This is a genomic window from Paracoccus sp. (in: a-proteobacteria), from assembly GCF_030538755.1.
In the GTDB taxonomy this organism is placed as follows: Bacteria; Pseudomonadota; Alphaproteobacteria; order Rhodobacterales; family Rhodobacteraceae; genus Paracoccus.
In genome coordinates this window covers 1-56,578 of the sequence record NZ_JAUNTJ010000018.1, presented here as the reverse complement: position 1 = coordinate 56,578, position 56,578 = coordinate 1, and the positions used below count along the sequence as shown (strand labels likewise).

The window sequence follows — 56,578 nt, the reverse complement described above, 5'->3', positions numbered from 1 at the left end:
GGCGCAAATCCGCACGCCGATTCAGGATGGTGCCCATGGCGAGGACTGGGTCTGGCGCTATAAGGATCTGCGCGGCTGGTGGGGCAACACGCATCACGAACGCATCAACGGTGTGCGCCAGCAACGCCCGACCGCCTGGGAACCGGGGCTGAAGCCGATCTGGTTCACGGAATACGGCTGTGCGGCGCTGGACAAGGCGACGAACCAGCCGAACAAGTTTCTGGACGCCATGAGTTCCGAAAGCGTGCTGCCGCATTATTCCAACGGGCGGCGGAACGATGCGTTGCAGGCGGCCTATGTGCAGGCCTTCACCAGCTATTGGCGCGACCCGGACAACAATCCGGCGCGGCAGGGCGGGGGCCGGATGATCGACATGTCGCGCGCTCATGTCTGGTGCTGGGATGCGCGGCCCTTTCCGGCCTTTCCCGCCCGCACTGACCTGTGGAGTGATGGTCCGGCGTGGGAACGCGGACATTGGCTGAACGGTCGGGCCGGAGCGGTGGCGCTGTCGGCGGTGGTGGCCGATCTGTGCCGCGAGGCGGGGATCGCGGCCTTTGACACCTCGGGGCTGTCGGGCGTGGTGCGCGGCTATGCGTTGCAGGGCGGCGAAACCGGGCGCGCGGCGATGCAGCCGCTGATGCTGGCCTATGGCTTTGATCCGGTCGAGCGCGACGGCAAGCTGAGCTTTGTCATGCGCGACGGTCGGGTGACGGCCGATCTTGGCCCTGATGATATGGCGATTGCGGGCGAACTGTCCGGCCCGGAAACGGCGCGGGCGCCGCAGTCGGACATCTCGGGGCGTATCCGGCTGACTCATATCGAGGCGGGCGGCGATTATGCCGTCACCACCGCCGAAACGATGCTGCCGGATGACGATCAGGGTTCGGTCGCGGAAAGCGAGTTTCCCATGGCGCTGACCCGTGGCGAGGGGCGCGAGGTGGCCGAACGCTGGCTGGCCGAGTCGCTGGCGGCGCGCGACACGGTGCGCTTTGCGGTGCCGCCGTCGTGGTCGTCACTGGGGCCGGGCGACATCGTGCGGCTGCGCACGGACAAGGGCGGTGCGCATCGCTGGCGCATCGACCGGGTTGAACGCGCCGGGGCGATCACGGTCGAGGCGGTGCGTGTCGATGCCTCAAGCTATGCCGCGCCCGAAGCGGTCAGCGACAGCCCCGCGCCGGTTGCCTTTCGCCCGGCGCTGCCGGTCTGGCCGCTGATGCTGGACCTGCCGCTGATGAATGGCGACGAGGTGCCGCACGCCCCGCATCTGGCGGTGACGGCAACGCCCTGGCCCGGCTCGGTCGCGGCCTATGTGTCGGTGGGCGAGGATGGCGGGTTCGATCTGAACACCACCGTTCTGCGTCGCTCGGTCATGGGGGTGACGGAAAACGATCTGGCTGCGGCCCGGCCCGGCATGACGGATCGCGGCCCGGCGCTGCATGTGCGGCTGAAAGGCGGCGGTCTGAAATCGGCCTCGCAGACGGGGCTGCTGGCGGGTGCGAACCTGATGGCCATCGGCGACGGCACGCCGGGGCGGTGGGAGCTGTTCCAGTTCCTGACCGCACGACCCGTCGCCCCCGATGTGTGGGAGATCTCGGGCCGGTTGCGTGGTCAGGCGGGGACGGATGCGCTGATGCCCGCCGTCTGGCCTGCGGGCAGCGCGGTGGTGCTGCTGGACGGTGCGGCGCAGCAACTGGACCTGCCGCCCTCGGTGCGGGGGCAGATGCGGCACTGGCGCATCGGTCCGGCCCTGCGCGGACCGGATGACGGCAGCTATCGCAGCCTGTCGGCACCGGTTCAGGGGAACGGGCTGCGGCCCTTGTCGCCCTGCCACCTGCGACTGCAAGGCGGGGTGCTGACATGGGTGCGCCGCACCCGGATCGGCGGCGATGGCTGGGACGGGCTGGACGTGCCCCTGGGCGAATCGCGCGAGGCCTATCTGGTGCGGTTGACCCGCAACGGGCAGGTGCTGTCCGAGACGGTCACATCCGATCCGCGTTTCGTCGTGCCCTCCGAACTGGCCGGTTCCGGCCCGTTCACCGCCGCCGTGGCGCAGCTTTCGGATGAATACGGCGCAGGCCCTTTTGCAAGGAGAGTTTTCGATGTCTCTGAATGACACCCAACGGCTGGGGATGCCGCTGCTGCAACCCGCTCAGGCACAGAAACATGTCACCGTGAACGAGGCGCTGATGCGTCTGGACGGGCTGGTCAATCTGGTGCTGCAAAGCCGCAGCGTCACCGAGCCGCCTCAGACGGTAACGGACGGCGAATGCTGGGGCGTGCCGTCGGGTGCGTCGGGGGATTGGGCCGGTCAGGCGGGCAAGATCGCCATTGGCAGCAACGGCGGCTGGATTTTCGTGCCCCCGCAGGCCGGGATGCGCGCGCAGATCGTCGATCTGGGGGTCGAGGCGGTCCATGATGGCCGCGTCTGGGTTGCGGGTGCGCTGTCGATAGGGCTGTTCGGATCGGCGCTGATGGCCGGCATGACCGAGGCAGAAATCGCCGTCACCGCAGGCACCACGGTGGACACCGGCATCACCATCCCGGCAGGGGTCATGGTCATCGGCGCCGTTGCCCGCGTGACCGATGCCCTCACCGGCAGCCTGACATCGTGGAAGCTGGGCAATGCCGGGGCCGAGGATCGCTTTGGTGGCGGTCTGGGGATGGGGCAGGGGTCATGGGCGCGGGGTCTGCTGGGCAGCCCGATGTCGTTCTACAGCCCCGACACCATCGTGATGACCGCCGAGGGCGGCAGCTTTGCCGGTGGTTCGGTCAGGATCGCGGTTCACTGGCTGGAACTGCGTATCCCCCGCAGCTGACGATTACGGCCCGCCCGCGCTTTCCGCTGGCCTGCATCTGGGCTAAGACGGATGCAGCACAACCAGTGGGCGGGCCGATGAATATTCAGACCAACAGCAAACGCGCCATTTCGCACGACAAGGATGCGATCTGGGCGCAGATTTGCACCGAGGCCCGCAGCGCGGTTCAGGATGAACCGCTGCTGGGCGCGCTGATTCATGCCGGGCTGCTGTATCATCGCAGCCTGGAAGCCGCGCTGGCCTATCGCTTTTCCCTTAAACTTGCCTCGGATGAAATGTCCGAACAGATCCTGCGCGAAATCGCGGATCAGGCCTATGCACAGACGCCCGCACTGGGCGATGCCGCGCGCGAGGATTTGCTGGCCGTCTATGACCGCGATCCCGCGACACACCGGCTGATCCAGCCGATCCTGTTCTTCAAAGGCTTTCAGGCGCTGCAAGCCTATCGCATCGGCCATTGGCTGTGGGAACAGGGGCGGCACGATCTGTCCTATTTCGTGCAGATGCGCTGTTCCGAATGCTTTGGCGTCGATATTCACCCCGCCGCGCGGATCGGAACCGGCGTGATGATCGACCACGCCCACTCCATCGTGATCGGAGAAACCGCAGTGGTCGGCAATGATGTGTCGATGCTGCACTCGGTCACGCTGGGCGGCACCGGCAAAGAAGACGGCGACCGCCACCCCAAGATCGGCAATGGCGTGCTGATCGGCGCAGGCGCCAAGGTGCTGGGCAATATCGAGGTCGGCGACCATTCCCGCATCGCCGCCGGCTCGGTCGTCCTGCATCAGGTGCCGCGCTGCAAAACCGTCGCAGGCGTCCCGGCGCGCGTCATCGGCGATGCAGGCTGTGACGAACCGGCAACCTCGATGAACCAGATTCTCGGCATCGGCGACCCGCCCTGACCCATCTTTGGTCTGAAAATATCCTGGGGGTCCGGGGGTAAAACCCCCGGTCACAGCCGCGCCACAGACACACCGCCTGACCGTTAATACAACCCGCCCGACGACAGCGTGCCGAAATCGGCGCGTTGCGGGATCACGCGGCGCTCGCCGGTCGAGGTGGTGACGTTGCGGGCGCGCTCTTGTTCGGTGGCCTGCCAGGGCAGCGTCACCGGCCCGTCGCCAAAGCCCGACACGATCACCGGAGACATCCAGTCCGGGTCGGTGCCGTTGCGGAAATATTCCGAAATCACATTGTCGCCGGTGGCATTGTCGGGCAGCCGCTGGCCGGTCACGCGGTCGATCTTGACCCAGAAACCACCCGGCGGCACCTTGAACGCCGTGCCGCCGTATTTGCGCACCGCCTGCCGCATGAAGGCGTTGAACACCGGCACGCACAGCGTCCCGCCATAGGCCCCCTGCCCCAGCGAACGCGGCTGGTCATAGCCCAGATAGCAGCCGGCCACGATATTGCTGGTATAGCCGATATACCACACGTCCTTGGCATCGTTGGTGGTGCCGGTTTTCCCGGCCGAAGGCACCGGCAGGTTCACCCCCTTGCCCGAGCCGCGCTTGACCACGCCTTCCATCATCGAGGTCAGCTGATAGGCCGTCACCGCATCCATCACCCGTTCGCGGTTGCTGCCGATCACCGGCGCCTCGCCCGCGGGCAGAGCCTGACGGCCGCAGGTTTCGCAGGTGCGGCGGTCGTGGCGGTAAACCGTATGGCCGCGCCGGTCCTGCACCCGGTCCACCAGCGTGGGTTCCACCCGCTCGCCGCCGTTGGCGAACATGGCATAGGCGGCGACCATGCGGAACAGCGTGGTTTCCTGTGCCCCAAGCGCGTTGGCGAGGAACGGTTCCAGATGGTCATAAACGCCGAACTCCTCGGCATATCTGGCCACCACATTCATGCCGATGTCCTGCGCGATACGGATCGTCATCAGGTTGCGCGACTGTTCGATCCCGGTGCGCAGCGGCGTCGGGCCATAGTGCCGGCCGGAAGCATTCTTCGGCTCCCACAGACCTTGCGGCGTGTTGATGCGGATCGGTTCGTCCACGACGATGGTGGCGGGGGTATAGTTATTGTCCAGCGCGGCGGCATAGACAAAGGGCTTGAAGCTGGAACCGGGCTGGCGCATCGCCTGCGTGGCGCGGTTAAAGCCCGACGACTGATAGGAAAAGCCGCCCTGCATCGCCAGCACCCGGCCCGTGTTCACGTCCATCGCCATGAACCCGCCCTGCACCTGCGGCACCTGCCGCAGCGTCCAGCGGATAAAGCTGCCGTCGCTGTCATTGGTCATGGCACGGACCAGCACCACCTCGCCGGGGCGGACCAGATCGCCCGCGACCTGAGCGCGGCGGCCAAGCGTGCCGTCTTCGTTGCGGCGGCGTGCCCATTGCACGTCGCGGGCGGGGATCCAGTGGCCCTGCGGGTTGTCCTCGATCCCTTCGATGCCGATGCGGGCGTCGCTGCCCTCGGTGGACAGAACCACAGCGGGCAGCCAGCCGGGGATGTCGCGCGGGACATCGGCCTCGAACAGCGCGCCGCGCCATTCGGCCTGATCGGCCAGCGCGGTTTCGGGGATGGTCTGGCCGGTGCCGCGCCAGATGCCCAGACCCCGGTCATAGCTTTCCAGCGCCTCTTGCAGCGCCGACGCGGCGACGGCCTGCAACTGCGGTTCGATGGTGGCGCGGATGGCCAGACCGCCGCCAAAGAACTGGTCCTCGCCAAATTCGCGCGACAACTGGCGGCGGATTTCATCGGTGAAATAATCGCGCGGCGGCAGTTGCTGGCGGAAATCGGGATAGTCGCCGTTCTGCACCGATCGCAGCGGCAAGACCGCCTCGGCCTCGTAGGTGGCCTGGTCGATATAACCGTTCTGCCACATCTCGCGCAGCACATAGTTGCGGCGGTCGGTCACGCGGTCCTTGGCGCGCACCGGGTGGTAACGGCCCGGAGCCTGCGGCATGGCGGCCAGCGTCGCGGCCTCGTGCGGGGCCAGTTCGGCCAGCGTCTTGTTGAAATAGGTCTGCGCGGCGGCGGCCACGCCATAGCTGTTCTGACCCAGAAAAATCTCGTTCAGATACAGTTCAAGGATCTGGTTCTTGGTCAGCGACTGTTCCAGCCGGGTGGACAGGATCACCTCTTTGACCTTGCGTTCGATGCTGCGGTCGCTGGACAGCAGAAAGTTCTTGGTCACCTGCTGCGTGATGGTCGAGGCCCCGCGCACGCGGTCGCCGCCCGTCGCCACCGCCTCGACCAGCGCGGCGACGATGCCGCGCGGATCATAGCCCGAGTGGTGGTAGAAATCCTTGTCCTCGGCGCTGATGAACGCCTCTTTCACCAGATCGGGAATTTCGCTGATCGGCACGAACAGGCGGCGTTCATGGGCGAATTCGTCGATCAGGCGGCCTTCGCCGGAATAGACGCGGCTGATGATCTTGGGTTCATATTGCGCCAGCGTGCGTTCATCGGGCAGGTCGCGCGAATACATCCAGAACACGCCGCCCACCGTCAGGGCGATGAAAAAGGCGGCGGTGACGAACCACGAAAAGATCGCGCCGAAAAAGGCAAGAACAGAGCGGAGCAAGGGACCAGACCTGTTAACAGAATCGCCCCGCTATAGCGGCCCCGGCCCCTTGGGTCAAAGCAACTGTCTGCTATTGGCGCTATTTGCGCAGCAGGTCGCGGCGCGCGGCTTCATCCTCGGCCCACAGCGATACCGCGCCGCTGATGGCCGCAATCATGCGTCCACGCCACACCGGATCGTTCAGATTGGCACGGTCAGTCGCATCGGTGATAAAGCCCAGCTCGACCAGAACCGAGGCCATATCCGGCGATTTCAACACCGAAAACCCCGCGCCCTTGACCGGGCGACGGTGCAGGCTGATCCCCTCTAACGCCATGCGGGAGGTCAGGAATTTCGCAAAGTTTTCCGACCGGGGCTGCGTATCGGCGCGCGCCATCGCCATCAGCGCCCCGGCAAGCTGGTCGTCAGCCCCGTCCAGATCGACCCCGGCCAGCAGATCGTCGCGTTCATGGCGCTGCACCAGCTGCGCCATCGCCCGGTCATCCGCAGACGGGTTCCAGACATAGACGGTCGCGCCCGTCGCCTCGCCCTGCGGCAGCGCATCGGCGTGCAGCGAGATGAACAGATCGGCCCCCGCCTCGCGCGCGGCGGTCATGCGCGATTCCAGCGACAAAAAGCGGTCGTCGCGGCGGGTCAGTTCGACCTCGACCCCCGATTGCGCCAGATCGCGCGACAGATCCAGCGCAAAGCCCAGAACCAGCGCCGCCTCGGTCTGACCATCGGCCTGCGCGCCGGGGTCAAAGCCGCCGTGGCCGGGGTCCAGCATCACCCGCAGCGGGCGTTCACCGGGCGCGGGCACCACAGGCGGCAGATCCGCAGGCGCGGGCAGCATTCGCGGATCAGCACTGGCGCGCGGGGCGAAATCGTCGGGCGAGACCGGGATCAGCGCAATATCCAACAGTGCCCCGCCGTTGGTGCCGTCACTGGTGCGCATCTCGGCGCTGTCGATGCGGTAAGGGCCGGGCAGTTCCGCCACCACCCGCGACCAGTCACGCCGCGCCGCGCCCCAGCGCAGATCGGGCAGCCCCGCCATTCCCGGCACCTGCGCAGGCTGCGCCGCGCCAAATTCCAGCCCGCGAAAATCGACCACCAGACGCGGCGGGCTGTCCAGCAGAAAGGCGCGCCACGGCACGCCCCGGTCCAGCGCCAGCCGCAGCGTGACCGGCGGGTGCGGCGCGCGGCCGAACCATTGCGCGATGCGGCCCGGTGCCTGACCCAGCACGACGGCGGAACCGGCCGCATCCAGATGCGCCGGTTCCCGCGCCGCTGCCGCAAAGGCCGTCAGCGCCAGCATCAGGGCAAGCAACCACGCTCTCATCTGCGGGCCATGAAATCCCGCAGCCGGGCCAACCCCTCGGTGATGTCGGCGGTCGAGCGGGCATAGCTGAACCGCAGCGTCTGCCCCCCGCGCACGGAATCGAAATCCAGCCCCGGCGTCACCGCAACCCCCGCCTGGTCCAGAATTTCCGCCGCCAGCACCCGGCTGTCATGGGTCAGGTCGGACACATCGGCATAAACGTAAAACGCCCCGTCCGGCGGCGCGAAATTGCCAAAGCCAGCCGCCGGCAGCCCCTCGATCATCAGGCGGCGGTTTTCGGCATAGGTGGCCAGATTGGCGCGCGCCTCGTCCTCGCAATCCAGCGCGGCCAGGGCTGCGACCTGGCTGGCGTGCGGCGGGCAGATGAACATGTTCTGCGCGATCCGTTCGACGGTGCGGATATGGCTTTCGGGCACGATCATCCAGCCGATGCGCCAGCCGGTCATGCAAAAGAACTTGCTGAAGGAATTGATGACGAACACATCATCCGAGACCTCCAGCGCGGTGTGGCAGCGTTTGCCATAAGACAGGCCGTGGTAAATCTCGTCCGAGATCACGGCGGTGTCCTGCCCCTGCGCCCGTTCGATCAGGGCGCGCAGTTCATCCAGCCCCAGCATCGTGCCCGACGGGTTCCCCGGCGAGGCCAGCATCAGCCCCTGCACATCCGCCGGAATCTGGTCGGGCAGCGGCTGATAGCGGTTCGCCGCCTCGGTCAGCATTTCCACCGGCTGCACCGACATGGCGCGCATGATCTGGCGATAGCTGGGATAGCCGGGCGCGCCGATGGCCACCTTGTCGCCCGCATCGAACAGCGCCGAAAAGGCCAGCAGAAACGCCCCCGACGATCCGGGCGTCACCACCACCCGCGCCGGGTCCAGATCGACGCCATACCAGCGCCGGTAAAGCCCCGCGATCCCCGCGCGCAGACGCGGCAGGCCAAGCGCCACCGTGTAACCCAGCGGCTGATCCAGCGCCCCGGCCAAGGCCGCGCGCGCCCCCGACGGCGCGGGGGTGGATGGCTGACCGACCTCCATATGGATGATGTGACGGCCCGCCGCCTCGGCACGGGCGGCGGCCTCCATCACATCCATGACGATGAAGGGATCGACTTGTCCGCGGGTGGAGTGACGCATGGCTTGGCCTTTCGGTTTTTCCGGCCTTGTAGCGCGCCGCCGCGCCGGGGTCATCCCCCGACTATTTGGCCCCGACGATTTGACTCATCCCCGCGCCGTGGTCGTCATTGGGGCGGGTGCGGAAGCCATAGTTTTCATAAAACCCCTCGTTTCCGGGGGTAGACATCAGCCCGATGGTCGCGCCTTCGGGGGCGATCTTGGCGATCTCGTCCATCAACGCGGTAACGATCTGTTCGCCCAAGCCCTCGCCCTGATGATCCGGGTGGATCAGCACGTCCTGCAAATAGAAAAACAGCGCCCCGTCGCCCACCACCCGGCCAAAGCCGATCAGCCCGTCCTGCGGATAACGGATGCACACCTGCGCCGTGGTGCCACCAAGGGCGCGCGCCGCCAGTTCGTCGCTAATGGGGGCAGACCCGCAGGCAGCGCGGATAGCGGCATATTCCTGCGGCTCGGGCTTGGAAAAGGTGGTTTCGACCTGGCTCATCGGTTCCTCATGAATGCTGCGGCGCTGTTAGCAGCAGATGGCGGCACCGCCCAGCTAACCTTTCGCAACGCTTCACGCAGCCGTGCGGTTGCGGCGGGCGCTGATCCGGCTATGGTCCCGCGAAACCGAAAGGAAGACGTATGAAACGCCTGATCGCCGCCCTGCTGCTGACCGCCACCCCCGCCATGGCGCTGGACCTGTCCGCCATGACCGACGCTGAAAAAGCCGCCTTCGGGCAGGCGGTGCGCGATTACCTGATGGAAAACCCCGAAGTGCTGATCGAATCGATCAATGTGCTGGAACAGCGCCGCGCCGCCGAAGACGCCCAGAACGACCAGCAACTGGTCGCCGCCAACAGCGCCGACCTGTTCGAGGACGGCCATTCATGGGTCGGCGGCAACCCCGACGGCGATCTGACCATGGTCGCCTTCATCGACTATCGCTGCGGGGTCTGCCGCCGCTTCAACGATGAAATCCACGATGTGACGGAAAAAGACGGCAACATTCGCCTGATCCTGAAGGAATTCCCGATCCTCGGGCAGGACAGCGACACATCGGCCCGCTTTGCCGTTGCCGTGCAGCAGATCGCCGGGGATCAGGCCTATGTCCAGGCCCATGACGCGCTGATGACCCTGCGCGGCCCGGCCACGCTGGAGGCGCTGAAAACACTGGCGGGCGATCTGGGGCTGGACGGCGACACGATCATCAACGCCATGAACACCGAAGATGTCACTGCCGTGCTGCGATCCAACCGGCAACTGGCCGAGCGGATGCGCATCAACGGCACGCCAACCTTCGTCATCGGCGACGAATTGCTGCGCGGCGTGCCGCAGGCCGGACTGGCCGCAACCGTGGCACAGCTGCGCGCGGCCCGCGGCTGAACCCGCCCCGTCTTTCGTTGACAAATATCCTGCGGGGGTGAATTGGCCGCAGGCCAAGAGGGGGCGCAAAGCCCCCTTTCCCGCCGCATCACCCGCGCATCAGCCTATTGCGCCGCCTTGGCCGCCTCGATGGCGGCGGCGCGTTCCTCGACCTGCTGCACGATATGGTCAACCATCTGGTCATTGGTCATCTTGTGGCTCTGCCGCCCGGCCAGATACACCATGCCCGAACCGGCCCCGCCGCCGGTAAAGCCGACATCGGTCATCAGCGCCTCGCCCGGCCCGTTCACCACACAGCCGATGATCGACAGGCTGATCGGCGTCTTGATATGTTCCAGCCGCTGTTCCAGAATTTCGACCGTCCTGATCACGTCAAAGCCCTGACGCGCGCAGGACGGGCAGGAAATAATCTGAACCCCGCGCGTGCGCAGGCCAAGCGATTTCAGGATCTCGAAACCGACCTTGATTTCCTGCACCGGGTCCGCCGACAGCGACACGCGGATGGTGTCGCCGATCCCGGCCCACAGCAGACTGCCCAGCCCGATGGCCGATTTCACCGTGCCGCCAACGAAACCGCCCGCCTCGGTAATGCCAAGGTGGATGGGCGCGTCAGTCGCCTCGGCCAGTTGCTGATAGGCGGCGGCGGACAGGAACACGTCAGACGCCTTGACGCTGATCTTGTATTCGTGAAAATCGTTGTCCTGCAATATCTTGATATGGTCCAGCCCGCTTTCCAGCATCGCATCGGGGCACGGCTCGCCGTATTTTTCCAGCAGGTGCTTTTCCAGCGAGCCGGCGTTGACGCCAATGCGGATCGAACAGCCGTGATCCCTGGCGGCCTTGATGACCTCGCGCACCCGCGATGCGTCACCGATATTGCCGGGGTTGATGCGCAGGCAGGCCGCGCCCGCCTCGGCCGCCTCGATGGCGCGTTTATAGTGGAAATGGATGTCGGCCACGATCGGCACCGGGCTTTCGCGGCAGATCTCGCGCAAGGCCCGCGTGGTGTCCTGATCGGGGGCCGAGATGCGCACGATGTCCGCCCCCGCATCGGCCGCCGCGATCACCTGCGCCAGCGTGGCCCGCACATCGGTGCCGTCGGTGTTGGTCATCGTCTGCACGCTGATGGGCGCATCGCCGCCAACGGGAACATTGCCCACCATGATCTGACGCGACTTGCGCCGCTCGATATTGCGCCACGGGCGGATCGGATTATGAGTCATGGGCGGCCTTTCGCGCTGATGGGCGTCAGATAGGGCTTTGCGCCGCTTTCGGCAACAGCGCGGGCAGATGCGCGGCGGGCAGGATGACCAAAAGCGGGCCGGTGCTGCGGATGCGAACCGGGCCACTCGCCTGATTCGAGGTGCCGATGCGGCCAGCGGGCGCAAGGGTCAGCCCGTCGATGGGCCAGCGCAGGCCGGTGCTGGTGCCGCGCACCTCGGCCAGCGGAAACAGCGATACGCGGGTGCCGGCGGGCAGGTCCAGCCGCAGATCGGGCGAGGCCAGCGCCACGGCATCGGCGGCGGTCAGGATCACGCAGGGCGGTTTGGGGTGGCGGGCCAGCACCGTCATCGCGGCCAGCGTGTGATCGACGCGATGCCCGTCAAAGCCGACCGCGATCACAAAGGGCGCGGCAATCCGCATCAGGCATTTGGCGAAATCGGTGCTGTCCTGTTCGGCGATGTGGTGCAGGTTTTCCGGCGGAATCGCCGCCCGCGCCGCCGCGCTGATGCTGTCGAAATCGCCGATCACCGCCCTTGGCATCAGCCCCGCCGCCAGCGCCGCATCGGCCCCGCTGTCCGCCGCCACCACCACCGGCGCCAAGGCCAGCGCCGCAGCCAGCGCATCCGCATCAACCAGCCCGCCGCCGATCAGCGTGACGCCCTGATCGCTGGTCAGAACCGGCGTCATTCCTCGCCACGGCCAACGCCGCTGAACACGGGTTTCAGCGGGAAGACCCAGCCGATGGCCAGCACCACATACAGCGGCAGTTCGACCCACATCGGCAGATCGCCAAAGCGGTCATACAGCCAGTTTACCAGCCACCAGGCAAAGATCAGATACAGCGGCAGCCCGATCAGCAGGGCCACCAGCGACCAGCGTTTGCGCGATTTCAGGTCCATCATCGCCCTTTCGGCTTTGGAATGGTTGTTGCCGCCCGCGCCAGACGGGCGCGCCAGCGTGGCAGGTTACGCTCGGCCCCGCCCCGGCGCACCGGGCCGAAATAGAACAGCCGCAGCGGGCGCAGCCCGCAAAAGCCCGGCACCTGCCGTTTCAGCCGCCAACCCAGCGGATCGAACCAGGCCAGCCGCAGGAATGGCGGCGGCGTGTCCATGGTGACGATCACATCCGCACTGCGCCCGGCCAGCAGCCGGTCCCACCACGGGCCATCCTTGTGATAGCGAAACGCCCGCCCCGGCAGAAACACGCGCGAGATAAAGCCCGACAGCCGCCCGGCATCGGGGTGGCCGCCGATCAGCACAGCCCGCCGCGTCGTCATCAGTCGGCGAAGGGATCTGTCACCAGAATCGTATCGTCACGTTCCGGGCTGGTGGACAGCAGCGCGACCGGGCACTGGATCAGTTCCTCGATCCGGCGGACGTATTTGATCGCCTCGGCGGGCAGATCGGCCCATGACCGCGCGCCTGCGGTCGATTCGGACCAGCCGGGCATTTCCTCGTAGATGGGGGTGGCCTTGGCTTGCAGCGCGGCGGCGGTGGGCAGATAGTCATAGGTCACGCCATCGACCTGATAGCCGGTGCAGATCTTCAGCGTCTCGAACCCGTCCAGCACGTCGAGTTTCGTCAGCGCGATGCCGTTGACGCCGGAAATGGCGCAGGTCTGGCGCACCAGCACCGCATCGAACCAGCCGCAGCGGCGCTTGCGCCCGGTGACGGTGCCGAATTCGTGCCCGCGTTCGCCCAGACGCTGACCGTCGGCATCATGCAGTTCGGTCGGGAACGGGCCTTCGCCGACGCGGGTGGTATAGGCCTTGACGATGCCCAGCACGAAACCGATGGCCCCCGGCCCCATGCCGGTGCCACTGGCGGCCATGCCCGACATGGTGGTGGACGAGGTGACGTAAGGATAGGTGCCAAAATCGATATCCAAGAGCGATCCTTGCGCACCCTCGAACAGGATGCGTTTGCCGGATTTGCGGGCGTCGGCCATGATCTTCCACACCGGCTGCGCGTAGGGCAGCAGTTTCGGCGCGATTTCCAGCAGTTTGGCGCGCAACGCGGCGCGGTCGATGGGCGTGGCGCCAAGGCCGCTGCGCAGCGCGTCGTGATGCGCCAGCAGGCGGTCGAGCCGGGCGTCCAGCGTTTCTTCGTCGCCCAGATCGGCCACGCGGATGGTGCGGCGGCCCACCTTGTCTTCATAGGCGGGGCCGATGCCGCGGCCGGTGGTGCCGATTTTCGCCTTGCCCGCGGCTTCTTCGCGCAGTTTGTCCAGATCCTGATGCAGCGGCAGGATCAGCGGGGTGTTTTCCGCGATCATCAGGTTGTCGGTGCCGATCTGGACCCCTTGCCCGGCCAGCTTGTCGATTTCGGCGAACAGCGCCCACGGGTCCAGCACGACGCCATTGCCGATCACCGCCAGCTTGCCCTTGCGTACGATGCCCGAGGGCAGCAGCGACAGCTTGTAAACCTCGTTGCCGATGACCAGCGTATGGCCGGCGTTATGGCCGCCCTGAAAGCGGGCGATGACGTCGGCCCGTTCCGACAGCCAATCGACGATCTTGCCCTTGCCCTCGTCGCCCCATTGCGCGCCGACAACCACCACATTGGCCATAATCTGATCCCTTTCGGTTCTGCGATGCCGTGCATGGTCTAACGGATGCGCGCGGGCGGGGAAAGCAGGGATTTCCGTCTGCACCGTTCCGCCCGAAGGTGCGTATTTGGGCAAACAGGAAGCGGCTGGCGGCGATTTTCTTTGCGCGAGGCCGGAATCGGGCGCAGCATGGCGGGATGGATGGGAGAAAGCGATGTGCAATGCCTGTTTGATCGAATCGGTGCGTCGTGACGCCATGTCGCGGCGGCATCTGCTGATGGGGGCGGCGGTGGCCGGGGCGGCGGCGGTGGCCCTTGGGCCGGTGGCGGCGCGGCCTGCGCTGGCGGCGTCATCGGGGCGGGTGGTGGACCTGACCCACGCCTGGGACGAGGCGTTTCCGACCTTTGATGGCAAGCCCGGCATTGCCTATGAGCCGGACAAGGTGTTTGACCGCGACGGTTATCAGTTGTGGAAGCTGACGATCTGGGAACATTCCGGCACTCATGTCGATGCGCCGCTGCATTTTTCGGCTGATGGGGTGTCGGTGGATCAGATTCCGGTGGGGCAGTTGATGTGTCCGCTGTGCATCATCGACATCTCGGCCAAGGCGGCGGACGATCCGAATGCCGCCGTGGATGCCGAAGATGTCGAGGCCTTTATCCGCGACCATGGCGATATTCCGGCGGGGGCGCTGGTGGCGATGCGATCCGGCTGGGCCGCCAGAGTGGCCGATACGGCATATCGCGGCACGTCTGATGGCGCGCTGGCCTTTCCCGGCTTTTCCAGGGCGGCCACGGATCTGCTGGCAGGCATGGATGTGGCGGGGATCGGGGTTGATACGCTGTCGCTGGACCCCGGCAACTCGGCCGATTTCGCGGTGCATTATTCGTGGCTGCCTGGCGGGCGTTACGGGATCGAGAATTTGGCCGGGCTGGACGATCTGCCCGCGACCGGGGCGACGATCTTTGTCGGCGCGCCCAAGCACAAGCGCGGCACCGGCGGGCCTGCGCGCGTGATGGCGGTGGTCTGATGGCTGTGCTGCCCTTGCTGAGCGATGACGACGCCAGCCCCGACGCCCGCGCCACCTTCGATGCCATCCGCGCCGCGCGCGGGACGGATTACGTCAACAATTTCTGGCGCGCCCTAGCGTATGATCCGGCGCTGCTGGCGGCAACATGGGACCGGCTGTCGCAGGTGATGGCCCCCGGCGCGCTGGACCCTTTGGTGAAAGAGCTGGTCTATCTGGCGGTATCGGTGGCGAATGGCTGCGATTACTGCATTCATTCGCATACCGCCGCCGCACAGGCCAAGGGAATGACCGAGGCGCAGCACGCCGAATTGCTGGCGGTGATTGCGATGGCCAGCCAGACGAATGCGCTGGCCACCGCGCTGTCGGTGCCGGTGGACGCGCGGTTCCGCGCGCCTGATGGCGGGGCCTCTATTTGACGGTGATGCGCCCGTCGATCACCGGGGTATAGCCGCCCTGCACCTGCATATAGGTGGCCAGCACCTCGGCCAGATCGGGGCCGAAGTCATAGGCGTCGGTCGCATTCGTCGCAAAGGCGCGATAGCCGTCGCCGCCCTGTCGCATGTAATCGTTGCTGGCAACGCCGTATTCCGCATCCGGGTCGATGGCCGACCATGCGCCGTCGCGGCCCTGCACCTGCACATCGCTGATGCGGCTGCCCGCCGGGGCGGCGGGATCAACCGTATATTTCAGCCCGGCGACCTGGGCAAAGCGGCCTGCGGCCTCTTCATACTGGCTGGCGCCGTTTTCCAGTGCGGCGACCACATCGGCGCCCTTCAGGCGAAAGGTCGCCAGCGTGTTCTGGAACGGCAGGACGGTATAGATTTCGCCCATGGTCACAGGCCCGGCGTCGATCGAGGCGCGCAGCCCGCCGCCGTTCTGGATGGCGATCTGCACGCCCTGTGCGCGCACCCGGTCCAGCATGGCATCGGCGACCAGATTTCCCATCTCGCATTCGCGCTGACGGCAATTGGCGCGGTCGCCGTCGATGGCGGCAGAGGTTTCAGCCACCACCCTTTGCCGCAATTCCTCGATAGGGGCGGCCATCTCGGCGATGCGGGCGGCAAGGGCTTGATCCTCGGGGATCGAGTTGTCCAGCAGGATCGGCTGGCCGCTGGCGCTGGTCAGGTGGCCGCCATCGTCAAAGGTCAGGGTCAGGTGGCCCAGATATTTCGAATAGGCATAGGCGGTCGCCACCGGCACCTCGCGCCCGTCGGCCCCGGCAATCATGGTGGGATAGGGGCCGTCGGCATTTTCCATATCGCCCAGCAGCGTGTGCGAATGGCCGCCGATCACCGCATCCAGCCCCGGCACCTGCGCCGCGAATTCCTGATCGCGCAGATAGCCCGAGTGGGTCAGCCCGATGATCTTGGTGACGCCCTGTCCGGTCAGGTCCTGCACCTGCGATTTCAGGCTGTCGATGTCATCCTGAAAGATCACGTTCGGGCCGGGCGAGGCGGTTTCGGGCGTGTCCATTGCAAGGGCCGATACGATACCGATCTTTTCGCCGCCAACATCCAGCACGGTGTGGCGGTCGATCTTGCCTTTCAGCAGATTCGATTGCGACAGGTCGAGGTTGCCAGAGATCACCGGGAAATCGGCGCCATCGGCCAGCACGGCGGCGCCTTCCGGCCCGTCGTCAAATTCGTGATTGCCAAGCGCCATCGCGTCAAAGCCGATGGCATTCATGAACTCGACCGTGTCCTGGCCCTTGTAGGTGGTATAGAACAGGCTGCCCTGATACTGATCGCCCGCATCCAGCACGATGACATTGCCGCCCTCGGCCCGGATCTGGTCGCGAAGCTGGTTCACCGCAGTGGCAAGGCGGGCAACGCCGCCGAAACATTCACCCGCCGCGCGCGTTTCCGCGTCGCAGGTGCTGTCGAATTCGTTGATCGGCTCGATCCGGCTGTGCAGGTCGTTGATATGCAGCACATGCAGGACATATTCGGCCTGCGCGCTGCCCGCGAACAGGGCCAGCGCAGCGGTCGTGGCCATAAGGCGAAGGGTCATCGGGGTTCCTCGGCTGTCGGTTGTGATGGTGACAGATTGGCGCAGTCGCGGCAGCGGGTCAAACGGCGGATACGGGCTTGACGCGGGCGGGAATGCGGCGACAGATGCGGCTATGCTGATCTACAAGGTTCTTCGTCCCGCTGAATGGGCTGATATGCAGGCAAACGGCCAGACCGCCGGGGCACCGGTCGATTTGGCCGACGGGTTCGTGCATTTTTCCACCGCGGCCCAGTTGCAGGGCACGCTGGACAAGCATTTCCACGGCGCGGGTGATCTGATGCTGTTGGCCTGCAATGCCGGCATGAGCGGCGTGGTTTGGGAAAAATCACGCGGCGGGCAGGATTTTCCGCATCTTTACCGGGCGTTGCAGATGGACGATGTGATCTGGTCGCGCCCCTTGCCGCAAGGTCCGGGCGGGCATGATCCGGGAGAGCTGGAATGACAATGCTGGAAAAGCTGGGGCTGGCCGCGCTGCACCGCATGGACCCCGAACGCGCGCATGATCTGTCGATCAAGGCGCTGTCGCTGGGGCTGGTGCCGCTGAACGGCGGGCCGGTGACGTCTGACCGGCTGGCGGTTCAGGTCGCCGGGCTAAGCCTGCCCAACCCGGTCGGGCTGGCCGCCGGCTATGACAAGAACGCCCGTGCCGTGGCTGCGCTGATGAAGGCGGGTTTTGGCTTTGTCGAGCTGGGGGCCGCGACGCCGCGCCCGCAGCCCGGCAACCCCAGGCCGCGCCTGTTCCGGCTGTCGCAGGATCGCGCGATCATCAACCGCTTTGGGTTCAACAACGATGGTGCGGCGGCGATTGCCGCGCGGATGGCGGCGCGTCCGGCGGGGATTCCGGTCGGGCTGAACATCGGTGCGAACAAGGACAGCGCCGACCGCGCCGATGACTTTGCGCAGGTGGTGCGGGTGGCCGGGGATGCCGCCGATTTCCTGACGGTGAATGTCAGCAGCCCCAACACCGAAAAGCTGCGCGATTTGCAGGGCGCGGATGCTTTGGCGGCGCTGTTGTCGGGCGTGATCGCGGCGCGCGATTCACTGTCTGCGCGCAAGCCGGTCTTCGTCAAGATCGCCCCCGATCTGGACGATGCGGGGATCGCCGACATCGCGGCCGTCGCGCGCGAGACCGGCGTGGACGGCATCATCGCCACCAACACCACCCTGTCGCGCGAAGGGCTGGAACCGCGTTGGCAAGCCGAAGCGGGCGGCCTGTCCGGCGCGCCGCTGTTCGACCGCTCGACCCGCGTTCTGGCGCGGCTGTATCGGGAAACGGGGGGGCAGGTGCCGCTGATCGGCGTCGGCGGCATCGCCTCGGCAGAGCAGGCGTGGCAGAAACTGCGCGCCGGGGCCAGCGCGGTGCAGATTTATTCGGCGCTGATTTATCAGGGATTTTCGCTGGCCGCTGATATTGCGCGGGCGCTGGATGACCGGCTGGCGCGCGAGCGGATCACCCTGGCCGAGTTGAGTGGCAGTGGAGTGGGCGACTGGGGGTGAGGGGGTGCCCAAAGGCCGGGGGCGCTTCGCCCCCCGGACCCCCAGAGGATATTTGGGGACCAAAGATGGTTTATTCGGGGGTGGTCAGTCCGGCGAGGATGCGTGCCCAGGAGCGGGCGCCGCGGTGAAAGCTGTCGAGGTCGTATTTCTCGTTCGGGGAATGGATGCGGTCGTCGTCGCGGGCGAAGCCGACCAGCAGCGAATCCATGTTGAGGATGGTTTTGAAGTCGCCTGCGATGGGGATTGATCCGCCCATGCCGATGAAGGCGGTTTCGCGGCCCCATTCCTTGGTCAGTGCGCTTCGGGCGGTGGCGAAGGCGGGGTGTGTCGTATCCATGTGGCTGGCGGGCGATGCGCCGTGGTCGATGAAGCTCACGCTGCAATCGGCGGGGACAAAGCGGCGGATATGGTCTTGGAATGCCTGGCGGATTGCCTGCGGGTCCTGATCGCCGACCAGACGGAAGCTGACCTTGGCGCGGGCCTCGGCCGGCAGCACGGTCTTGAAACCGTCGCCGGTATAGCCGCCCGACAGGCCGTTGATTTCGGCGGTCGGCTGCGACCAGATCATTTCCAGGCCCGTCCGCCCCTGTTCGCCGATGGGCTGTGACAGGCCGACGCGCGACAGAAATTCGCCGGCGTCAAAGTTCAGGCTGTCCCAGTCGGCACGCTGTTGTTCGGTCAGGTCGCGCACGCCATCGTAAAAGCCGGGCAGGGTGATGCGCCCGCTGTCGTCTTTCAGTGCGGAGAGGGCGCGGCACAGGATCATCAGCGGATTGGCCGCCAGCCCGCCAAAGCTGCCCGAGTGCAGGTCGCGGTCGGCGGCGCGGATCACCACCTCTTGCCCGACGAGGCCGCGCAACTGGGTGGCGATGGCGGGGCGACCGTCGGCATACAGGCCGGTGTCGCAGATCAGCGCGATGTCGGCGCGCAGCTCGTCGGCGTTTTCGGTCAGGAACGGCACCAGCGAGGGCGAGCCGGATTCCTCTTCGCCCTCGAACAGCAGGGTCAGGCCGGGGGGCAGGTCGCCGTGGACATGTTTCCACGCGCGGACGGCCTCGATAAAGGTCATCAACTGGCCCTTGTCGTCGGATGCGCCGCGGGCACGGATCTGGTTGTCGCGGATATGCGGTTCGAACGGGGGGTGATCCCACAGGTCCAGCGGATCGACCGGCTGCACGTCATAGTGGCCATAGAACAGGATGCGCCGCGTGCCGCCGGGGCGGGAATGCGCCACCACCATGGGATGGCCGGGCGTGTCGCGCAGGCTGGCGTCAAAGCCCAGCCGGGCCAGTTCTACCCGCAGCCATTCCGCCGCCGCCCGCACATCGCCCTTATGCGCCGGATCGGTCGAGATCGAGGGAATGCGCAGCAGTTCCGTCAGGCGGTGCAGCGCGGCATCCTGCCCCCGGTCCAGCGCGTCCAGCATGGCGGTAAGGTTGGCCTGATCCGTCATTCCTGAGCCTTTCTCTAGTCTTTTCATGCCCATCAAATAGTCTGGGTGCGGCAATTTTGCCCTGTCTTTTTCCGACTTTGACCTTTATCAAGGCGGAACCTCGCGTGATCTAGACAATGATCGCACCCAGCCAGCTACGCAAGGGACTGCCCGAGATGAATTATGACGCTGCACTCGACCAGGCCATCGGACAACTGCACGAAGAAGGCCGCTATCGCACGTTCATCGACATCGAACGGCGCAAGGATCATTACCCACAGGCGGTCTGGAACCGCCCGGATGGCACGCAGGCCGAAATCACCGTCTGGTGCGGTAACGACTATCTGGGGATGGGCCAACATCCCATCGTGCTGAACGCCATGCACGAGGCGCTGGATTCCACCGGCGCCGGTTCGGGCGGCACCCGCAATATTTCCGGCACCACCGTCTATCACAAACAGCTTGAGGCCGAACTGGCCGATCTGCACGGGAAAGAGGCCGCGCTGGTGTTTTCCAGCGCCTATACGGCCAATGACGCCACGCTTTCCACGCTGCCCAAGCTGTTCCCTGGCCTGATTATCTATTCCGATTCGCTGAACCACGCCTCGATGATCGAGGGGATTCGCCGGAACGGCGGGGCCAAGCGGATCTTCCGTCACAATGATCTGGCGCATCTGCGCGAATTGCTTGAGGCCGATGACCCTGCCGCGCCCAAGCTGATCGCCTTCGAATCGATCTATTCGATGGATGGCGATTTCGCCCCGATCAAGGAAATCTGTGATCTGGCTGATGAATTCAACGCGCTGACCTATCTGGACGAGGTTCATGCGGTTGGCATGTATGGCCCGCGCGGTGGCGGTGTGGCTGAACGCGACGGTCTGATGGACCGGATCGACATGTTCAACGGCACCCTGGGCAAGGCCTTCGGCGTGTTCGGCGGCTATATCGCCGGGACGGCCAAGATGATGGATGCGGTGCGGTCTTATGCGCCGGGGTTCATCTTTACCACTTCGCTGCCGCCTGCGGTGGCGGCGGGTGCGGCGGCCTCGATTCGCTATCTGAAAGGTGTCGGCGGGCAAAAGTTGCGTAATGCGCAGCAACTGCACGCGCGCATCCTGAAAATGCGGCTGAAAGGGCTGGGGATGCCCATCATCGACCACGGCAGCCATATCGTGCCGGTGGTGATTGGCGACCCGAAACACACCAAGGCCCTGTCCGACATGCTGTTGGGCGATTTCGGCATCTATGTGCAGCCGATCAACTATCCCACTGTTCCGCGTGGCACCGAACGTCTGCGCTTTACCCCGTCGCCGGTGCATGATGCCAAGCAGATCGACCATCTGGTGCGCGGCATGGATGCGTTGTGGTCACGCTGTGCGCTGAGCCGTGCAGAAATCAGCGCATAATACGATTCTTGGGTGAAGCCCTCGCAAGTGCGTGATAAGCTGCCGTTAATCAAAAGCTGATATGTCTGTGATTCGGACGGTCGGCGGCAGGCGCAGAATGGGGCAGAGCGAATGAACGGGCTGTGGGCAAAATCCCCGGCGGATGACGGGTTGGCGGATCAGGATGGTTCGGCCTTCTTCGACGATGACGTTCGTCTTGGCGATCTGATGCGCGGCGAACGGGCGACCAAGGGGAAGTCCTTGCTGGATGTGCAGCGCGAACTGCGCATCCGCGCCTCTTACGTTGCCGCGATCGAGAACTGCGATATTACCGCCTTTGATACGCCCAGTTTTATCGCTGGATATGTGCGCTCATATGCGCGCTATCTGGGGATGGACCCGGATTGGACCTTCCGCCGTTTCTGCGCCGAGGCGGGGTTTCAGCCTACGCATGGCATGGCCCCGACAGCGGCCGGTCCCAAGCCGACCCGCCGCCCCTCGGACCCGGCCGAGGCATTGGCGAATCCGCGTGCACTGTTCATTCCGCAACAGGAAAGCTTTTGGGCCTCGGTCGAGCCGCGGGCCGTTGGATCGGTTCTGGTGCTGGCGCTGTTGGTGGCCGGTCTGGGTTACGGCGGCTGGTCCGTTCTGCAAGAGGTGCAGCGCGTCAACCTGCGCCCCGGCGAGCAATCGCCGGGTGTGATTGCGACGCTGGACCCGGTGCAATCGCTGTCGCAGCCGGCGCTGGATGACAATGCGCCGCTGGATGTCGCCGCGCTGCCGCAGCCCGAGGGCTTGGACCGGCTGTATCGCCCGCAAGTGCTGGAAGCACCGGTGCTGACCGCGCGTGACGGGCCGATTGCCGCCATTGATCCGGGCCTGACACAGCCGCCCGCGCCTGCGGAAACCGTGGTTGCGGCGAATGGTGTCGGCGCCAGTTCGGCGCTGCCGGGCAGCACCAGTCTGGCGCAGGCGATGGATTATGGTCCGCAGATACCTGCCGGGCAGTTGGCCGTGCGCACGGTTGCCCCCGATGCCCCCGCGCTGGAGCTGCTGGCGGCGCGCCCGGCCTGGGTGCGGGTGACTTCGGCGGATGGCACGGTTCTGCTGGAAAAGATCATGGACGCGGGTGAGCGGTTTACCCTGCCCAAGCTGGAACAGCCGCCCAGGCTGCGCACGGGCAATTCCGGCGCGGTTTATTTCGCGGTGAACGGGCAGACCTATGGGCCAGCCGCGCCGGGCGCTCAGGTAATCAGCAATGTTGTGCTGTCGGCGGATGCGCTGACGGAAAAATATGTTTTTGCCGATGTCGCCGCCGATCCTGAGCTGGCGCAGATGGTAACGGTTGCGCAGGTCGCCCCCGCGCCCGGTTCGCAGGATGACTAGGGTCGTTTCGGGTGCGGCGTCGCGCCCGAAGATGCGTATTTAGGCAAACAGGAAGCCGCAGGTCAGTTGACCAATTCACCGCGCAGTGAGTTGGGGGCGCTTTCGACGATGCGCACGGGCAGCAGGTCGCCGATCTGGGCGTTGGGGGCGTGGACGAAAACTGCGTGCAGGTAATCGGATTTGCCGACCATCTGCCCGGCTTCGCGGCCTTTTTTCTCGAACAGGACGCCCAGGGTGCGGCCGACCATGCTGTTTTGCGCCGCCTTTTGCTGGCGGGTCAGCAGGGCCTGCAATTCGTGCAGGCGCGTGTCGGTGATGGTATCGGGAACGGGGTCGCGCCCGGCGGCCGGGGTTCCGGGGCGGGGCGAGTATTTGAAGCTGAAGGCGGTGCCAAAGCCGACCTGTTCGATCAGGCGCAGCGTGTCGGCGTGATCCTGATCGGTTTCGCCGGGGAAGCCGGTGATGAAATCGCTGGTCAGCATGATGTCGGGCCGGGCCGTGCGGATGCGGTCGATCAGGCGCAGGTAATCCTCGGCGGTGTGTTTGCGGTTCATCGCCTTGAGGATGCGGTCGCTGCCTGACTGAACCGGCAGGTGCAGATAGGGCATCAGCTTGGCCACGTCGCGATGTGCGTCGATCAGGTCATCGGCCATGTCGTTGGGGTGGCTGGTGGTATAGCGGATGCGGTCAAGCCCGTCGATGTCGGCGATCTGGCGGATCAGGTCGCCAAAGCCGGTTGCACCTTCGCCGTGCCAGCCGTTGACGTTCTGGCCCAGCAGGGTGATTTCGCGCACGCCCCGCGCGACCAGATCGCGTGCCTCGGCCAGAATGCGGGCGGCGGGGCGGCTGACTTCGGCGCCGCGGGTGTAGGGGACGACGCAAAAGGCGCAGAATTTGTCGCAGCCTTCCTGCACTGTCAGGAACGCCGCCGGGGCGCGGCGGGTGGCGCGGGGTGGCAGGTGGTCGAATTTGTCTTCCTCGGGGAAGTCGGTGACGATGGCCGGTGCCTCGCCGCGGGCCATGGCGGGCAGGCGGTGATAGGCTTGCGGCCCGACGACCAGATCGACCAGCGGCATCCGGCGGGTGATTTCCGCGCCTTCGGCCTGTGCCACGCAGCCTGCCACGCCGATTTTCAGGTCGGGGCGTTCCGCCTTGAGCGGTTTCAGCCGGCCCAGGTCGGAATACAGTTTTTCCGCCGCCTTTTCGCGGATGTGGCAGGTGTTCAGCAGCACCATATCTGCCTGCGCCTGATCCTCGGTCAGTTCATACCCTTCGGCGGCCATCGCCTCGGCCATGCGCTGGCTGTCATAGACGTTCATCTGGCAGCCATAGGTCTTGATGAACAGCTTTTTCGGCGCGTCTGTCATGGGGCGGGTTCCTTGGGTAAGCTGGCCTGATACAACAACACGCGCTGCAATGCAAAGGATGCCATGGACGATCTGCCCTTGACCCCGAATATCGGCCCGGCGGCGGCGTTGCGGCAGCGGTTCGATGCGCTGGTTGCCGGATCGGGCGCTATTCCGCCGGGGATCGAGGCGGTGCGTGAGCAGATCGGCTTGCCTGCGGGGCGGCGATCTGTCTGATCCCGGCGGCGTTTTGCGGCGGATTTTCCCGCGCGGCAGGCAGATTGCCCGCTGCCGCTGCCGCCCATTGAACGGGCGCTCACGCGGGGGTAGCGTGAGCGAAACCTATCCGACAGGAGCCAAAGATGACCGAGGTCAAGCCGCAAAGCTGGGAAGCCCGCGCCGAAGAATATTCCATGTATGGTTTCACCGATCTGCCCAGCGTGCATCAGCGCGGGACCGTGGTGGTGACGCATGGCGAAGGCCCGTATATCGTTGATACCAATGGCAAACGCTATCTGGATGCGAACTCTGGCCTGTGGAATATGGTGGCTGGCTTCGATCACAAGGGGCTGGCCGATGCGGCCAAGGCGCAATACGACCGCTTTCCGGGGTATCACGCCTTTTTCGGGCGAATGTCCGATCAGACGGTGCTGCTGTCGGAAAAGCTGATCGAGGTGTCGCCGTTTTCGCGCGGCAAGGTTTTCTATACCAACTCGGGGTCCGAGGCGAATGATACCATGGTGAAAATGCTGTGGTTTCTGCACGCCAGCGAGGGCAACCCCAAGCGGCGCAAGATCCTGACCCGCTGGAACGCCTATCACGGCGTCACCGCCGTTGCCGCCAGCATGACCGGCAAGCCCTATAACGAGGTGTTCGGCCTGCCGATGGACGGGTTCATCCACCTGACCTGCCCGCATTACTGGCGCTTTGGCAACGAGGGCGAGACCGAGGAGCAGTTCACCCGGCGGCTGGCCGACGAGCTGGAGCAGGTGATCGCGCGCGAGGGGGCCGACACCATCGCCGGGTTCTTTGCGGAACCGGTGATGGGCGCGGGCGGGGTGATTCCGCCCTCCGAGGGCTATTTCCAGGCGATCCAGCCGATTTTGCAGAAACACGGCATCCCGTTGATTTCCGACGAAGTGATCTGCGGTTTCGGGCGCACCGGCAACACCTGGGGCTGCGAGACCTATGGCTTTGTCCCCGATGCGATCATTTCATCCAAGAACCTGACCGCAGGGCTGTTCCCGATGGGCGCGGTCATCCTTGGGCCGGAACTGTCTGACCGGATGGATGCGGCGGTCGAAAAGATCGAGGAATTCCCGCATGGCTTTACCGCCTCGGGGCATCCGGTCGGCTGTGCGATTGCGCTCAAGGCCATTGATGTCGTCATGAACGAGGGGCTGGCCGATAACGTGCGCCGTCTGGCCCCCCGGCTCGAGGCGGGGCTGCGCGCGATTGCCGAACGGTCGGACAATATCGGCGAGGTGCGCGGCATCGGCTTTATGTGGGCGCTTGAGGCGGTCAAGGACAAGGCGACGAAAACTCCGTTCGACGGCAAGCTGTCGGTCAGCGAGCGCATCGCCAATACCTGCACCGACATGGGTCTGATCTGCCGCCCGCTGGGGCAGTCGATTGTGCTGTGCCCGCCGTTCATCCTGACCGAAGACCAGATGGACGAGATGTTCGACAAGCTGGAACAGGCGCTGAACAAGGTGTTCGCCGAAGTCGCCTGACGCCTGATGCGGCGCGCGGCTCAGCGCGCCGCCCATGGATAGCGCGCGCCGGTTTCGGCGGCGCTGACGATAACTGGCGCGCCGTCCGGGCCAAGGTTGATCGCCAAAGATCCGGTTTTGCGCAGGCTGCCGTGATGGATCAGCAGGCAGGCGAGGCTTTCCGGTGCGGGGCTGATCGCGGCGGCGACCACCAGAATGCGGTTCGGCTGACACTGGGGCAGGGCGCGTTCCTCGGCACCTTTGCCGGTGAAATGCCAGACCTGCCATGTGCCGCCGGGCAGGTCCGCCACGCGGTCTCGGCGGTCGCCCTGCCATGCCGGGCGGGCGGCGGATTGTTCCTGCGTGGCGGTGTCGCCATCTTCGGTCAGCCAGTTGCCGACGACAAAGGCCCCGCCCGAAGGCTTCGACATGGCGCGCCCGGCCGGGGTCATCAGGCCCACCGCCTCGCCCTCGGGGGCGATCAGCAGCAGGGGGCGCTGGACCGTGGCCCAGCCGGTCGTGCCGGCGGCGATCAGGGCCAGACCCGCAGCGAATCCGGCCAGCGGCGCGCCGCGCCGGCGCATATGGCCGCGCCGCCAGGACAGCACGCACAGGCAGCCGCCAAAGCACATGACGGGCATCACCCAAAAGGGCGGCAGCGGCAGGCCCGTCACCGCGCCGCGCAGGGCGGCGACCTGTTCGGCCACGATCAGCATCCATTCGGTGCCGACCCCCATCACCCACAGCGCAGGTCCCGCCAGCCCCAGCGGTGCCAGCAGGGCGGCGATGACTCCGGCGGGCATGACCAGCGTGCCCATCACCGGCACCGCCAGCAGGTTGGCGATCAGCCCGTAATGTGCCATCCGGTTGAAATGCGCCGCCGCCATGGGCGAGGTGACAAAGCTGGCCACCAGCGATGTCGCCAGCAGCATCAGCGGCCCGCGCGTGATCGGCGGCAGGCGCTGTGCGAACCGCGCCCACGGTCCGGCCATCAGGATCAGCGCCAGCGTGGCGCCAAAGCTCATCTGAAAGCCCGGCGAGGCGACCGATTCGGGGCTGTAGATCAGGATCAGGATGGCCGAAACCGCGATGGTGCGCAGCGAGATCGCCCTTCGGTCGGCCAGAATCGCGGTCAGCATCACCGCCACCATCAGGAAAGATCGCTCGGTCGCGACACCGCCCCCCGACAGCCACAGATAGATCGCCGCCGCGATCAGCGCCGCCAGTGCCGCGATCTTGTGCCCCGGCCAGCGCAGGCGCAGCCCCGCGCCCGCTGCCGCAGCAAGGGGAATGCGCATCGACGCGTAAACAAACCCGGCCAGCATCCCCATATGCAGCCCGGAAATCGAGATGATGTGATACAGGTTCGAGGCGCGCATCAGCTCGTTCGTGGCTTCGTGGATGCCGGATCGGTCGCCGGTCATCAGCGCCGCCGCCACCGCGCCCGCCTGACCGCCGATGCGATCCTGCATGGCCTGCGACAGATCCATGCGGACGCGGTGCATGGCCCAGATGCCGCCCTCGGGCGGGGTGACGGTCATCACCGGCGTGCGGGCATAGCCGACCGCGCCGATCTGTTCGAACCAGGCCATCAGCCTGAAATCAAAGCTGTAGGGGCTGGCCGGGCCGGGCGGTGGCCCCAGATGGCCGGTCAGCATCACCCGTTGCCCCGGTGCGGGCAGGTTGTCGGCGGCCTGATCCATCAGCGACAGCCGCACCTTGTGCGGTGTGCGCAGCGGGGACATGTCGCGCAGCACCACCTGATCCAGCGTCAGCCGCATCCGGTCGCGGCCAGAGCGATCCACCATGACCACCCGCCCCTCGACCGGGCCGTAATAGCGGAACTCCAGCACCGGGGCGGCGGTCATATGCGCGCGCAGCCCCGACAGGCCCAGACCGGCCGCGATCAGCGCCGCAGCCATGCCCGCGTGCCGCAGCCATTCCGCCACGCCCCAGCCAAGCCGCCCGGCATCGGCCCAAAGCGGCGCGCGCCACGCAAGGCCCAGCCCTGCCGCGCCGGTCAGCGCCACCGCAACCCAGACCGCCCCGTGCCGCACCGGCGCGGTCAGCCAGATGGCAATGCCAACCGACAGCAGCACCGGCACCCACGGCAGCAACCCGGCCCGCGTGGCGGCGGCAGGCCGGGGGGGGCGGGGCGTGTCGCGCCGTTCGGGCAGCCGCACCTGCTGCGCGACAACCGCCCGCAGCCGGCTGGCGCGGGTTGCTGGCGGGGCAGGGGGATCGGCCAGCGTGGCCATTCTTGTCCTTTCTTAACCGGGACTTTACCTCTGCCGTGCAAGATGGCACGACGATCCTTTCAAAAGCGTTAACGCCCCAGCCACATCCGACCGAAAGACCCGCCATGACCGATGCCCCTGTTGTCACCCGCTTTGCCCCTTCGCCGACGGGCTATCTGCATATCGGCGGCGCGCGGACGGCGCTGTTCAACTGGCTGTTCGCTCGCGCGCGGGGCGGCAAGTTTCTGCTGCGGATCGAGGATACCGACCGCGCCCGCTCGACCCCGCAGGCGACCGAGGCGATCCTCAAGGGGCTGCGCTGGCTGGGGCTGGACTGGGACGGCGAACCCCTCAGCCAGTTTGCCCGCAAGGATCGTCACGCCGAGGTGGCGCGGGCGATGCTGGACGCCGGGCGCGCCTATAAGTGCTTTTCCACGCCCGAAGAAATCGCCGCGTGGCGCGAGGCCAATCCGAACCAGCCATTCCTCAGCCCATGGCGCGACCGCAGCGACCACCCGGATGCGCCCTATGCCATCCGCCTGCGCGCCCCGCGCGACGGGCAGACGGTCACACATGACGCCGTTCAGGGCGATGTGACGGTGCAAAATCAACAGCTTGACGATATGGTCCTGCTGCGCAGCGACGGCACCCCCACCTATATGCTGGCGGTGGTGGTGGACGATCACGACATGGGCGTGACCCATATCATCCGCGGCGACGATCACCTGACGAATACCGCCCGCCAGATCCAGATTTACCACGCCATGGGCTGGGATCTGCCGGTGTTCGCTCATATCCCGCTGATCCATGGCGAAGACGGCAAAAAGCTGTCCAAACGCCATGGCGCGGTCGGGCTGCACGAATTTGCGGCGCTTGGCTATCCGCCTGCGGCGATGCGCAACTATCTGGCCCGTCTGGGGTGGAGCCATGGCGACGACGAATTGTTCACCGATGCGCAGGCCCGCGACTGGTTCGATCTGTCGGGCATCGGACGCGCGCCCGCGCGGCTGGATTTCAAAAAGCTGGAACATGTCAGCGGCTGGCATATCGGGCAGATGTCGGACGATGACCTGTTGAAAACGCTGGATTATTTTCTTTCCGAAACCGGTGGCACGGCGCTTGAGGGTGTGGCGCGCACGCGGGTTCAGGCGGCCTTGCCGGTGCTGAAGGAAAAGGCCCGCACCCTGCCCGCATTGCTGGAACAGGCGCATTTCGCGCTGATCGAACGGCCAGTCATTTGTGACGAAAAAGCGGAAAAGTCTTTGGATTCGGTATCCCGTCGTATGCTGAAAATATTGACTGCCGCAGTGCAGCATGGTAGCTGGAACCGGAGCGATCTGGAGGAGGCCGCGAAGGCCCTGGCCGAGGAGAGCGGCATCGGACTTGGCAAGATTGCAGCCCCGCTGCGGGCTGCCTTGGCAGGACGAACCTCGACCCCCAGCGTGTTTGATATGATGATTGCACTTGGCCGTGATGAAACCGTGGCCCGGCTGCGGGATCAATTCGACCGGGCCTGAACGGCCCCACATTTTGCAGCCCCCGCGACTGCGGCCGGGCTGCCTCAGCAGAGAGGAAGTCGCAACATGGCAGATCTGAAGCCCGCCACGTTGACCATTGATGGCAACGACTATGAATTGCCGCGCCTGCGCCCGACCGCAGGCCCGGACGTTCTGGATATTCGCAAGCTTTACGGTCAGGCAGACGTTTTCACCTACGATCCCGGCTTTACCTCGACGGCAAGCTGCGATTCGACTATCACCTATATCGACGGCGACAAGGGTGAGCTGTGGTATCGCGGCTATCCCATTGAACAGCTTGCCGAAAAATCCCATTATCTTGAGGTCTGCTATCTGCTGCTGCATGGTGAACTGCCGAACCGCGCGCAAATGGAAGATTTCGAAACCCGCATCACCCGCCACACCATGGTGCATGAACAGATGCACTATTTCTTCCGGGGCTTCCGGCGCGACAGCCACCCGATGGCGACCATGGTTGGCGTCGTGGGCGCGATGTCGGCCTTTTACCACGATTCGACCGACATCAGCGATTCGCTCCAGCGCGAGATCGCGTCGATGCGCCTGATCGCCAAGGTGCCGACGATTGCGGCGATGGCCTATAAATATTCGATCGGTCAGCCCTTCGTGTATCCCAAGAATGAACTGGATTATGCCAGCAACTTCTTGCACATGTGTTTCTCGGTCCCGGCGGAACCCTATCATGTGGACCCGGCGCTGGCCCGTGCTATGGACCGCATCTTCACGCTGCACGCCGATCACGAACAGAACGCCTCGACCTCGACCGTGCGCCTGGCCGGTTCGTCGGGCGCCAACCCGTTCGCCTGTATCGCAGCCGGCATCGCCTGCCTGTGGGGGCCGGCCCATGGCGGTGCCAACCAGGCTTGCCTGGAAATGCTGCGTGAAATCGGCACTGTGGACCGCATCCCCGAATATATCGCCAAGGCGAAAGACAAGGACGATCCGTTCCGCCTGATGGGCTTTGGCCACCGCGTTTATAAAAACTTTGACCCGCGCGCCAAGGTGATGAAAGAATCCGCTGACGAGGTTCTGGACCTGCTGGGCATTCAGGATAACCCGACCCTGCAAGTTGCCAAGGAACTGGAACGGATCGCGCTGGAGGACGAATATTTCGTTTCCAAAAAACTGTATCCGAACGTCGATTTCTATTCCGGCATCATCCTGTCCGCGATGGGCTTCCCGACCTCGATGTTCACGCCGATCTTTGCGCTGTCGCGCACCGTCGGCTGGATTTCGCAGTGGAAAGAAATGATCGGCGACCCGCAAAACAAGATCGGCCGCCCGCGCCAGCTTTATATCGGCTCGGATCGTCGCGATTATGTGGGTGTGGACGCGCGCTGATAGTTGCAAGGGGGCGATTGTTCGGCCCTTTGTAAAGTCATGCGAGGTTCTTTAAGCTGGCCGGAAACGGCCAGCTTTTTATTGAGTGTGATTATAACAGGGTAACGAGGTCGCCTGAAAATTCGGTGCTGGGTCATTGGCTGTGGGTTGCAGATAGCGATATTTTAACAATCACCACATAAGAATTGAATAGATTTTGCCAAAGCCCGGATCGCATAATTGCGCCGCGGGTCTGGGGCGTGAAAATAACTCGCCCATGCGTCACTGCTGATAACGCATCAAAAGGCCGTCACGGCCCTTTTATCCGCGACATTTTGTCAGAAAGGATGAACAGCCCCATCCGCTTGTGACCTTGCGAAAGCCGGTGTTTGGTGTCAGACCGTCCGCAACCCGAAAGCTGCAAAGCTGATATGATGAACGAATCCACGAAAATCGCTCTTGTTACAGGGGCATCGCGCGGCCTTGGTGCCGCTATGGCCGAGGCGCTTGGCGCGAGGGGCTGGCATGTTCTTGCCGTCGCCCGCACCACCGGCGCGCTGGAGGAGCTGGACGACCGCATCCGGGCCGCTGGCGGCAGCGCGACGCTTGCGCCCATGGATGTCACCGTCCCCGAGGCGATGTTGCAGCTGACCAAGGCCACGCTGGACCGTTGGGGCGGGCTGGATCTGTGGGTGCATTGCGCCATTCACGCCGCGCCGCTGTCGCTGGCCGCGCAGCTTGATGCCAAGGACTGGGCCAAGGCCGTCGCCACCAATCTGGACGCCACGCGCGGGCTGATGTCGCTGATCGAACCTTTGCTGCGGCTGCACAACGGGACGGCGATGTTTTTTGACGATCCGCACGCCGGGCAGGCGTATTATGGCAATTACGGCGCCACCAAGGCCGGTCAGATCGCGCTGGCCCGCAGTTGGGCGGCGGAAACCGCGCGGCTGGGGCCGCGGGTGATCGTGGCCGAACCTGCTCCGATGGCGACGGCGGTTCGGGCGCGGTTTCACCCCGGCGAAGACCGCAGCAAGCTGGTCGCCTGCCGTGACGAAGCCGCGCGCATCCTGTCTGACGCGGGATACTGACGTTGGCGGGGCCTTAGCCGCCCCAGGTCCTGTCCAGCACCGACAGCCAGTTCTCTGCCGCGATCTTGCGAATCAGCCCGTTGTCATAGCCATGCGCGCGCATGGCGTCGATCAGCCCCGGCAGCCGGTCCACCGAAGCCAGATCCTGCGGCACCAGCGCGCCGTCGAAATCCGACCCGAGCGCCACGCCGTTTTCGCCCAGCCGGTTCAGCAGGTGGTCCAGATGCCGCAGCATCGGCTCAAAGCCCTGAAACGCCAGCCGCCGCCCGTCCTCGCGCAGGAAACTGACGGCAAAGTTCAGCCCGACCAGCCCGCCGCTGTCGGCGATGGCATCCAGCTGGCGATCGGTCAGGTTGCGCGCGCTGGCGCTGATCGCATGGGCGCAGCTGTGGCTGGCGACCAGCGGCGCGTCTGACAGCCGGGCCACATCCCAAAAGCCCGCTTCGTTCAGGTGCGACAGGTCCAGCATGATCCGCAGCGCATTCGCGACCCGCACCAGATCGCGCCCGGCCTGCGTCAGCCCGTCGCCAATGTCGGGCGAGGCCGGAAAGGCGAAGGGCACCCCATGCCCGTATCGGGTCGGCCGCGACCACACCGGCCCCAGCGAACGCAGCCCCATCGCGTGCCACAAATACAGCGCCTCGGGGGTGTCCAGCGCCTCGGCGCCCTCCATATGCAGGATGGCGGCGATGCGCCCGGCGTCCATGGCGCGGCGGATGTCGGCCACGCTGCGCACGATGTCCAGCGTGCCGCTGCGCGCCATCGCCATCAGCGCCGAGGCTTGTGCCATCGCATGGGGCAGGGCGGCGCTATAGGGGGCGGGCGGCGGTAAAGGCATTGAAAACGGAGGATTTTCCATGGCCTCGGCGGCGGCGGGATCGTTTGGCCCGTCCTCGACCGGAATCCAGATGGCGAAAAAACCGCCCGCAAAGCCGCCCGCCCGCGCGCGCGGCAGATCCAGATGGCCGGTGCCGTCGCCTCTGGCCCACAGGGCGGCGGCATCAGGCGCGGTGACGGCGCGTTGCAGAAAGTCGTTATGGCCGTCAAAAACCGCGATCATGGGTGATTCCTTAACCTGTTGCTGTCAGGTTGCATCTTTGCGGGGCGTGGACAATGCCTGCGGCGCACCACATAAACCCGCGAAAGAGGAGCCTTGGATGACCCTGCCACGCCGCCTGATTGTCGCCGCTGTCCTGATGCTGGTGCCGCTGATCGCTGCGGCGCAGGATGTGACCCTGCGGCTGCATTATTTCCTGCCGGACAACAGCTTTGTTCCGGCGAATATCCTGACCCCATGGGCCGACCGGATCGAGGCTGAATCCGGCGGGCGGATCAAGGTGGATCGTTACCCTTCGATGGCGCTTGGCGGGCGGCCCGCCGATCTGGTCGATCAGGTGACGGATGGCGTCGCCGATGTGGTCTGGACGTTGCCCGGCTATACCCCCGGCCGTTTTCCGCAGACCGAAGTGGCCGAGTTGCCCTTTATGTCGCGCGATGCGGGGGCGACCTCGGCGGCGTTGTGGGGGCTGGCGCAGGGCTGGCAGGACAGCGATTTCCGCAATCTGCACTTGCTGGGCATCTGGGTGCATGGGCCGGGCGTGATCCATTCCGCGCGCCCCGTCGCGGTTTTGCCCGATATGGCAGGGCTAAAGCTGCGGGCACCGTCGCGCGCGGCCTCGATGCTGCTGGAAAAGGCCGGTGCCGCGCCCATCGGAATGCCCGCCCCCGCCGTGCCCGAGGCGCTGTCCAAGGGCGTGATCGACGGCGCGCTGCTGCCGTGGGAGGTGACGTCATCCGTCCGGGTGCAGGAATTTGTGCAAAACCATACCGAATTTGAAGGCCCGGCGATCTATAACGCAGTGCTGATGCTGGTGATGAACCAAGGCGTTTACGACCGTTTGCCCGATGATCTTAAAACCGTCATCGACGAGGCATCGGGCGCCGCCTTCAGCCGTCATGCAGGCGCGATCCAGCAAAATGCCGATCAACCACAGCGTGCCGCAACACTGGCGGCGGGCGGCACGATTTCGACCATCGGTGCCGATCAGATCGACCAGTGGCACGCGCTTGGCGATCAGGTCATCGCCGATTGGTCCGCCGCCGCGCGCGGCTTTGACGGTGCGGCGCTGGTAGAGCAGGCGCGTGCGGCCATCGCCGCCGCCGAGGCTGAGGGCCTTGGCGCGCCGGGCGTGGAACCCGTCGCGCCGTGAACGGGATCGTTGTCCTGCTGGCCCGGCATTGCGCGCTGGCGGGCGGTGCGATCCTGCTGGCGCTGGTGGCCGTGACCTGCGTTTCTGTGCTGGCGCGGGCGGGATTAACACTGTCCACGCTGGCCGATATGCCGGCGTGGTTCAGCCGGTTGCGCCCGATACGCGGCGATTATGAGCTGATCGAACTGGGCAGCGCGGTCGCCATCTGCGGCTTTCTGCCGTGGTGCCATCTGGCGGCGGCTCATGCGCGGGTCGATCTGCTGGGCGGGCGGTTTGCGCGCGGGCTGGATCGGTTCTGGGACGCGGCCATCGCCGCCTGCATGGCGTTTCTGGCCTGGCGGATGTGGGAAGGAATGCTGACCAAGCGTGCCAATGCAGAAACCACCTTTTTGCTGCAAATCCCGGTCTGGTGGGCCTTTGCCGCCTGCGCCACGGGGCTGGCGGCGGCGGCGCTGACCGGCGCATGGGTGGCCGCGCGGGGGCGTGCGGCGTGACGAATTTCGAACTCGGCCTGTGGTCCTTGCCTGCGCTGCTGGTGCTGATCCTGCTGCGCGCGCCGGTCGGGCTGGCCATGTTCATCTGCGGTGCGGGCGGGTTGTGGCTGGCCACCGGCAGCCCGGCAATGCTGCTGGCGCGGATGAAAACCGAAACCTTTTCAACATTTTCCAGCTATTCCCTGTCGATCATCCCGATGTTTCTGCTGATGGGCCAGTTCGCTACCCGCGGCGGGATGAGCGAGGCGCTGTTTCGCGCAGCCGGCGCTTTTGTCGGGCATCGGCGTGGCGGGCTGGGGATAGCGGCCATCGGGGCCTGTGCAGGCTTTGGCGCGATCTGCGGATCGTCGCTGGCCACCGCCGCGACCATGGGGCAGGTCGCGCTGCCCGAACTGCGCCGGGCCGGCTGGTCGGGCGGGCTGTCCACCGCCATTATTGCGGCGGGCGGCACGCTGGGCATCCTGATCCCGCCCTCGGTCGTGCTGGTGCTGTATGCGATCCTGACCGAACAGAACATCGGCAAGCTGTTTCTGGCCGCCTTTATCCCCGGCATTCTGGCGGCGCTGTTCTATATGGCGGTGATCCGCCTGTATCTGGCCACCCGCCCGTCCGAGGGCGGCCGCGCCGCGCGCGCGCCATGGCAGGATCGCTGGCGCGCGCTGGCCGGGGTCTGGCCGGTTCTGGCGGTCTTTCTGCTGGTGGTGTTCGGTATTTACGACGGCTGGTTCACCCCGACCGAGGGTGCCGCCATCGGCGCGGCGGCAACCGGAGTGATCGCGCTGGTCTCGGGGCGGCTGAACTGGCGCGGGCTGGGCGAGGCGCTGCTGCGCACTGCCGCAGGCTCGGCCATGGTGTTTTTCATCATTCTGGGGGCGGCGGTGTTCAACGGCTTTCTGGCGCTGGCACAGGTGCCGCAAACCCTGTCGGCCCGGGTCATCGCCTCCGGGTTGCCGCCTTTGGCCGTGCTGCTGCTGATTCTGGCGGTTTATGTGCTGCTGGGGATGGTGATGGACAGCATGTCGATGATTTTGCTGACCGTGCCGATCTTTTTCCCCGTCATCATGGCGCTGGATTTTGGTCTGACGCCGGAACAGACCGCGATCTGGTTCGGTATTCTGGTGCTGGTCGTGGTCGAGGTCGGCCTTATCAGTCCGCCGGTCGGGATGAACCTGTTTGTTCTGGCCGCGATGGCGCCGGATACGCCGGTCGCGGCCACCTATGCGCGGGTGGTCTGGTTCGTGCTGGCCGATCTGATCCGGGTGGCGCTGCTGGTGGCGTTCCCGGTCATTGTGCTTTTCGCGGTCTGAGAATTGCCCTAACCTGATCGGGCAAGCCGGAACAGGAGGCCAGCCATGCCCGATATTCATAAGGATTTCAACGGACAGACTGTCATCGCAACATTCGATGTAACGCCCGGCACCGCGCAGGACGTGCTGGAGCTGCTGACGGATGCCTGGGCCAATGTCATCAGCAAACAGCCGGGGTTTATCTCTGCCGCCGTGCATTTGAATGATGCGCAGACCCGCATCGCCACCTATTCGCAATGGCGCGACCGCAAGGATTATCAGGCCATGCTGCGCACCCCCGAGATGCGCCAGCGCAACCGCGTCATTCACGGCATGTGCAAAAGCTTTGAGCCGGTGATGTATGAAGTGGCCGAGGTCTATCGCAGTTAAGGCGGGATTGGCCCTTTTCAACGCGGCGCGCGGGGTTATGCTGCACTGCGACACAAGGGGAAACATATGGCCGGATGCATCATCACCGTGGCTCAGCAAAAGGGCGGTTCGGGCAAGACGACCGTCGCCGTCAATCTGGCAATCGCGCTGCGGCAGGCGGGGTATCGCGTCGCGCTGATTGATACCGATCCGCAGGGCAGTATGGGCCGCTGGTTCATCGAACGGCTGGGGCGCGTGGGCGAGGATGACGATCTGGAGTTTTCCACCTCGTCGGCATGGGGGGCGTCGTATGAATCGGACAAGCTGAAAAAGCGGTTCGATTTCGTCATTATCGACACGCCGCCCAAGATCGACAGCGATCTGCGCCCGGCCTTGCGCGTGGCCGATCTGGTGCTGGTGCCGGTTGCCTCAAGCCATGTCGATCTGTGGGCCACCGAGGGGGTGCTGGATCTGGCCCGGCGCGAAAAGGCGGCGGTTCTGGTGGTGCTGAACCGCACCCGGCCCAACACCCGGCTGGGGGCCGAAGTGGCTGAAAAGACAGCCGAACTGGGCGCTACGGTGGCGGATGCGCAACTGGCCAACCGCGTTGCCTATGCCGAAACGCTGGGTCTGGGCCTTGGTGCGATCGAGCGGGCCGGGTCTGGGCCTGCGCGCGACGAGATTGCGGCCTTGCGCGACGAAGTTCTGGCGGCCTGCGATTGATCTGCCGGACCGGGGGATTTCACATCCCCCGGACCCCCTGTGGCGTATTTTCGCAAACAGGAAGCCTGCCTAGGTCAGCGGGTGGGTTTGCCGGATCAGCCAATCGCGGGCAGCGCCATCCAGCAGCGGCGACAGTTCCGTGCGGACATGTTGGTGATAGGTGTTCAGCCACTCGGTTTCTGTGGGCGACATCACGCTGGCGTCGATCAGGCGGCGGTCAAAGGGGCATAGCGTCAGCGTGTCGAAGCCCAACATCTCGCGCCCCGGTTCTGATTGGGCCGGGGTGACGGCGATCAGGTTTTCCAGCCGGATGCCGAAGGCGCCCTCGCGGTAGTAGCCGGGTTCGTTCGACAGGATCATGCCGGATTCGAGTGGCAGGGTGCTGATGCGGCTGATCCGCACCGGGCCTTCGTGGACGCACAGCGCCGCGCCGACGCCATGGCCGGTGCCGTGGTCGTAATCCAGCCCCTGCGCCCACAGGAACTGCCGCGCCAGCGCGTCGATATGCGCGCCTGCCACGCCTGTCGGGAAACGGGTGCGGCTGATTGCGATCAGGCCGCGCAGCACGGCGGTATAGGGCGCGCGCGCTGCATCGGGGGCGGCGCCAAGGCTGATCGTGCGGGTGATGTCGGTGGTGCCGTCCGCATATTGGCCACCCGAATCCAGCAGCAGGATCTGATCGGGGCTGAGGGTGCGATTGGTCGCCTCGGTCACGCGATAGTGGATGATGGCCCCGTTCGGCCCCGCGCCGCAGATGGTGTCAAAGCTGATGTCCAGCGCGCCTTCGGCCCGGCGTTCCTGTTCCAGCCGCTGCACCACGTCGATTTCGGTCAGTTTGGCCGGGTCTTGTGCATCCAGCCACGCCAGCAGCCGCACTATTGCTGCCCCATCGCGGCGGTGCGCGGCGGCCATGCCGGACAGTTCGGCGGCGGTCTTGCGCGCTTTGGGCAGGATGGCGGGGTCGCGATCGCGGGCGATCTCGGTCCCGGCTTCGGTCAGGATGCGAAAGGCGGCCTCGGGGGCGGTCTGTGGGTCAAGGCGCACCGGGCCGGGCAGGTCGCGCAGCGCGGCGGTCAGCGCGTCGGGGGGCAGGATGCTGACCTGATTGCCCAGATGCGCCCGCACCATGGGATCGAATTTGGCCGCATCGGCGAACAGCGCCAGCTCGCCGCTGTCGGACAGCACGGCGAAGGATTGCACCACCGGATTGCGGGGAATATCGCTGCCACGGATATTCAGCAGCCACGAGATCGAATCGGGCAGGGTCAGCAGCGCCGCGGTTTGCCCCGCCTCACGCAGGGTTTCGGCAAGGCGCGCGCGACGGCTGGCGGCGGTTTCGCCTGCCAGCGATTCATCATGAATCCGCGCGGCACCCACAGGGGGTGCGGGGCGGTCGGGCCAGATCGCATCGACAAGGTTGCGCTCGACGGCGATCAGACCGATGCCCGCGCCGCCCAGCCCCTGTTCCAGCGACTCGATCTCGGAGCGGGTGTGCAGCCACGGGTCAAAGCCCACGCGCCCGCCGCCGGGCAGCGCCTGCCGCAGCCAGTCGGCGGGCTTGGTTTCGGGCCAGTTGACCGGGGTATAATCGGCGGCGTCCACCTCGGCCCGGACCTGCACGCGATAGCGGCCGTCGATGAACACGCCCGCCGTGGTGGCCGTGACGATGGCAAAGCCGGCGCTGCCGGTAAAGCCGGTCAGCCATGCCAGCCGCGCTTCCGAGGGGGCGACGTATTCGCCCTGATGTGCATCGGCGCGCGGCACGATAAAGGCATCCAGCCCGGCATCGGCCATCTGCGCCCGCAGCGCCGCCAGCCGGGCCGAACGGTTCTGCCCGGCCTCGGGCGGGTCGAAGCTTTGCCAGTTGGTCACAGGATCACCGTCTCCATCACGTCCGGGGTCAGGACGGTGACGCCGGGCAGCGCGTCGGTCAGCGGCTGTGCCGACTGTGCCAGCAGCGGGAAGGTTTTATAGTGGCAGGGGATCACCGTCTTGAAATCAAAGTATTTCTTTGCCGCCCAAGCCGCGCGGTCCATATCCATGGTGAAATGTCCGCCGCAGGACAGGATGCCGATGTCAGGCTGGTGATATTCGCCCATCCAGCCCATATCGGCCATGATGTCGGTGTCGCCGCTGACATAGATCACATGCCCCTCGCCCGCGATCATATAGCCCGATTCGTGGCCCGCGTAGATCGGCCCGTCCGGCCCGTCGAGCGAACTGGAATGCGCCGCGTTCACCATCGTCACCTTGGCCCCGCCCAGATCGAGGGTGCCGCCCTTGTTAAAGCCGGTGCCCTCGATCCCGGCGGTTTTTTCCCAATGGGTTATCAGGTCGTAAATGCCGACGACGGGGATGCCCAGCTCCTTGGCGATGGCCAGCGTGTCGCCGGTGTGATCGCCATGGCCGTGGGTTATCAGAATATGGGTGGCACCGCTCAGCGCCTGATCGCGTTGATCCTGTGGGAACAGCGGATTGCCGGTCAGCCACGGGTCGATCAGGATCACCGCCTGTTCGATTTCAAGACGAAAGCCGGAATGGCCAAGCCAGGTCAGTTTCATGCAATCCTCCTGTGCCGTTTGGCGCAGGTTAGCGGCCTTGGCGGCGGGGGGCCAGCCCCCGGATCGGGCGCGTTGTCAGACCGGGGCGGCGTCATCCAGCCGCAGCCGCACCCGTTCGCGCCCGTTCCATGTGGACAGTTCCAGCTTGCCCGCAAGGTGAAAGCGGCGGCCCTTGGCGCCGATCAGCGCCGGGCCAAGCGGGCCGTTCATCGCGCCCCAGCCCACGGCCTCGAGCGAGGGGCCGCCGGGCGCGCGGAAGGACAGGCGCAGGTGGCCGTCGCCCATCTGACCGGCGCTGTCGATCAACTGGTCGGCAAAGGCAAAGCGCGGCGCGGGGGCCGCCTGCCCAAAGGGACCGGCATCGGCGATCAGCCGCATCAGATCGGGGGTGGCGGCGGCAGGCTCGATCAGGCTGGAAATGCGCAGATCGCCCGCACCCCGGCGGGCATCCAGATCGGCGGCGATCAGATCGGCCAGCCGCGCCATCGCGGCAGGGATCGCATCTTCGGCCACGGTCAGCCCCGCCGCCATCATATGCCCGCCGCCCTTAAGGATCAGCCCCTCGGCCGCCAGCCGCTGCACGGCCCGGCCCAGATCGACGCCGGGCACCGAACGGGCGCTGCCCTTGCCGATGCCGCCTTCGGTGCCGATCACCACGGAGGGCAGGCGGGTTGCCTCTTTCACACGGGCGGCGACGATGCCGACGACGCCGGGGTGCCAGCCCGCGCCCGCCGCCCATGCCAGCCGGGCGTCGTCCCGCGCCTCGACCTGCGCCAAGGCCGCCTGCCGCACCTCGGCCTCGATGGCGCGGCGGTCGCGGTTCAGATCGTCAAGCTGCGCGGCCAGCCGGTCGGCGGTGGCGGCATCGGTGGCCGACAGGCACAGCGCGCCCAGATCGGCGCGGCCCACGCGGCCCCCGGCATTGATGCGCGGCCCCAGCAGAAAGCCCAGATGAAAGGCGCTTGGCGGCCCGTCCAGCCGCGCCACATCGGCCAGCGCGCGCAAACCGGGGCGATCACGGCGCGCCATTACCTCCAACCCGGTGCGCACAAAGGCGCGGTTCACCCCGACCAGCGGCGCGACATCGGCAACGGTCGCCAGTGCCACCAGATCCAGCATCGGGATCAGCGGCACCTCGGCCCGGCCCTGCGCGCGCAGTGCCCGGCCCGCCTGCACCAGCGTCAGAAACACCACGCCAGCGGCACAAAGATAGCCCAGATCGCCGGTTTCATCGGCGCGGTTCGGGTTCACGACGGCAAGGGCAGGGGGCAGCGTCTCGCCGCCCAGATGGTGGTCCAGCACGATTACATCCGCCAGCCCCTGCGCCGCCGCCAAAGCGTCATGCGACAGCGTTCCGCAATCGACGCAGACGATCAGATCATGCGCGGCAGCCAGCGCGGCGATGGCAGGGGCATTCGGGCCATAACCCTCGTCGATGCGGTCGGGGATATACAGCGTCGCATCCCGCCCCTGCGCCCGCAGCCAGTCCAGCAGCAAAGCGGCCGAGGCGCCGCCATCCACGTCATAATCGGCAAATACCGCAATCCGCTGGCCCGACAGCGCCGCCGTCACCAGCCGTTCCGCCGCCACAGCCATATCGCGCAAAGACAGCGGATCGGGCAGCAGATCGCGCAGACGCGGGTTCAGGAAACCGGGCACGCCGTCTGCCTCGACCCCGCGTTCCGCCAGAATCCGCGCCACGGGCAAGGGCAGGCGCGCAGATTGCGCCAAACCCTCGGCCCGGCGGATCAGCGCGTCATCAGGTCCGATCCACCGCCGCCCGCTCAGCGAATCCTCAACCCCCAGAAAGGCACCCATGTCGTCTTTCGTTCCGAAATATCCCGGGGGAATCCGGCCCCTTGGGGCCGGATGGGGGCTGGCCCCCTCTTACTTGATCGGGTTGCGATAGATCACCCGGCGCACCGAACCCGTTTTCGACCGCATCAGAATGGTTTCGGTCTCGATGAAATGCGGCTCGCGCTTCAAGCCGCGCACGATGGAACCATTGGTGACGCCAGTGGCCGAAAAGATCACATCCGCCGTTACCATTTCATCGCGCGAATAGATGCGGTTCAGGTCGGTGATGCCGGCCTTGGCGGCCCGCCCGCGTTCGTCATCGTTGCGGAACAGCAGACGGCCCCACATCTGCCCGCCCATGCATTTCAGCGCGGAGGCCGCCAGAACACCCTCGGGCGCGCCACCGCTGCCCATATACATGTCGATGCCGGTCTTTTCCGGCTCGGCCACATGCATCACGCCCGCCACGTCGCCATCGGTAATCAGCCGGATGGCGGCGCCGGTGGCGCGGACCTCGGCGATCATCTCTTCGTGGCGGGGGCGTTCCAGAATGCAGACGGTGATGTCTTCGGGCTTGACACCCTGCGCCTTGGCCAGCGCATGAACCCGCTCGGTCGGGGTCATGTCCAGATTGACCACATCCTTGTCATAGCCCGGCCCGATGGCCAGCTTGTCCATGTAAACGTCGGGCGCGTGCAGCAGCGTGCCGCGCGGAGCCATGGCGATCACGGTCAGCGCGTTCGGCATGTCCTTGGCGGTCAGGGTGGTGCCCTCCAGCGGGTCAAGCGCGATGTCCACCTCGGGACCGTTGCCGGTGCCGACCTCTTCGCCGATGAACAGCATGGGCGCTTCGTCACGCTCGCCCTCGCCGATGACGACGACGCCCTTGATGTCCAGCATGTTCAGCTGATCGCGCATGGCGTTCACGGCGGCCTGATCGGCGGCCTTTTCATCGCCGCGACCGATCAGCCGGGCCGAGGCATGTGCCGCAGCCTCGGATACGCGGGCAAGGCCCAAAGACAACAGGCGGTCGTTAAAATCGGTTTTGGCGTTCATGGCCATTCCTCCACAAGATGGGCGCGTCGCCGGTGTTCTAGGCCGTGGGTGTATCAAGCTCAAGCGCAAGCGCGTGGATACGCGGCACGATATCGCCCAGGGCGTGATGCACCATCCGGTGCCGCTCGACCCGCGTTTTGCCCTGAAAATCTGGTGAAATCAGGCGGATACGGAAATGCGTCTGCCCCCCTTCGCGCCAGCCCGAATGGCCCCGGTGCTGTTCGCTTTCATCGTTAATTTCCAGCCGCACCGGGTTCAGTGCCGCCAGCCTGTCGCGCATGTCATCCGCTATCATTTTTCCGGCCCCCCTTTCATGTCGCGTCAAAACCCCTAAACTCCTGTTCCCGAGTCGCAAAGGGCAAACATATGACCAGTAACGACCCGTTCGGTTTCGACATTTCCGCCGCCAAGGACAAAAAGCGGCGGTCCAAAGGCAGACGTGGCATGTCGGGGGCGATCGAGACCTCGACCCGGATCTGTGACAAGGCGGGCTGTGATCTGCCCGGCCAGTATCGCGCGCCCAAAAGCCCGCGCAACCTTGAGGACTATTACTGGTTCTGCAAGGATCACGTCCGCGAATACAACCTGAACTGGAACTATTTTCAGGGGCAGAGCGAGGCCGAATTCCAGCAGTTTCTGGACAATGCCACGGTGTGGGAACGCCCGACCAAGCCCTTTGGCCGTGCGGCGCAGGAACAGGCATGGGCGCGCCATGGCATCAGCGACCCGATGGAAATTCTGGGCGAAAACGCCACCAGCCCCGAGGTCCGGGCCAAGACCGCCTCGCGCAAGCTGCCCCCGAACGAGCGTCGCGCCATCGACATTCTTGAGGCGAAAGACAGCTGGACCCGCGCTGAAATTCGCAAGCAATACAAATCCCTGGTCAAGGATCTTCATCCCGATATGAACGGCGGCGACCGTTCCGACGAGGATCGTCTGGCCGAGGTTGTCTGGGCGTGGGAACAGGTCCGCGAAAGCCGGTATTTCCGCGACTGACCGCTGCTTTGCGTCCCGCGATGGCCGGGGGTTTCACCCCCGGACCCCCAGGATATTTAGGGACCAAAGATGGTTCAGGCGGCTTTGCGGCGGCGCAGGCTGGCGGCGGTCAGGATCAGTGTCAGCAAGATCAGGGCCGGGGTGTCGCCCCAGTGCCACCATGGTGTGGCCGGCAGGGCGGCGGGCAGGGCGGCGTCGATCTTGCCCATCTGGTTCAGCGGCAGGCTGGCGCGGGTGGTGCCGTGGGCGTCGATGATGGCGGATACGCCGGTGTTGGCGGATCGGATCAGGGGCAGGCCGCTTTGGATGGCGCGCAGCTGCGCTTGGGCGAGGTGTTGATAGGGGCCAGAGAACCGGCCGAACCATGCGTCATTGGTGATCTGCAACAGCCATGCCGGGCGTGGGCCTTGGGTGCGCAGGTGTTGGGGGAAGATCGCCTCATAGCAGATCAGCGGCTGAAATTCGGGCAGGCCGGGCAGGCTCAGCACCGTGGGGCCGGGGCCGGGGGAATAGCCGTTGCCTTGTTGCGCGGCGAAGGCGGTGATGCCTAAACGGGCCAATGCGTCGCCCCAAGGGATGTATTCGCCAAAGGGGACGAGGTGGAACTTGTCATAGGTGGCGCTTATGCTGCCGTCAGGTTGCACCACGGCGAGGCTGTTGAAAAACCGAGGATATTCCGCGCGCTGGATGCCAAGGATCAGCGTTGCCCCGCCTGCCGACGCCGCCATCTGCGGCAGCACCGGGTCGGCGTCGTTCAGCAGAAAATTCACGGCGGTTTCGGGCCAGATCACCAGATCGGGCGACCCTGGTTGTGATGACAGGTCCAGCAGGCGGCGATAGAATTTCATCGACCAGTCTGGATCCCATTTCAGCGCCTGTTGTGCGTCGGGCTGCACCACGCGCAGTGTGATGGGCGTGTCTGGCGGCAGTGGTGAGGCCAGTCGCGCCAGCCCTGCCGCCCATAGCGCGCCGGTCAGTGCGATGCACAGGGCGGCACCGGGCAGGGCACGGGTGGCGGGTTCGGCCTGACGGCGGCGCAGCAGGCCGGGCAGGGCGGCCAGCAGCATCGTCAGCGCGGACAGGCCGGTGGCACCGATCACGGCGGCTGATTGGGCGACGGGCGTTGCGATCCAGATATGGCCGGTCAGCGCCCAGGGGAAGCCGGTGAAGATCCAGCCGCGCAGCCAGTCGGACAGGGCCAGTGCGGCGGCGATGGCGGCGATGCGGCTGGCGTGGCGGGGGGCGGCAAGGCGATAGGCGGCGGCGGCGGGGATTGCCCAGAACAGTCCTCCGCCCAATGCCATCAACATCAGTGCAAAGGGGGCCATCCAGCCGTAAACTTCGGGCTGGACCAGAAACGGTTCCACGATCCAGACCAGTGCCAGTGCGAACCAGCCCACCCCGGCGGCCAGAGCCTGCCAGAAGGCGCTGCGGGCCGTGGGGGCGCGGGCGATGCGCCACAGGATCAGCGCAAGGGCGGGCAGGGTCAGGAACCACAGGTTCAGCGGGGCCAGCCCGGTCGCCGCGATGCAGCCCAAGGCCGCATCCCCCGCCAACCGTCGCAGCGGAGGGCGGTGACGGCGGCGGACCCGAGGCGGCGTCAGGGAATCGCGCATGGCTGCGCGTCAGGTTTCCGGGGTGGCAGAATCCGGCAGGCTGGCCGCGGGCGCGTCTGCCGGGGCCTCGGCCTCGGGGGCGGCTTTGCGGCGGCGGCGCGGTTTTTTCGGGGCTTCGGCGTCCCCATCCGCCTGTGCGGCGGCTTTGGCTGCGGCGGCCAAGGCCTTGGCGGCTTTGTCGGCCTCGATTTCGGCCTTGGTGCGGCGGCGGCGTTTTTTCGGGGCTTCTGCCGGGGGTTCTGCTGCTGCCTCAACAACGGCAGGTTCGGCAGGTTCGGCGGGGGCGATGTCTTGCGCCGCGTCCTGTGCCGGAGTTTCGACGGCCTCGGGCGCGGGATCGGCGGCCTTGGGCTTGCGATCCGTGCGTTTGCGGCGCTTTTTGGGTTCTTCGGCGGCGGATTCCGCAGCGGCAACCGGGGCTTCCTGTTCGACCGGCTCGCTCGGTTTTTCGATATAGCCGGGGCGGAACACGTTGTTCAGGAATTCGGGCACATGATCGCCCAAACCGACGATCACCGAATCACGGCGGTTGTCGCGGTCGTGGTCGCGGCGATCACGGCGGTTGTCGCGATCCCGTTCGCGGCGGTCCTCACGATCCTCGCGCCGGTCATCGCGCTTGTCGGCCCGTGCCGGTTCCACGGCGGCGGGTGCCGGTTCGTCGCGGCCGGGGCGGTCGTCGCGGCGGCGGCGGTCACGGTCGCGATCACGGCCATTGCGCCCGCCCTTGCGGTCGTCGCGCGGGCGCGGGGCGGCGGTCGCCGCCTCGGACAGGGAAAAGCCCGCCGGAATATCGCCGCGCGGCAGAGCCTGTTTAATCAGCGCCTCGATCGCGGTCAGGTATTTTTCATCGGCCGGCGTGGCGATGCTGATTGCGGTGCCCAGACGTCCGGCGCGGCCGGTGCGGCCGATGCGGTGAACATAGTCTTCGGCGTGCGAGGGCAGGTCAAAGTTGAACACATGACTGACCGCCGGAATATCCAGCCCGCGCGCCGCCACATCGGAACAGACCAGCAGTTTCAACGATCCATCGCGGAACCCGTCCAGCGTGCGCATCCGCTGCGACTGGTCAAGGTCGCCATGGATCGGAGCGGCATCAAAGCCGTGCTTTTTCAGCGACTTGGCCACGATGTCCACATCGGTCTTGCGGTTGCAAAAGATCATCGCATTGGTCAGCGCACCTTCGTCGCGGGCCTGTTCGGCCTGAATGACGGCGCGCAGCAGTTCGCGTTTCTGCTTGGCGGCCTGATCGCGGCGGGTGGGGGTGATCTCGATCAGCTTTTGCGTGATGGTTTCGCTGGTGGTGGCCTGACGCGCCACCTCGATCCGTTCGGGGCTGTGCAGGAAGGTGTTGGTGATCCGTTCGATTTCCGGCGCCATGGTGGCCGAAAAGAACAACGTCTGGCGCGTGAACGGGGTCAGCTGGAAAATCCGTTCAATATCAGGGATAAAGCCCATGTCCAGCATCCGGTCGGCTTCGTCCACGACCATGATCTGAACGCCGGTCAGCAACAGCTTGCCGCGTTCGAAATGGTCCAGCAGACGGCCCGGCGTGGCGATCAGCACGTCAACGCCGCGATCAATCAGCTTGTCCTGTTCGCCAAAGGACACACCGCCGATCAGCAAAGCCTTGGTCAGCTTGGTGTATTTTGCATAAATATCAAAGTTTTCCGCGACCTGAGCCGCCAGTTCCCGCGTCGGGCACAGCACCAGCGAGCGCGGCATCCGCGCGCGCGCGCGGCCACGGCCCAGCAGGGTAATCATCGGCAGGGTAAAGCTGGCGGTTTTGCCGGTGCCGGTCTGGGCGATTCCCAGCACGTCGCGCCCTTCCAGCGCGGGCGGGATCGCACCCGCCTGAATGGGCGTGGGTTGGGAATACCCCGCCTCGTCGATGGCTTTCAGAACCTTGGGATCCAGCTTGAGATCGGAAAACAGCGTCATTCAGGGCTTTCGTTACTGTCGCGCCTGTGGCGCGGTTACGCGTCCGGCCACGGATCGCGCCGTGGCCTTTGAGGGACGCTTGCGCACGCCCCGCATCATTGCCTGCCGGATGCAGGCACGGGTCGCCTAGACGAAACTGAACCGCGCGTCAATGTTTTCGCGCTTTTAACCCGCAATTGACTGCCTAAAAAGCAACCGGATCACCGGGGCGGGCGGTTACAGGATCAGATCTCCGGCCCCGATCTGATCGAGATGGGCCAACTGGATGGCCATATCGGCGCGGATCAGCAGATCAGCACCGCTTTTTACCGTCCACAGGCCAAAGGCCGTGGCGCGATCCGACCAGAGGAACGCCTGTTCGCCGGTCTGATCCGGGTTGGCGTCGATCTGCGACAGGTTCAGCCGGTCAAGGCCGGGCGCAAAGTCGGTGATGACGTCGCGCCCACGCCCCGCTGCGCTGTCGCTGGCGAAATGAAACGCAAAGGTATCGCGCCCTGCGCCGCCGGTCAGCCGGTTGGCCGCCTCGCTGCCATGCAGCAGGTCGTTGCCTGCGCCCGTGGTGGCATTTTCGATGCCGTCAAAGCGGTCCAGCCCCTGACCCGTCTGCACCAGAAACTGACTGCCCAGATCGACATAGAACGCGTCGTCGCCCTGAAAGATCACCGTGTCGATGCCTTCGCCACCGAACAACTGGTCATCGCCCGCCCCGCCGACCAGCGTGTCGTTACCTGCACCGCCGATCAGCGTATCGGCCCCGGCTCCTCCGGTCAGATAATCGTGCCCGGCATCGCCTCGCAGCGCGTCCTTGCCGCCGCCCCCGCCCAGCCGGTCGCCGCCCGCGCCGCCCTCGATCTCGTCATTGCCGGTGCCGCCCGTGATGGTGTCGCGGCCATCGTTACCAAACAAAGTGTCATTGCCCGCAGCACCCGTCAGCACATCGTTGCCGTCCCCGCCAGCAAGCAGGTTGGCGCTGTCGTTGCCGGTCAGCCTGTCATTGCCCTTGCCGCCGGCGATAGCTTCGATCCCGGTCAGGCGGTCGCGGCTGACGCCGGTGTTCTGATAGCCGGTCAGGGCCAGCGAAACGGTGACAGGTGTCTCACCGTAATAAAGCGCCACATCAATGCCTTGGCCGCCATACAGGATGTTGCGTCCCGCCCCGCCGATCAGAATGTCATTACCAGCCCCGCCATCCAGAACGTCATCGCCTTCTAACCCGAGCAACTGATCCGAGCCGTTCTTGCCGCTGATCGTGTCATTCCCGGTCAGGCCGATCAGGCTGTCATTGCCGGACGACCCAAGGATCACGTCATCGCCCCGCAGCGCCAGAGACAGGATAGAATCGGTGCGGCCCGTGGCCACCGCCGCAGCGATTGCCCCTGCATCGACGGACATGCCGGTGATCTTCATGATCGCCTTGTCCGACACCAGCAGCGTGGCCGAAGTGACCGCGCCCATCGGTTTCATCGCGGCATCATAGCTGAACTGCCCCTGATAGCGGGTGGTTGTTGCGGCGCATCAGGGTGCCGCCAAGGCTGGAGGTTTGGAACATGTTCAGCGTGCTAAAGGCGGTCAGTTGGGCCATGACGAAAATCCAGAGGACAGATGCCCGCATATTGCGCCCGGCCGGGATTTTGTCATCGGGTTTGTGGCACCGCGTCATTACGTTTTGCTGCATCGCCTTGCGCGGGTGTGTGAGGGCGCTGTTGACCTGCCCCCCTTGCTGGCGCTAACCGGAAAGCCGCAAATTCAGGTGAGCGTGATGAACCTTTTTACCGAAATGCGCGGGCGTGTGATCGCGGCGCTGGATGCAATGGTGCAGGCGGGCGATCTGCCGCAGGGGCTGGACTTCGCCGCCGTGACGGTGGAGCCGCCGCGCGATCCGGCGCATGGCGACATGGCCACCAATGCCGCGATGGTGCTGGCCAAGCCCGCCGGGAAAAAGCCGCGTGACATCGCCGATGCGCTGGCCGCGCGGCTGACCGGCGGCCCGATCCTTGCGGCCGAGGTGGCGGGGCCGGGCTTTCTGAACCTGCGGCTTGATGCTGCGATCTGGCAGGACGTGACCCGCGCCGCGCTGACGCAGGGCGCGGATTTCGGGCGCTCGGACCTGGGGGCGGGGCAAAAGGTCAACGTCGAATTCGTCAGCGCCAACCCGACCGGCCCGATGCATGTCGGCCACGTCCGGGGCGCGGTGTTCGGCGATGCGCTGGCCGCGCTGCTGGATTTCGCCGGATATGAGGTGACGCGCGAATATTACATCAACGACGGCGGCGCGCAGGTCGATGTGCTGGCCCGTTCCGCGTTTGAACGCTATCGCGAGGCGCATGGCCTGGAACCGCAGATCGCCGAGGGGTTGTATCCCGGCGACTATCTGATCCCGGTCGGGCAGGCGCTGAAAGATAAATACGGCGATGCCCTGCTGGATCAGCCCGAATCCGCATGGCTGGTGCCGGTGCGCGATTTCGCCATCGAGGCGATGATGCAGATGATCCGGCAGGATCTGGACCTGCTGAACGTGCGCATGGATGTGTATTCGTCGGAACGCGCGCTTTACGGCTCGGGCCGGATCGAGGCGGCGATCGAACGCCTGAACGCCGCGGGGCTGATCTATCGCGGCGTGCTGGAACCGCCCAAGGGCAAGCTGCCCGAAGACTGGGAGGCGCGCGAACAACTGCTGTTCCGCGCCACCGCGCATGGGGACGATGTGGACCGCCCGATCCAGAAATCCGATGGCTCATGGACCTATTTCGCCCCCGACATCGCCTATCACTGGGACAAGATCGACCGTGGCTTTGACCAGTTGATCGACGTGTTCGGGGCCGACCACGGCGGCTATGTCAAGCGGATGAACGCTGCGGTCAAGGCGCTGTCCGATGGCCGGGTGCCGCTGGACATCAAGCTGATTCAATTGGTAAAACTGTTCAAGAACGGCGAGCCGTTCAAGATGAGCAAACGCGCCGGCACCTTTGTCACCCTGCGCGATGTCGTGGACGAGGCGGGGGCCGACGTCACCCGCTTTATCATGCTGACGCGCAAAAACGACGCGGCGCTGGATTTCGACTTTGCCAAGGTGCTGGAACAGTCCAGGGACAACCCGGTCTGGTATGTGCAATACGCCAGCGCGCGCGTGCATTCGGTGCTGCGCCGCGCGGCGGATATGGGGGTCGATACCTCTGATTCTGCGCTGGCCGGGGCCGATCTGTCGCGGTTGTCGCATCCGGCGGAAATCGACCTGATGCGCAAGGTCGCCGAATGGCCGCGCCTTGTCGAACATGCGGCCCGCGCGCATGAGCCGCATCGGGTGGCATTTTTCCTGTATGACATCGCTTCTGACCTGCATTCGCTGTGGAATCGCGGCAATGACGAAACCGCGCTGCGCTTTGTTCAGGATGGCGATAAGGACACAACTGCGTCGAAAATTGCGCTGGCACGTGCAGTTGGCGTTGTGATTTCCTGCGGTCTTGCTATCTTGGGGGTTGCTCCGGCAAAAGAAATGCGCTGACAACAGGCGCCGCTGCCAGAGCAGGTTTCGAGCAGGTAACAGCGACCGGGTTAACCGGCGGGCAGGCAGGCTATGGCAGTGATGGACTTCCGCGAAGGCGGATTCGGTTTCACCTTTTCGCGTCAGCGTGGGCGGCGGGATTACGACTTCGAGGAACGCGGCTGGGATGATCTGGCCGATAACTCTGGTCAGATGGCACAGGCACAGTCCGAAGGGCTGTCGGTGCGGCTGGCCAGGCTGACACATTATCTGGGCGCCGTTGTTTCGGTCGGGCTGATGATCGGTCTGGTCTACTGGGGCTGGCAACTGGTGATGCGCGACGTGTCGGGGGTGCCGGTCATCACCGCGCTGTCGGGCGACGCCCGCACCGCGCCCGCCGATCCGGGCGGGGAACTGACCTCTTATACCGGGCTGGCGGTGAACGGCGTTGCAGCGGGTGGCCGCAGCGAACCTGCCGCGCAGGTCGCCATCGCGCCGTCGGCCACCGGGCTGACCGATGGCGATGTGGCCATGGGCCAACTGGGTGCCACGGCCCGCGAACCGGCCAACGGCTCGGACCCGGCGATCAGCTTTGACACCGATCCGATGATTGCGCAAAGCGATGCCGACATGCGCGCCGAACTGGCTGCGGCTCAGGCGATGGCCGCCGCCGATCAGGCCGTGGCCGAGGCGCAGATCCTGGACGCCCCGGCCAGCGAAGGCCCGGTCAACGCCGCAGTGCTGGACGAAAACGGCCAGCAGGCGCAGGCCATGGCCATTACCGATGCACTCGCGCAGGCTCAGGCGCAGGGTGGTCTGACCGCTTCGGTGCGTCCGGCCCCGCGTCCGCGCCGCGCTGCTGCGGTTGCCTCTGCTGCGGCAACCCCGGCGCAGGCCCCGGCTGCTGCCACGGTCGGGGCCGGTTCTGCCGATGCCCCCGCCGCCCGCCCGGCTGCGGTGCAGCAGGCCAGTGCCGAACCCGCCCCCGCCCCCGCACCGCGTGCCGCCACCGCCGCATCGGGCGCACCGCTGGCGCAGATCGGTGCCTTTGACAGCAACGCCATCGCCAACAGCGAATGGGCGCGCCTGTCGGGCAAGTTCGGGTCGCAGTTCAGCGGCAAGGCTCCGGTCATTCAGGAACACCGCGCCAATGGCCGCACCTTCTGGCGGCTGCGCGTGGCCGGGTTCGATTCGCGCGACGACGCCCGCCGCTTTTGCGAGGCGCTGAAATCCGGCGGCACCGACTGTATCCCGGCGACGGCACAGTGACCGGCGCCACGATCCTTGGCGGCATCGCCGGGACCACCCTCACACCGGCCGAGCGGGATTTCTTTCGCTCGGCCGATCCGTGGGGGTTCATCCTGTTCGGGCGCAACGTCGAAAGCCCCGCTCAACTGCGCCGCCTGACCGCCGAGCTGCGCGACGCGGTGGGCCGCGATGCCGTCATCACCATCGACCAAGAGGGCGGCCGCGTGCAGCGCCTGCGCGCCCCGCATTGGCGCGACTGGCCCGCCCCGCTCGACGATGCCGCGCGCGGCGAACGCGCCATCTGGCTGCGCCACCGCCTGATCGGGGCCGAACTGCACGACGCCGGAATCGACAGCAACTGCGCCCCGACACTGGACATCGCGCAGCCCGAAACCCACCCGTTCCTGCGCAACCGCTGCCTTGGCACCGACCCGGAAACGGTCGCCCGGCTTGGCCGGGCCGCCGCCGATGGCCTGCTGGCTGCAGGCGTGCTGCCGGTGATGAAGCACATGCCCGGCCATGGCCGCGCCACAGCCGACAGCCATCTTGAAACCCCACGGGTGACAGCGCCACTGCCGGAACTCGACGCTTGCGACTTTGCCCCGTTCCGCGCCTTGGCCGACCTGCCGATGGGGATGACGGCGCATATCCGCTTTACCACGATCACCGACCATCCAGCCACCGCCGCCCCGCAGGCCATCGCGCTGATCCGCGACCGAATCGGCTTTGACGGGCTGCTGATGACCGATGACATCGGCATGAACGCCCTGTCAGGCACCCCGGCCGAGCGCGCCGCAGCCGCCATCGCCGCAGGCTGCGATGTGGTGCTGCATTGCAACGGCGACATTGCCGAGATGGAACAGGTCGCCGATGCCGCCGGCCTCCTGACCACCGCCGCCACCCGCCGCGCCGACGCCGCACTGGCCCTGCGCCGCCCCCCCGTTTCCGCCGACCTACCCGCCCTCGCCGCCGAATACGACGCAGCCTAAGGCATCTTTGGTCCGAAAATATCCCACGGGGGTCCGGGGGTGTGAAACCCCCGGCTACAACCCTGCGCCTTGACACAGGTTCCGCTTCGACAGACCCTGTGGCACCGTCCAATCAGACCCGCACCATGGCCAGCCAACCCTCCGCCCCGCATTTGCACCCCGTTCCCAGCTCGCCCGGCGCGGATGACGTTGCCGCCCGCCGCGCGGACGAGGCGCTGATCGTTGATGTGGACGGGTTCGAAGGCCCGCTGGATCTGCTGCTGACGCTGGCGCGCACGCAAAAGCTGGATCTGATGAAGATTTCGGTTCTGGCCCTGGCCGAACAATATCTGGCCTTTGTCGATCAGGCGCGCAGGCTGCGGATCGAACTGGCCGCCGATTATCTGGTGATGGCCGCCTGGCTGGCGTTTCTGAAATCGCGCCTGCTGCTGCCCCCCGACCCCGAGGCCGAAGGCCCAAGCGCCGAGGATATGGCCGCGCATCTGGCCTTTCAGCTAGAGCGGCTTGGCGCGATGCGGCAGGCGGCGGCCACGCTGATGGCGCGGGACCGGCTGGGGATCAGCCGCTTCCCCCGTGGCGCGCCCGAAACCGTCACCCGCAACCGGCAGACCGAATGGCAGGCCGGGCTGCTGGACCTGATGCGCGCTTATGCCCGGCTGCGTACGCGGGATGAATTTCGTCCCTATGCCTTTGATCGCAAAGACCTGTTCACCATGGAACAGGCACTAGACCGGCTGCGCGGGCTGATCGGCTATGCCGGAGACTGGACCGACCTGTCCGAATTTCTGCCCGACGGCTGGGGCAGCGGCCCGCGCGCGGCCTCGGCCCGTGCGGCGACCTTTGCGGCCTCGCTGGAACTGGCCCGGCAGGGCCGGATCGAGATCCGCCAGTCGCAGATGTTCGCCCCCATCAGCATCCGCCGCAGGCCGGCATCGACATGACCACAGCCGACCCGACCCGCTTTCCGCCGCCGCCGCTGCCCGAACAGGCCCGCATGGTCGAGGCGCTGCTGTTCGCCTCGGCCACGCCCATGCCGCTGCGGGAAATCGCGGCACGCCTGCCTGCCGGTTGCGACGCGCCCGAAGCCCTGGCGCATCTGCGCAGCCAGTATGACCGGCGCGGGGTGGTGCTGGAACGGATCGGCGAAGGCTGGGCCTTTCGCACCGCGCCCGACCTGTCGTTTCTGATGCAGGATACCACCACCGAACAGCGCCGCCTGTCGCGCGCGGCCACCGAAACGCTGGCGATCATCGCCTATCACCAGCCCGTCACCCGCGCCGAGATCGAGGAAATCCGCGGCGTCGCCGTCAGCCGCGGCACACTGGACCAGTTGATCGACATTGGCTGGGTCCGCGTCGGTCGCCGCCGGATGACGCCGGGCCGCCCCGTAACCTTTGTCGTGACCGAGGGCTTTCTGGACCACTTCGGCCTTGAAAGCGCCCGCGATCTGCCGGGTCTAAGCGAGCTGCGCGCCGCCGGTCTGCTGGAATCGGGTGCCCCCGATTCCCTGTTGCCCGGCCTTGCCGCGCCGTCCACAGATGATGCGGATGACGATGAACCCACCGCCACTCCGCCCGTTGCGGACGATCTTTTCGAGGATGAGCCATGAACATGAACCAACTGACCCGCATCCTTGGCCGGTTCCTGCTGGGCTGGGGCGTGAACGCCGGTATCAAGCGCATGGGCCAGACCCAGGCGCGCCCCGGTGAAACGCGCGAGGAAGCCCGCAAGCGCCAGCAGATCGCCCGCCAGAACAGCAGCCGCACCCGTCAGGCCATGCGCGTGCTGCGCCGCTTTATCCGGTTCTGAATCGCCAAAGCCAGACGGCCGGGTTATGCTGGCCGCCACAGATTCGAGGGTCCGGCATGAGCCTGAAAGACATTGTAAACCGCCTGAAAACCATGATCGGCGGCGCGAACAAGACCACGGCCAAGCCCGCCGCCACCGCGCAAAAGCCGCAGGCCAGACGGGCCGATGTCAAACGCGCCCGACAGGCGGCGCGCACCACCCGCAAGCGCGGCTGAATCCGGCGCGTAAGGCCGCGCTCAGCGAAACTGTTTCGCCAGCTTCAGCCCCTGTCCCTGATAGTTCGAGGCGATGTCGGCACCATAAAGGCGATCCGGGCGCGCGGCCATGCGCTCATACACCAGCCGCCCGACGACCTGACCATGCTCCAGCGCAAAAGGCGCCTCGTGGCAGCGCACCTCAAGCACGCCCCGCGCGCCGGTGCCATGCGGCCCGATGCCAAAGCCCGGATCAAAGAACCCGGCGTAATGCACCCTGAATTCGCCGACCATCGCCAGATAGGGGGCCATCTCTGCCGCATAATCCGCCGGAATCGCGACCGATTCGCGGCTGACAAGAATGTAGAACGCGCCGGGGTCCAGAATCAGCCGCCCGTCGCGGCTGCGCAGTTCGTCCCAGAAATCGGCGGAATCATACGCGCCGATCCGGTCGAGGTCGATCACGCCCGTATGGGGGCGGGCGCGATAGCCGACCAGATCGCCGGTTTCGGGCCGCAGATCGACGGAAAAGCCCAACCCCTCGTCGATCAGCGCCGTGCCGCTGACCAGCGGCTGCGCCTGATGCAGCGCGCGCAGATCATCGTCCGACAGCGCCGCCTGACCCTGGCGCAGGCGCAACTGGTTCAGCCGCATCCCCGGACGCACCAGCACCGAAAAGCTGCGCGGACAGATTTCCGCGTAAAGCGGGCCGTCATAGCCGGGGGGCAGGCGGTCGAATTCGGTGCCGCCATCCGTGACCAGCCGGGTCAGCAGATCCAGCCGCCCGGTCGAGGATTTGGCATTCGCCACCGCCGTCAACCCGTCGGGCAGGGTCAGCCGCTCGATCAGGGGGACCAGATAGACGCAGCCTTTTTCCAGCACGGCACCGCCGGTCAGATCCATCTTGTGCATTTCGAAATCGGCCAGCCGGTCCATGACCCGCCGCCCGGTCCCGGCCAGAAAGCTGGCGCGCAGGCGATAGGCCGTGTCGCCAAGCCGCAGATCCAGACTGGCGGGCTGCACCTGCGCATCGGTGATCGGCGGATCGGCGGTGATGGCCCCGGATGCGATCAGGTCGCCAAGCGCGCGGTCGGGAAGGACTCCGTTCATGTAGGCACCTGCCATTCCATGATGTGAAAATAGGGTATGCGGACGTGTCTTGCGACCTTGGCCGGATCGCCGCCCGAAGGTGAGGGTTGGGCGAAATGGCGCAGGATCAAGCCAAGATCCAGCAGTGCCGACATGTAATATTGCATCGGACGATGCCAGTTGCGCATCCGGATGCCGTCCCATTGCAACCATGCGGCCCGTTCGGTCAGATAGTCGTCAATCACCATGCGTCCGTCGCCAAGCCGCTGGCCCGCTGTGGCAAAGCCGTTCAGATTCGCGATCAGCAACGTGCCGCCGGGGCGCAGGATGCGCGCCATTTCGGCCAGACCGGCGCACGCATCGGGAATGTCGATCAGTGACAGATAGCTGATCGCCAGATCAAAGCTGTTATCCGAAAAATCCAGCGATTCAGCGCGCCCGACGCGATAGTCTCCGTCAGGGTCGCGGCGGCAGGCCTCGTCGATCAAAGCTTCGGTCGGGTCGATGCCGGTGGCCGCGATCCCTTGGGCGCGCATCATCCGGCAGAACCGCCCCTCGCCACAGCCGACGTCCAGCGCCCGGGCAAAACCACGTCCGCGCAGCCGCGCCAGCATCGGTCTGTCCAGCACATGCTGCCGCCCAAAGTCGCCGGTTTCGCCCTGTGCGGCGATCCACGCTGCGGCGGAATTTGCCCAGCCATTATCCATCGCGCTTCCCCCGGATATGCGAACGCCCACCCCGCAAAGGGTGGGCGTTTTCGGAATGGTCGGGCCGGCGAGATTCGAACTCGCGGCCTTCCG

At 65.9% G+C, this 56,578-nt stretch carries 51 protein-coding genes and 1 pseudogene (1 of these 52 cut by a window edge); 28 read left to right on the top strand and 24 right to left on the bottom strand.

Features of this window, described 5'->3' with window-relative positions; genetic code table 11:
- The 3 genes from Q4G14_RS11565 to cysE all read left to right on the top strand — a co-directional run.
- On the top strand, positions 1-2,113 hold the 3' portion of the coding sequence (locus tag Q4G14_RS11565; protein ID WP_303361902.1) for a glycoside hydrolase TIM-barrel-like domain-containing protein. It extends 1,757 nt beyond the left edge of the window; 2,113 of the gene's 3,870 nt are visible here — the last part of the coding sequence; its start codon lies beyond the left edge, outside the window; the stop codon is at positions 2,111-2,113.
- Positions 2,100-2,816, top strand: coding sequence for a DUF2793 domain-containing protein (locus Q4G14_RS11560; protein WP_303361901.1), 717 nt, complete (start codon positions 2,100-2,102; stop codon positions 2,814-2,816). Before Q4G14_RS11565 ends, Q4G14_RS11560 begins: the two co-directional genes overlap by 14 nt.
- Before the next feature lie 77 nt (positions 2,817-2,893).
- Positions 2,894-3,721 carry a serine O-acetyltransferase gene (cysE, locus tag Q4G14_RS11555; RefSeq protein ID WP_303361900.1) on the top strand — a complete coding sequence of 276 codons (828 nt, stop codon included), beginning with the start codon at positions 2,894-2,896 and terminating at the stop codon, positions 3,719-3,721.
- Between the two features lie 83 nt (positions 3,722-3,804).
- Here the strand turns inward: cysE and Q4G14_RS11550 are convergent, their stop codons facing one another.
- From Q4G14_RS11550 to Q4G14_RS11535, 4 genes are all read right to left on the bottom strand, one after another.
- The gene (locus Q4G14_RS11550; RefSeq protein ID WP_303361899.1) at positions 3,805-6,351 is read right to left on the bottom strand and encodes a penicillin-binding protein 1A; all 2,547 of its coding nucleotides are present in this window, start codon (positions 6,349-6,351) and stop codon (positions 3,805-3,807) included.
- A 79-nt stretch (positions 6,352-6,430) separates the two neighbouring features.
- Positions 6,431-7,669 (bottom strand): N-acetylmuramoyl-L-alanine amidase, encoded by a 1,239-nt coding sequence (locus Q4G14_RS11545; protein ID WP_303361898.1) that lies wholly within the window; start codon positions 7,667-7,669, stop codon positions 6,431-6,433.
- Entirely contained in the window at positions 7,666-8,802 is a 1,137-nt protein-coding gene (locus tag Q4G14_RS11540; RefSeq protein ID WP_303361897.1) for a pyridoxal phosphate-dependent aminotransferase, read from the bottom strand. Before Q4G14_RS11540 ends, Q4G14_RS11545 begins: the two co-directional genes overlap by 4 nt.
- Positions 8,803-8,863: 61 nt before the next feature.
- Positions 8,864-9,289: a GNAT family N-acetyltransferase gene (locus tag Q4G14_RS11535; protein WP_303361896.1), complete on the bottom strand. Its 426-nt coding sequence runs from the start codon at positions 9,287-9,289 to the stop codon at positions 8,864-8,866.
- A gap of 140 nt (positions 9,290-9,429) precedes the next feature.
- Here Q4G14_RS11535 and Q4G14_RS11530 point away from each other — a divergent pair, with 140 nt between their 5' ends.
- Positions 9,430-10,170, top strand: coding sequence for a DsbA family protein (locus Q4G14_RS11530; RefSeq protein WP_303361895.1), 741 nt, complete (start codon positions 9,430-9,432; stop codon positions 10,168-10,170).
- A gap of 104 nt (positions 10,171-10,274) precedes the next feature.
- On the opposite strand, the gene ispG is transcribed toward Q4G14_RS11530, so the two are convergent.
- From ispG to Q4G14_RS11505, 5 genes are read right to left on the bottom strand one after another with little or no spacing between them, the layout of a single operon-like run.
- Complete coding sequence (gene ispG, locus Q4G14_RS11525) at positions 10,275-11,393, bottom strand: flavodoxin-dependent (E)-4-hydroxy-3-methylbut-2-enyl-diphosphate synthase (protein WP_303361894.1); 1,119 nt, start codon at positions 11,391-11,393, stop codon at positions 10,275-10,277.
- Between the two features lie 25 nt (positions 11,394-11,418).
- Positions 11,419-12,081 (bottom strand): thiamine diphosphokinase, encoded by a 663-nt coding sequence (locus tag Q4G14_RS11520; RefSeq protein WP_303361893.1) that lies wholly within the window; start codon positions 12,079-12,081, stop codon positions 11,419-11,421.
- Positions 12,078-12,296 (bottom strand): DUF2842 domain-containing protein, encoded by a 219-nt coding sequence (locus tag Q4G14_RS11515; RefSeq protein WP_368661361.1) that lies wholly within the window; start codon positions 12,294-12,296, stop codon positions 12,078-12,080. Before Q4G14_RS11515 ends, Q4G14_RS11520 begins: the two co-directional genes overlap by 4 nt.
- On the bottom strand, positions 12,293-12,670 hold the full coding sequence (locus tag Q4G14_RS11510) for an NAD(P)H-dependent oxidoreductase (RefSeq protein ID WP_303361892.1): 378 nt from the start codon (positions 12,668-12,670) through the stop codon (positions 12,293-12,295). The genes Q4G14_RS11515 and Q4G14_RS11510 overlap by 4 nt, the downstream gene beginning before the upstream one ends.
- Positions 12,670-13,962, bottom strand: a complete 1,293-nt coding sequence (locus Q4G14_RS11505) for an adenylosuccinate synthase (protein WP_303361891.1) — start codon at positions 13,960-13,962, stop codon at positions 12,670-12,672. Before Q4G14_RS11505 ends, Q4G14_RS11510 begins: the two co-directional genes overlap by 1 nt.
- A 193-nt stretch (positions 13,963-14,155) precedes the next feature.
- Here Q4G14_RS11505 and Q4G14_RS11500 point away from each other — a divergent pair, with 193 nt between their 5' ends.
- Positions 14,156-14,971: a cyclase family protein gene (locus Q4G14_RS11500; RefSeq protein WP_303361890.1), complete on the top strand. Its 816-nt coding sequence runs from the start codon at positions 14,156-14,158 to the stop codon at positions 14,969-14,971.
- On the top strand, positions 14,971-15,387 hold the full coding sequence (locus tag Q4G14_RS11495; RefSeq protein ID WP_303361889.1) for a carboxymuconolactone decarboxylase family protein: 417 nt from the start codon (positions 14,971-14,973) through the stop codon (positions 15,385-15,387). Before Q4G14_RS11500 ends, Q4G14_RS11495 begins: the two co-directional genes overlap by 1 nt.
- On the opposite strand, the gene Q4G14_RS11490 is transcribed toward Q4G14_RS11495, so the two are convergent.
- Complete coding sequence (locus Q4G14_RS11490; RefSeq protein ID WP_303361888.1) at positions 15,380-16,981, bottom strand: bifunctional UDP-sugar hydrolase/5'-nucleotidase; 1,602 nt, start codon at positions 16,979-16,981, stop codon at positions 15,380-15,382. The two genes, Q4G14_RS11495 and Q4G14_RS11490, sit on opposite strands and share 8 nt — an antisense overlap.
- A gap of 112 nt (positions 16,982-17,093) precedes the next feature.
- On the opposite strand from Q4G14_RS11490, the gene Q4G14_RS11485 reads away from it, so the two are divergent.
- Together Q4G14_RS11485 and Q4G14_RS11480 are read left to right on the top strand one after the other, a co-directional pair.
- Positions 17,094-17,423, top strand: coding sequence for a DUF952 domain-containing protein (locus Q4G14_RS11485; protein ID WP_303361887.1), 330 nt, complete (start codon positions 17,094-17,096; stop codon positions 17,421-17,423).
- Complete coding sequence (locus Q4G14_RS11480) at positions 17,420-18,478, top strand: quinone-dependent dihydroorotate dehydrogenase (protein ID WP_303361886.1); 1,059 nt, start codon at positions 17,420-17,422, stop codon at positions 18,476-18,478. Before Q4G14_RS11485 ends, Q4G14_RS11480 begins: the two co-directional genes overlap by 4 nt.
- Positions 18,479-18,548: 70 nt before the next feature.
- On the opposite strand, the gene Q4G14_RS11475 is transcribed toward Q4G14_RS11480, so the two are convergent.
- Positions 18,549-19,931 (bottom strand): dipeptidase, encoded by a 1,383-nt coding sequence (locus Q4G14_RS11475; RefSeq protein ID WP_303361885.1) that lies wholly within the window; start codon positions 19,929-19,931, stop codon positions 18,549-18,551.
- Positions 19,932-20,086: 155 nt separating this feature from the next.
- On the opposite strand from Q4G14_RS11475, the gene hemA reads away from it, so the two are divergent.
- Both hemA and Q4G14_RS11465 read left to right on the top strand, forming a co-directional pair.
- Entirely contained in the window at positions 20,087-21,316 is a 1,230-nt protein-coding gene (hemA, locus tag Q4G14_RS11470; protein WP_303361916.1) for a 5-aminolevulinate synthase, read from the top strand.
- A 111-nt stretch (positions 21,317-21,427) separates the two neighbouring features.
- Positions 21,428-22,681: a helix-turn-helix domain-containing protein gene (locus Q4G14_RS11465; RefSeq protein ID WP_303361884.1), complete on the top strand. Its 1,254-nt coding sequence runs from the start codon at positions 21,428-21,430 to the stop codon at positions 22,679-22,681.
- Between the two features lie 62 nt (positions 22,682-22,743).
- On the opposite strand, the gene miaB is transcribed toward Q4G14_RS11465, so the two are convergent.
- Positions 22,744-24,048: a tRNA (N6-isopentenyl adenosine(37)-C2)-methylthiotransferase MiaB gene (miaB, locus tag Q4G14_RS11460; RefSeq protein ID WP_303361883.1), complete on the bottom strand. Its 1,305-nt coding sequence runs from the start codon at positions 24,046-24,048 to the stop codon at positions 22,744-22,746.
- A gap of 63 nt (positions 24,049-24,111) precedes the next feature.
- Between miaB and Q4G14_RS11455 the strand changes: the two genes are divergently transcribed.
- Both Q4G14_RS11455 and Q4G14_RS11450 read left to right on the top strand, forming a co-directional pair.
- Complete coding sequence (locus tag Q4G14_RS11455; protein ID WP_303361882.1) at positions 24,112-24,264, top strand: hypothetical protein; 153 nt, start codon at positions 24,112-24,114, stop codon at positions 24,262-24,264.
- A gap of 125 nt (positions 24,265-24,389) precedes the next feature.
- The gene (locus tag Q4G14_RS11450) at positions 24,390-25,760 is read left to right on the top strand and encodes an aminotransferase (protein WP_303361881.1); all 1,371 of its coding nucleotides are present in this window, start codon (positions 24,390-24,392) and stop codon (positions 25,758-25,760) included.
- A gap of 20 nt (positions 25,761-25,780) precedes the next feature.
- Here the strand turns inward: Q4G14_RS11450 and Q4G14_RS11445 are convergent, their stop codons facing one another.
- On the bottom strand, positions 25,781-27,997 hold the full coding sequence (locus tag Q4G14_RS11445; RefSeq protein WP_303361880.1) for a ComEC/Rec2 family competence protein: 2,217 nt from the start codon (positions 27,995-27,997) through the stop codon (positions 25,781-25,783).
- A gap of 104 nt (positions 27,998-28,101) precedes the next feature.
- On the opposite strand from Q4G14_RS11445, the gene gltX reads away from it, so the two are divergent.
- The 3 genes from gltX to Q4G14_RS11430 all read left to right on the top strand — a co-directional run bounded on the left by gltX (position 28,102) and on the right by Q4G14_RS11430 (position 31,922).
- On the top strand, positions 28,102-29,493 hold the full coding sequence (gltX, locus tag Q4G14_RS11440) for a glutamate--tRNA ligase (protein ID WP_303361879.1): 1,392 nt from the start codon (positions 28,102-28,104) through the stop codon (positions 29,491-29,493).
- A 66-nt stretch (positions 29,494-29,559) separates the two neighbouring features.
- On the top strand, positions 29,560-30,852 hold the full coding sequence (gene gltA, locus Q4G14_RS11435) for a citrate synthase (RefSeq protein WP_303361878.1): 1,293 nt from the start codon (positions 29,560-29,562) through the stop codon (positions 30,850-30,852).
- Positions 30,853-31,265: 413 nt separating this feature from the next.
- Complete coding sequence (locus tag Q4G14_RS11430; RefSeq protein ID WP_303361915.1) at positions 31,266-31,922, top strand: SDR family oxidoreductase; 657 nt, start codon at positions 31,266-31,268, stop codon at positions 31,920-31,922.
- 13 nt (positions 31,923-31,935) lie between these two features.
- Here the strand turns inward: Q4G14_RS11430 and Q4G14_RS11425 are convergent, their stop codons facing one another.
- Positions 31,936-32,982, bottom strand: coding sequence for a dipeptidase (locus Q4G14_RS11425; protein WP_303361877.1), 1,047 nt, complete (start codon positions 32,980-32,982; stop codon positions 31,936-31,938).
- 97 nt (positions 32,983-33,079) lie between these two features.
- Here Q4G14_RS11425 and Q4G14_RS11420 point away from each other — a divergent pair, with 97 nt between their 5' ends.
- From Q4G14_RS11420 to parA, 5 genes are all read left to right on the top strand, one after another.
- Positions 33,080-34,132 (top strand): TRAP transporter substrate-binding protein, encoded by a 1,053-nt coding sequence (locus Q4G14_RS11420; RefSeq protein ID WP_303361876.1) that lies wholly within the window; start codon positions 33,080-33,082, stop codon positions 34,130-34,132.
- Positions 34,129-34,626, top strand: coding sequence for a TRAP transporter small permease (locus tag Q4G14_RS11415; RefSeq protein ID WP_303361875.1), 498 nt, complete (start codon positions 34,129-34,131; stop codon positions 34,624-34,626). Before Q4G14_RS11420 ends, Q4G14_RS11415 begins: the two co-directional genes overlap by 4 nt.
- The gene (locus tag Q4G14_RS11410) at positions 34,623-35,933 is read left to right on the top strand and encodes a TRAP transporter large permease (protein ID WP_303361874.1); all 1,311 of its coding nucleotides are present in this window, start codon (positions 34,623-34,625) and stop codon (positions 35,931-35,933) included. The genes Q4G14_RS11415 and Q4G14_RS11410 overlap by 4 nt, the downstream gene beginning before the upstream one ends.
- Before the next feature lie 45 nt (positions 35,934-35,978).
- A complete protein-coding gene (locus Q4G14_RS11405) occupies positions 35,979-36,302 on the top strand; it encodes an antibiotic biosynthesis monooxygenase (protein WP_303361873.1) in 324 nt (107 codons plus the stop codon).
- Between the two features lie 66 nt (positions 36,303-36,368).
- Positions 36,369-37,004, top strand: a complete 636-nt coding sequence (gene parA / locus Q4G14_RS11400) for a ParA family partition ATPase (protein ID WP_303361872.1) — start codon at positions 36,369-36,371, stop codon at positions 37,002-37,004.
- Between the two features lie 69 nt (positions 37,005-37,073).
- Here the strand turns inward: parA and Q4G14_RS11395 are convergent, their stop codons facing one another.
- The 5 genes from Q4G14_RS11395 to Q4G14_RS11375 form a co-directional block, all read right to left on the bottom strand.
- Positions 37,074-38,876: an aminopeptidase P family protein gene (locus tag Q4G14_RS11395; RefSeq protein WP_303361871.1), complete on the bottom strand. Its 1,803-nt coding sequence runs from the start codon at positions 38,874-38,876 to the stop codon at positions 37,074-37,076.
- A complete protein-coding gene (locus Q4G14_RS11390; protein ID WP_303361870.1) occupies positions 38,873-39,565 on the bottom strand; it encodes a metal-dependent hydrolase in 693 nt (230 codons plus the stop codon). Before Q4G14_RS11390 ends, Q4G14_RS11395 begins: the two co-directional genes overlap by 4 nt.
- 75 nt (positions 39,566-39,640) lie before the next feature.
- Complete coding sequence (recJ, locus tag Q4G14_RS11385; RefSeq protein WP_303361869.1) at positions 39,641-41,383, bottom strand: single-stranded-DNA-specific exonuclease RecJ; 1,743 nt, start codon at positions 41,381-41,383, stop codon at positions 39,641-39,643.
- Positions 41,384-41,452: 69 nt separating this feature from the next.
- The gene (gene glpX, locus Q4G14_RS11380) at positions 41,453-42,418 is read right to left on the bottom strand and encodes a class II fructose-bisphosphatase (protein ID WP_303361868.1); all 966 of its coding nucleotides are present in this window, start codon (positions 42,416-42,418) and stop codon (positions 41,453-41,455) included.
- Between the two features lie 37 nt (positions 42,419-42,455).
- Positions 42,456-42,713: a BolA family transcriptional regulator gene (locus Q4G14_RS11375; RefSeq protein WP_303361867.1), complete on the bottom strand. Its 258-nt coding sequence runs from the start codon at positions 42,711-42,713 to the stop codon at positions 42,456-42,458.
- A 71-nt stretch (positions 42,714-42,784) separates the two neighbouring features.
- Between Q4G14_RS11375 and Q4G14_RS11370 the strand changes: the two genes are divergently transcribed.
- Positions 42,785-43,414, top strand: a complete 630-nt coding sequence (locus Q4G14_RS11370) for a J domain-containing protein (RefSeq protein WP_303361866.1) — start codon at positions 42,785-42,787, stop codon at positions 43,412-43,414.
- A gap of 74 nt (positions 43,415-43,488) precedes the next feature.
- On the opposite strand, the gene lnt is transcribed toward Q4G14_RS11370, so the two are convergent.
- The 3 genes and pseudogenes from lnt to Q4G14_RS11355 form a co-directional block, all read right to left on the bottom strand.
- Positions 43,489-45,030: an apolipoprotein N-acyltransferase gene (gene lnt / locus Q4G14_RS11365; RefSeq protein WP_303361865.1), complete on the bottom strand. Its 1,542-nt coding sequence runs from the start codon at positions 45,028-45,030 to the stop codon at positions 43,489-43,491.
- Positions 45,031-45,507: 477 nt separating this feature from the next.
- A pseudogene (locus Q4G14_RS11360) lies at positions 45,508-46,968 on the bottom strand (DEAD/DEAH box helicase); the annotation flags it as partial.
- A gap of 216 nt (positions 46,969-47,184) precedes the next feature.
- Positions 47,185-48,432, bottom strand: coding sequence for a calcium-binding protein (locus Q4G14_RS11355; protein WP_303361864.1), 1,248 nt, complete (start codon positions 48,430-48,432; stop codon positions 47,185-47,187).
- A 295-nt stretch (positions 48,433-48,727) separates the two neighbouring features.
- On the opposite strand from Q4G14_RS11355, the gene argS reads away from it, so the two are divergent.
- The 7 genes from argS to Q4G14_RS11320 all read left to right on the top strand — a co-directional run bounded on the left by argS (position 48,728) and on the right by Q4G14_RS11320 (position 54,710).
- Complete coding sequence (gene argS / locus Q4G14_RS11350) at positions 48,728-50,470, top strand: arginine--tRNA ligase (RefSeq protein ID WP_303361863.1); 1,743 nt, start codon at positions 48,728-48,730, stop codon at positions 50,468-50,470.
- Positions 50,471-50,542: 72 nt separating this feature from the next.
- Positions 50,543-51,718: an SPOR domain-containing protein gene (locus Q4G14_RS11345; protein WP_303361862.1), complete on the top strand. Its 1,176-nt coding sequence runs from the start codon at positions 50,543-50,545 to the stop codon at positions 51,716-51,718.
- Positions 51,715-52,686 (top strand): glycoside hydrolase family 3 N-terminal domain-containing protein, encoded by a 972-nt coding sequence (locus Q4G14_RS11340; RefSeq protein WP_303361861.1) that lies wholly within the window; start codon positions 51,715-51,717, stop codon positions 52,684-52,686. The genes Q4G14_RS11345 and Q4G14_RS11340 overlap by 4 nt, the downstream gene beginning before the upstream one ends.
- 98 nt (positions 52,687-52,784) lie before the next feature.
- Positions 52,785-53,627 (top strand): ScpA family protein, encoded by an 843-nt coding sequence (locus tag Q4G14_RS11335; protein WP_303361860.1) that lies wholly within the window; start codon positions 52,785-52,787, stop codon positions 53,625-53,627.
- A complete protein-coding gene (scpB, locus tag Q4G14_RS11330) occupies positions 53,624-54,295 on the top strand; it encodes an SMC-Scp complex subunit ScpB (protein WP_303361859.1) in 672 nt (223 codons plus the stop codon). The genes Q4G14_RS11335 and scpB overlap by 4 nt, the downstream gene beginning before the upstream one ends.
- Entirely contained in the window at positions 54,292-54,495 is a 204-nt protein-coding gene (locus Q4G14_RS11325; RefSeq protein WP_303361858.1) for a hypothetical protein, read from the top strand. Before scpB ends, Q4G14_RS11325 begins: the two co-directional genes overlap by 4 nt.
- Positions 54,496-54,551: 56 nt before the next feature.
- Positions 54,552-54,710 (top strand): hypothetical protein, encoded by a 159-nt coding sequence (locus tag Q4G14_RS11320; RefSeq protein WP_303361857.1) that lies wholly within the window; start codon positions 54,552-54,554, stop codon positions 54,708-54,710.
- A 21-nt stretch (positions 54,711-54,731) separates the two neighbouring features.
- Here the strand turns inward: Q4G14_RS11320 and Q4G14_RS11315 are convergent, their stop codons facing one another.
- Both Q4G14_RS11315 and Q4G14_RS11310 read right to left on the bottom strand, forming a co-directional pair.
- Positions 54,732-55,799 (bottom strand): 2'-deoxycytidine 5'-triphosphate deaminase, encoded by a 1,068-nt coding sequence (locus Q4G14_RS11315; RefSeq protein ID WP_303361856.1) that lies wholly within the window; start codon positions 55,797-55,799, stop codon positions 54,732-54,734.
- Positions 55,796-56,485 carry a class I SAM-dependent methyltransferase gene (locus Q4G14_RS11310; RefSeq protein ID WP_303361855.1) on the bottom strand — a complete coding sequence of 230 codons (690 nt, stop codon included), beginning with the start codon at positions 56,483-56,485 and terminating at the stop codon, positions 55,796-55,798. Before Q4G14_RS11310 ends, Q4G14_RS11315 begins: the two co-directional genes overlap by 4 nt.
- Positions 56,486-56,578 lie beyond the last annotated feature (93 nt).

Bases quoted from the DNA above. Each gene is read 5' to 3' on its own strand.
- gltX (WP_303361879.1), top strand. From the start codon at position 28,102: ATGACCGATGCCCCTGTTGTCACCCGCTTTGCCCCTTCGCCGACGGGC.
- Q4G14_RS11420 (WP_303361876.1), top strand. From the start codon at position 33,080: ATGACCCTGCCACGCCGCCTGATTGTCGCCGCTGTCCTGATGCTGGTG.
- Q4G14_RS11320 (WP_303361857.1), top strand. From the start codon at position 54,552: ATGAGCCTGAAAGACATTGTAAACCGCCTGAAAACCATGATCGGCGGC.
- Q4G14_RS11430 (WP_303361915.1), top strand. From the start codon at position 31,266: ATGAACGAATCCACGAAAATCGCTCTTGTTACAGGGGCATCGCGCGGC.
- Q4G14_RS11475 (WP_303361885.1), bottom strand. From the start codon at position 19,931: ATGACGGATCAGGCCAACCTTACCGCCATGCTGGACGCGCTGGACCGG.
- Q4G14_RS11510 (WP_303361892.1), bottom strand. From the start codon at position 12,670: ATGACGACGCGGCGGGCTGTGCTGATCGGCGGCCACCCCGATGCCGGG.
- gltA (WP_303361878.1), top strand. From the start codon at position 29,560: ATGGCAGATCTGAAGCCCGCCACGTTGACCATTGATGGCAACGACTAT.
- Q4G14_RS11465 (WP_303361884.1), top strand. From the start codon at position 21,428: ATGAACGGGCTGTGGGCAAAATCCCCGGCGGATGACGGGTTGGCGGAT.
- Q4G14_RS11535 (WP_303361896.1), bottom strand. From the start codon at position 9,289: ATGAGCCAGGTCGAAACCACCTTTTCCAAGCCCGAGCCGCAGGAATAT.
- Q4G14_RS11485 (WP_303361887.1), top strand. From the start codon at position 17,094: ATGCTGATCTACAAGGTTCTTCGTCCCGCTGAATGGGCTGATATGCAG.
- Q4G14_RS11505 (WP_303361891.1), bottom strand. From the start codon at position 13,962: ATGGCCAATGTGGTGGTTGTCGGCGCGCAATGGGGCGACGAGGGCAAG.
- argS (WP_303361863.1), top strand. From the start codon at position 48,728: ATGAACCTTTTTACCGAAATGCGCGGGCGTGTGATCGCGGCGCTGGAT.
- Q4G14_RS11310 (WP_303361855.1), bottom strand. From the start codon at position 56,485: ATGGATAATGGCTGGGCAAATTCCGCCGCAGCGTGGATCGCCGCACAG.
- Q4G14_RS11315 (WP_303361856.1), bottom strand. From the start codon at position 55,799: ATGAACGGAGTCCTTCCCGACCGCGCGCTTGGCGACCTGATCGCATCC.
- Q4G14_RS11480 (WP_303361886.1), top strand. From the start codon at position 17,420: ATGACAATGCTGGAAAAGCTGGGGCTGGCCGCGCTGCACCGCATGGAC.
- Q4G14_RS11345 (WP_303361862.1), top strand. From the start codon at position 50,543: ATGGCAGTGATGGACTTCCGCGAAGGCGGATTCGGTTTCACCTTTTCG.
- recJ (WP_303361869.1), bottom strand. From the start codon at position 41,383: ATGGGTGCCTTTCTGGGGGTTGAGGATTCGCTGAGCGGGCGGCGGTGG.
- Q4G14_RS11545 (WP_303361898.1), bottom strand. From the start codon at position 7,669: ATGAGAGCGTGGTTGCTTGCCCTGATGCTGGCGCTGACGGCCTTTGCG.
- Q4G14_RS11390 (WP_303361870.1), bottom strand. From the start codon at position 39,565: ATGAAACTGACCTGGCTTGGCCATTCCGGCTTTCGTCTTGAAATCGAA.
- lnt (WP_303361865.1), bottom strand. From the start codon at position 45,030: ATGCGCGATTCCCTGACGCCGCCTCGGGTCCGCCGCCGTCACCGCCCT.
- Q4G14_RS11325 (WP_303361858.1), top strand. From the start codon at position 54,292: ATGAACATGAACCAACTGACCCGCATCCTTGGCCGGTTCCTGCTGGGC.
- Q4G14_RS11560 (WP_303361901.1), top strand. From the start codon at position 2,100: ATGTCTCTGAATGACACCCAACGGCTGGGGATGCCGCTGCTGCAACCC.
- cysE (WP_303361900.1), top strand. From the start codon at position 2,894: ATGAATATTCAGACCAACAGCAAACGCGCCATTTCGCACGACAAGGAT.
- Q4G14_RS11530 (WP_303361895.1), top strand. From the start codon at position 9,430: ATGAAACGCCTGATCGCCGCCCTGCTGCTGACCGCCACCCCCGCCATG.
- glpX (WP_303361868.1), bottom strand. From the start codon at position 42,418: ATGAACGCCAAAACCGATTTTAACGACCGCCTGTTGTCTTTGGGCCTT.
- Q4G14_RS11540 (WP_303361897.1), bottom strand. From the start codon at position 8,802: ATGCGTCACTCCACCCGCGGACAAGTCGATCCCTTCATCGTCATGGAT.
- Q4G14_RS11375 (WP_303361867.1), bottom strand. From the start codon at position 42,713: ATGATAGCGGATGACATGCGCGACAGGCTGGCGGCACTGAACCCGGTG.
- Q4G14_RS11370 (WP_303361866.1), top strand. From the start codon at position 42,785: ATGACCAGTAACGACCCGTTCGGTTTCGACATTTCCGCCGCCAAGGAC.
- Q4G14_RS11445 (WP_303361880.1), bottom strand. From the start codon at position 27,997: ATGGCCACGCTGGCCGATCCCCCTGCCCCGCCAGCAACCCGCGCCAGC.
- ispG (WP_303361894.1), bottom strand. From the start codon at position 11,393: ATGACTCATAATCCGATCCGCCCGTGGCGCAATATCGAGCGGCGCAAG.
- Q4G14_RS11495 (WP_303361889.1), top strand. From the start codon at position 14,971: ATGGCTGTGCTGCCCTTGCTGAGCGATGACGACGCCAGCCCCGACGCC.
- parA (WP_303361872.1), top strand. From the start codon at position 36,369: ATGGCCGGATGCATCATCACCGTGGCTCAGCAAAAGGGCGGTTCGGGC.
- Q4G14_RS11515 (WP_368661361.1), bottom strand. From the start codon at position 12,296: ATGATGGACCTGAAATCGCGCAAACGCTGGTCGCTGGTGGCCCTGCTG.
- Q4G14_RS11500 (WP_303361890.1), top strand. From the start codon at position 14,156: ATGTGCAATGCCTGTTTGATCGAATCGGTGCGTCGTGACGCCATGTCG.
- Q4G14_RS11405 (WP_303361873.1), top strand. From the start codon at position 35,979: ATGCCCGATATTCATAAGGATTTCAACGGACAGACTGTCATCGCAACA.
- hemA (WP_303361916.1), top strand. From the start codon at position 20,087: ATGAATTATGACGCTGCACTCGACCAGGCCATCGGACAACTGCACGAA.
- Q4G14_RS11450 (WP_303361881.1), top strand. From the start codon at position 24,390: ATGACCGAGGTCAAGCCGCAAAGCTGGGAAGCCCGCGCCGAAGAATAT.
- scpB (WP_303361859.1), top strand. From the start codon at position 53,624: ATGACCACAGCCGACCCGACCCGCTTTCCGCCGCCGCCGCTGCCCGAA.
- Q4G14_RS11425 (WP_303361877.1), bottom strand. From the start codon at position 32,982: ATGATCGCGGTTTTTGACGGCCATAACGACTTTCTGCAACGCGCCGTC.
- Q4G14_RS11520 (WP_303361893.1), bottom strand. From the start codon at position 12,081: ATGACGCCGGTTCTGACCAGCGATCAGGGCGTCACGCTGATCGGCGGC.
- Q4G14_RS11355 (WP_303361864.1), bottom strand. From the start codon at position 48,432: ATGAAACCGATGGGCGCGGTCACTTCGGCCACGCTGCTGGTGTCGGAC.
- Q4G14_RS11455 (WP_303361882.1), top strand. From the start codon at position 24,112: ATGGACGATCTGCCCTTGACCCCGAATATCGGCCCGGCGGCGGCGTTG.
- Q4G14_RS11490 (WP_303361888.1), bottom strand. From the start codon at position 16,981: ATGACCCTTCGCCTTATGGCCACGACCGCTGCGCTGGCCCTGTTCGCG.
- miaB (WP_303361883.1), bottom strand. From the start codon at position 24,048: ATGACAGACGCGCCGAAAAAGCTGTTCATCAAGACCTATGGCTGCCAG.